This is a genomic window from Pseudoalteromonas sp. C2R02 (assembly GCF_018860845.1).
Classification (GTDB): Bacteria; Pseudomonadota; Gammaproteobacteria; order Enterobacterales; family Alteromonadaceae; genus Pseudoalteromonas.
The window spans coordinates 1-57,671 of record NZ_JAHKQC010000039.1 but is presented as its reverse complement, the minus strand read 5'-3'; the positions used below and the strand labels follow the sequence as shown (position 1 = coordinate 57,671).

Annotated in this window: 46 protein-coding genes, 2 tRNA genes and 1 riboswitch (1 of these 49 running past the window's edge); of the genes, 30 read left to right on the top strand and 18 right to left on the bottom strand. The window is 35.7% G+C overall.

The annotated features are described in order from the left end of the window. Window positions 1–443: the 3' portion of a HAMP domain-containing sensor histidine kinase gene (locus KO527_RS17585; RefSeq protein ID WP_216041588.1), read on the top strand. The gene continues 1,060 nt to the left of window position 1, outside the view; only the last 443 of its 1,503 coding nucleotides appear in the window; its start codon lies beyond the left edge, outside the window; its stop codon occupies window positions 441–443. A gap of 106 nt (window positions 444–549) precedes the next feature. Here the strand turns inward: KO527_RS17585 and KO527_RS17580 are convergent, their stop codons facing one another. From KO527_RS17580 to KO527_RS17560, 5 genes are all read right to left on the bottom strand, one after another. Further along, window positions 550–2,727 carry a S9 family peptidase gene (locus KO527_RS17580; RefSeq protein ID WP_216041587.1) on the bottom strand — a complete coding sequence of 726 codons (2,178 nt, stop codon included), beginning with the start codon at window positions 2,725–2,727 and terminating at the stop codon, window positions 550–552. A gap of 143 nt (window positions 2,728–2,870) precedes the next feature. Then, a complete protein-coding gene (locus KO527_RS26320; protein WP_216041586.1) occupies window positions 2,871–6,650 on the bottom strand; it encodes a S8 family serine peptidase in 3,780 nt (1,259 codons plus the stop codon). A gap of 306 nt (window positions 6,651–6,956) precedes the next feature. Next, a complete protein-coding gene (locus KO527_RS17570; RefSeq protein WP_216041585.1) occupies window positions 6,957–10,673 on the bottom strand; it encodes a S8 family serine peptidase in 3,717 nt (1,238 codons plus the stop codon). Between the two features lie 323 nt (window positions 10,674–10,996). Beyond that, on the bottom strand, window positions 10,997–11,530 hold the full coding sequence (locus KO527_RS17565; RefSeq protein ID WP_216041584.1) for a hypothetical protein: 534 nt from the start codon (window positions 11,528–11,530) through the stop codon (window positions 10,997–10,999). Between the two features lie 2 nt (window positions 11,531–11,532). After that, a complete protein-coding gene (locus KO527_RS17560; protein WP_216041583.1) occupies window positions 11,533–13,863 on the bottom strand; it encodes a S8 family serine peptidase in 2,331 nt (776 codons plus the stop codon). A gap of 219 nt (window positions 13,864–14,082) precedes the next feature. On the opposite strand from KO527_RS17560, the gene KO527_RS17555 reads away from it, so the two are divergent. After that, window positions 14,083–14,547, top strand: coding sequence for a cytochrome c (locus KO527_RS17555; RefSeq protein ID WP_216041582.1), 465 nt, complete (start codon window positions 14,083–14,085; stop codon window positions 14,545–14,547). Between the two features lie 54 nt (window positions 14,548–14,601). Here the strand turns inward: KO527_RS17555 and KO527_RS17550 are convergent, their stop codons facing one another. Further along, window positions 14,602–15,252: a cytochrome b/b6 domain-containing protein gene (locus KO527_RS17550; RefSeq protein ID WP_216041581.1), complete on the bottom strand. Its 651-nt coding sequence runs from the start codon at window positions 15,250–15,252 to the stop codon at window positions 14,602–14,604. Between the two features lie 190 nt (window positions 15,253–15,442). Here KO527_RS17550 and KO527_RS17545 point away from each other — a divergent pair, with 190 nt between their 5' ends. From KO527_RS17545 to KO527_RS17530, 4 genes are all read left to right on the top strand, one after another. Beyond that, window positions 15,443–15,925, top strand: a complete 483-nt coding sequence (locus tag KO527_RS17545; RefSeq protein ID WP_216041580.1) for a glutathione peroxidase — start codon at window positions 15,443–15,445, stop codon at window positions 15,923–15,925. A gap of 2 nt (window positions 15,926–15,927) precedes the next feature. Beyond that, window positions 15,928–16,362 (top strand): MarR family transcriptional regulator, encoded by a 435-nt coding sequence (locus KO527_RS17540; protein ID WP_216041579.1) that lies wholly within the window; start codon window positions 15,928–15,930, stop codon window positions 16,360–16,362. An 85-nt stretch (window positions 16,363–16,447) separates the two neighbouring features. Then, a complete protein-coding gene (locus tag KO527_RS17535) occupies window positions 16,448–16,627 on the top strand; it encodes a hypothetical protein (protein ID WP_216041578.1) in 180 nt (59 codons plus the stop codon). Between the two features lie 265 nt (window positions 16,628–16,892). Beyond that, window positions 16,893–17,726: a YggN family protein gene (locus KO527_RS17530; protein WP_216041577.1), complete on the top strand. Its 834-nt coding sequence runs from the start codon at window positions 16,893–16,895 to the stop codon at window positions 17,724–17,726. Window positions 17,727–17,820: 94 nt separating this feature from the next. Here the strand turns inward: KO527_RS17530 and KO527_RS17525 are convergent, their stop codons facing one another. Beyond that, a complete protein-coding gene (locus KO527_RS17525) occupies window positions 17,821–20,379 on the bottom strand; it encodes an HD domain-containing phosphohydrolase (protein ID WP_216041576.1) in 2,559 nt (852 codons plus the stop codon). A gap of 545 nt (window positions 20,380–20,924) precedes the next feature. Between KO527_RS17525 and KO527_RS17520 the strand changes: the two genes are divergently transcribed. Together KO527_RS17520 and KO527_RS17515 are read left to right on the top strand one after the other, a co-directional pair. After that, window positions 20,925–22,541 (top strand): HAMP domain-containing sensor histidine kinase, encoded by a 1,617-nt coding sequence (locus KO527_RS17520; protein WP_252733852.1) that lies wholly within the window; start codon window positions 20,925–20,927, stop codon window positions 22,539–22,541. After that, window positions 22,538–23,224 (top strand): response regulator transcription factor, encoded by a 687-nt coding sequence (locus tag KO527_RS17515; protein ID WP_042151988.1) that lies wholly within the window; start codon window positions 22,538–22,540, stop codon window positions 23,222–23,224. The genes KO527_RS17520 and KO527_RS17515 overlap by 4 nt, the downstream gene beginning before the upstream one ends. A 56-nt stretch (window positions 23,225–23,280) precedes the next feature. Here the strand turns inward: KO527_RS17515 and msrQ are convergent, their stop codons facing one another. Together msrQ and msrP are read right to left on the bottom strand one after the other, a co-directional pair. Further along, entirely contained in the window at window positions 23,281–23,928 is a 648-nt protein-coding gene (gene msrQ / locus KO527_RS17510) for a protein-methionine-sulfoxide reductase heme-binding subunit MsrQ (RefSeq protein WP_216041574.1), read from the bottom strand. Between the two features lie 47 nt (window positions 23,929–23,975). Continuing rightward, on the bottom strand, window positions 23,976–24,980 hold the full coding sequence (gene msrP, locus KO527_RS17505; RefSeq protein WP_216041573.1) for a protein-methionine-sulfoxide reductase catalytic subunit MsrP: 1,005 nt from the start codon (window positions 24,978–24,980) through the stop codon (window positions 23,976–23,978). Window positions 24,981–25,168: 188 nt separating this feature from the next. Here msrP and KO527_RS17500 point away from each other — a divergent pair. From KO527_RS17500 to fusA, 3 genes are all read left to right on the top strand, one after another. Beyond that, window positions 25,169–25,259, top strand: a tRNA-Ser gene (locus KO527_RS17500). 119 nt (window positions 25,260–25,378) lie between these two features. Further along, window positions 25,379–25,471, top strand: a tRNA-Ser gene (locus KO527_RS17495). A 326-nt stretch (window positions 25,472–25,797) separates the two neighbouring features. Beyond that, window positions 25,798–27,891, top strand: a complete 2,094-nt coding sequence (gene fusA, locus KO527_RS17490; RefSeq protein WP_216041572.1) for an elongation factor G — start codon at window positions 25,798–25,800, stop codon at window positions 27,889–27,891. Window positions 27,892–28,111: 220 nt separating this feature from the next. Here fusA and KO527_RS17485 read toward each other — a convergent pair whose 3' ends face one another. Then, window positions 28,112–28,474 carry a hypothetical protein gene (locus KO527_RS17485; RefSeq protein WP_216041571.1) on the bottom strand — a complete coding sequence of 121 codons (363 nt, stop codon included), beginning with the start codon at window positions 28,472–28,474 and terminating at the stop codon, window positions 28,112–28,114. Window positions 28,475–28,638: 164 nt separating this feature from the next. Between KO527_RS17485 and KO527_RS17480 the strand changes: the two genes are divergently transcribed. The 5 genes from KO527_RS17480 (at window position 28,639) to KO527_RS17460 (ending at window position 32,615) form a co-directional block, all read left to right on the top strand. Further along, window positions 28,639–29,007 carry a hypothetical protein gene (locus KO527_RS17480; protein ID WP_231665213.1) on the top strand — a complete coding sequence of 123 codons (369 nt, stop codon included), beginning with the start codon at window positions 28,639–28,641 and terminating at the stop codon, window positions 29,005–29,007. Window positions 29,008–29,018: 11 nt separating this feature from the next. Next, a complete protein-coding gene (locus KO527_RS17475; RefSeq protein ID WP_216041570.1) occupies window positions 29,019–30,407 on the top strand; it encodes a class II fumarate hydratase in 1,389 nt (462 codons plus the stop codon). A gap of 50 nt (window positions 30,408–30,457) precedes the next feature. Beyond that, on the top strand, window positions 30,458–30,682 hold the full coding sequence (locus KO527_RS17470) for a thioredoxin family protein (protein WP_216041569.1): 225 nt from the start codon (window positions 30,458–30,460) through the stop codon (window positions 30,680–30,682). 8 nt (window positions 30,683–30,690) lie between these two features. Beyond that, on the top strand, window positions 30,691–31,083 hold the full coding sequence (locus KO527_RS17465) for a VOC family protein (protein WP_216041568.1): 393 nt from the start codon (window positions 30,691–30,693) through the stop codon (window positions 31,081–31,083). Window positions 31,084–31,223: 140 nt separating this feature from the next. Further along, complete coding sequence (locus KO527_RS17460) at window positions 31,224–32,615, top strand: M20/M25/M40 family metallo-hydrolase (protein WP_216041567.1); 1,392 nt, start codon at window positions 31,224–31,226, stop codon at window positions 32,613–32,615. A gap of 357 nt (window positions 32,616–32,972) precedes the next feature. On the opposite strand, the gene KO527_RS17455 is transcribed toward KO527_RS17460, so the two are convergent. After that, entirely contained in the window at window positions 32,973–35,885 is a 2,913-nt protein-coding gene (locus tag KO527_RS17455; protein ID WP_216041566.1) for an insulinase family protein, read from the bottom strand. 309 nt (window positions 35,886–36,194) lie between these two features. On the opposite strand from KO527_RS17455, the gene KO527_RS17450 reads away from it, so the two are divergent. After that, window positions 36,195–37,532 (top strand): lysine 2,3-aminomutase, encoded by a 1,338-nt coding sequence (locus tag KO527_RS17450; RefSeq protein ID WP_216041565.1) that lies wholly within the window; start codon window positions 36,195–36,197, stop codon window positions 37,530–37,532. A 59-nt stretch (window positions 37,533–37,591) separates the two neighbouring features. On the opposite strand, the gene KO527_RS17445 is transcribed toward KO527_RS17450, so the two are convergent. The 5 genes from KO527_RS17445 to deoC all read right to left on the bottom strand — a co-directional run bounded on the left by KO527_RS17445 (window position 37,592) and on the right by deoC (window position 43,168). Next, entirely contained in the window at window positions 37,592–38,521 is a 930-nt protein-coding gene (locus KO527_RS17445; RefSeq protein ID WP_216041564.1) for a tetratricopeptide repeat protein, read from the bottom strand. An 8-nt stretch (window positions 38,522–38,529) separates the two neighbouring features. Next, complete coding sequence (locus tag KO527_RS17440) at window positions 38,530–39,012, bottom strand: hypothetical protein (protein WP_216041563.1); 483 nt, start codon at window positions 39,010–39,012, stop codon at window positions 38,530–38,532. Between the two features lie 145 nt (window positions 39,013–39,157). After that, window positions 39,158–41,320: a cation:dicarboxylase symporter family transporter gene (locus tag KO527_RS17435; protein ID WP_216041562.1), complete on the bottom strand. Its 2,163-nt coding sequence runs from the start codon at window positions 41,318–41,320 to the stop codon at window positions 39,158–39,160. A 342-nt stretch (window positions 41,321–41,662) separates the two neighbouring features. Further along, entirely contained in the window at window positions 41,663–42,388 is a 726-nt protein-coding gene (gene deoD, locus KO527_RS17430) for a purine-nucleoside phosphorylase (protein ID WP_216041561.1), read from the bottom strand. A 9-nt stretch (window positions 42,389–42,397) separates the two neighbouring features. Then, complete coding sequence (deoC, locus tag KO527_RS17425) at window positions 42,398–43,168, bottom strand: deoxyribose-phosphate aldolase (protein ID WP_216041560.1); 771 nt, start codon at window positions 43,166–43,168, stop codon at window positions 42,398–42,400. A 435-nt stretch (window positions 43,169–43,603) separates the two neighbouring features. Between deoC and KO527_RS17420 the strand changes: the two genes are divergently transcribed. Continuing rightward, a complete protein-coding gene (locus KO527_RS17420; RefSeq protein ID WP_216041559.1) occupies window positions 43,604–43,834 on the top strand; it encodes a hypothetical protein in 231 nt (76 codons plus the stop codon). Window positions 43,835–43,908: 74 nt separating this feature from the next. Further along, the gene (locus KO527_RS17415; RefSeq protein WP_216041558.1) at window positions 43,909–44,175 is read left to right on the top strand and encodes an acyl-homoserine-lactone synthase; all 267 of its coding nucleotides are present in this window, start codon (window positions 43,909–43,911) and stop codon (window positions 44,173–44,175) included. 76 nt (window positions 44,176–44,251) lie between these two features. On the opposite strand, the gene KO527_RS17410 is transcribed toward KO527_RS17415, so the two are convergent. Further along, window positions 44,252–45,313 carry a potassium channel family protein gene (locus tag KO527_RS17410; RefSeq protein ID WP_216041557.1) on the bottom strand — a complete coding sequence of 354 codons (1,062 nt, stop codon included), beginning with the start codon at window positions 45,311–45,313 and terminating at the stop codon, window positions 44,252–44,254. Window positions 45,314–45,437: 124 nt separating this feature from the next. Beyond that, a riboswitch (cyclic di-GMP riboswitch) is annotated at window positions 45,438–45,535 on the top strand. A gap of 81 nt (window positions 45,536–45,616) precedes the next feature. Further along, window positions 45,617–47,374 (bottom strand): DUF885 domain-containing protein, encoded by a 1,758-nt coding sequence (locus tag KO527_RS17405; RefSeq protein WP_216041556.1) that lies wholly within the window; start codon window positions 47,372–47,374, stop codon window positions 45,617–45,619. 296 nt (window positions 47,375–47,670) lie between these two features. Here KO527_RS17405 and KO527_RS17400 point away from each other — a divergent pair, with 296 nt between their 5' ends. From KO527_RS17400 to KO527_RS17350, 11 genes are all read left to right on the top strand, one after another. Further along, window positions 47,671–48,678: a diguanylate cyclase gene (locus KO527_RS17400; protein WP_252733850.1), complete on the top strand. Its 1,008-nt coding sequence runs from the start codon at window positions 47,671–47,673 to the stop codon at window positions 48,676–48,678. A 186-nt stretch (window positions 48,679–48,864) separates the two neighbouring features. After that, entirely contained in the window at window positions 48,865–49,620 is a 756-nt protein-coding gene (ubiE, locus tag KO527_RS17395) for a bifunctional demethylmenaquinone methyltransferase/2-methoxy-6-polyprenyl-1,4-benzoquinol methylase UbiE (protein ID WP_216041555.1), read from the top strand. Window positions 49,621–49,669: 49 nt separating this feature from the next. Then, the gene (locus tag KO527_RS17390) at window positions 49,670–50,278 is read left to right on the top strand and encodes an SCP2 sterol-binding domain-containing protein (protein WP_216041554.1); all 609 of its coding nucleotides are present in this window, start codon (window positions 49,670–49,672) and stop codon (window positions 50,276–50,278) included. 49 nt (window positions 50,279–50,327) lie between these two features. After that, window positions 50,328–51,932: a ubiquinone biosynthesis regulatory protein kinase UbiB gene (ubiB, locus tag KO527_RS17385; protein WP_216041553.1), complete on the top strand. Its 1,605-nt coding sequence runs from the start codon at window positions 50,328–50,330 to the stop codon at window positions 51,930–51,932. 73 nt (window positions 51,933–52,005) lie between these two features. After that, a complete protein-coding gene (tatA, locus tag KO527_RS17380; RefSeq protein ID WP_216041552.1) occupies window positions 52,006–52,242 on the top strand; it encodes a Sec-independent protein translocase subunit TatA in 237 nt (78 codons plus the stop codon). 2 nt (window positions 52,243–52,244) lie between these two features. After that, window positions 52,245–52,562: a Sec-independent protein translocase protein TatB gene (tatB, locus tag KO527_RS17375; protein ID WP_216041551.1), complete on the top strand. Its 318-nt coding sequence runs from the start codon at window positions 52,245–52,247 to the stop codon at window positions 52,560–52,562. Further along, window positions 52,552–53,310: a twin-arginine translocase subunit TatC gene (gene tatC / locus KO527_RS17370; protein WP_216041550.1), complete on the top strand. Its 759-nt coding sequence runs from the start codon at window positions 52,552–52,554 to the stop codon at window positions 53,308–53,310. The genes tatB and tatC overlap by 11 nt, the downstream gene beginning before the upstream one ends. After that, on the top strand, window positions 53,311–53,784 hold the full coding sequence (locus tag KO527_RS17365; protein ID WP_216041549.1) for a hypothetical protein: 474 nt from the start codon (window positions 53,311–53,313) through the stop codon (window positions 53,782–53,784). 26 nt (window positions 53,785–53,810) lie between these two features. After that, window positions 53,811–55,694, top strand: a complete 1,884-nt coding sequence (locus tag KO527_RS17360) for a diguanylate cyclase (RefSeq protein ID WP_216041548.1) — start codon at window positions 53,811–53,813, stop codon at window positions 55,692–55,694. Between the two features lie 9 nt (window positions 55,695–55,703). Next, window positions 55,704–56,717, top strand: coding sequence for a porphobilinogen synthase (gene hemB, locus KO527_RS17355; RefSeq protein ID WP_216041547.1), 1,014 nt, complete (start codon window positions 55,704–55,706; stop codon window positions 56,715–56,717). A 349-nt stretch (window positions 56,718–57,066) separates the two neighbouring features. Beyond that, window positions 57,067–57,531, top strand: a complete 465-nt coding sequence (locus tag KO527_RS17350; RefSeq protein ID WP_216041546.1) for a hypothetical protein — start codon at window positions 57,067–57,069, stop codon at window positions 57,529–57,531. The last annotated feature ends 140 nt before the right edge of the window (window positions 57,532–57,671 follow it).

Sequence of the window (57,671 nt, the reverse complement as noted above, 5' to 3'; positions counted from 1 at the left end):
GAGAGCTTGTTTATGATGTTGTTGCTAAGTTCGCCCTGAAAGCTGAAAAGTCAAAAGTTGAACTTATTATAAAACCCAAAGTATGTGATTTTAAAACCTTATGTGATATTGCAAAACTAGAACGTGTACTCAGTAATTTAATTGAAAATGCGCTTAGACATACACCAGAAAATGGCTCGATCACCATAAATGTATTTTCTAAAGACACAAAGTTAACGATACAAGTCTGTGATACTGGCTCTGGTATTAAAGCTGAGGAAATTAATTATATTTTTGATGCTAGATATCGTGCAAGTAATGCAGTTGGCAATAAAAAACAACATGGGGGCTTAGGGCTAGCTATCAGTAAACGGCTATTACACATTCTAAATTCAGATATAAAAGTACAAAGTGAATTTGGTCAAGGTACACAGTTTGAATTCAGCATACGCCAAGCTATATAACTCTACTTCTCACTTTTATTAAGATCACTACGAGGCAAAATATTTAAGTTAAATTAAAATAATAACGGCTAAAACTGAAGCCGTTATTATTTTATGAAAAGCTATATTACAGTTTATTTTTACCTGCGAGATCAAGAATAAATGCATATTCTAAAGCACGATCTTTTAGACCTTTAAAGCGACCAGATGCACCACCATGACCTGCTTTCATATCGACTTTAAACAATAATTTATTATCATTGGTTTTGTAGTCTCTTAATTTAGCAACCCATTTTGCAGGTTCAAAATACTGTACCTGAGAATCATGTAAACCCGTTGTCACCAATAGGTTAGGATAAGCTTGCTTAGACACTTGATCATATGGTGAGTAAGAAAGCATGTAATCGTAATATGGTTTATCATTTGGATTGCCCCACTCATCATATTCATTTGTTGTTAGTGGAATAGTTTCGTCCAACATCGTTGTCACTACATCAACAAATGGTACATGAGCAGCAACACCTTGATATAACTCTGGCGCTTGATTGATCACAGCACCCATTAATAATCCACCAGCACTGCCACCTACTGCAAATACTTGTTTTTTATTTCCATAACCTTGCTCTGTTAGTGACTTAGTGACATCAACAAAGTCGTTAAAGGTATTTTGCTTCGTTAACTTTTTACCTTCGTTATACCAAGGTCTACCTAACATTTGAGAACCGCGTATATGCGCGATTGCATAAACAAAACCACGATCTAATAAACTTAATCTTGCACTTGAAAAGCTAGGTTGAATTGTATGTCCGTATGAACCATAACCATATTGATAAATTGGATTTGTGCCGTCCTTTTTAAATTTATCAGTGCGATAAACTAAAGATACAGGTACTTTTATACCATCTCTGGCGGTAATAAAAATACGCTCTGATGTGTAATTATCAGGGTTAAAGTCACCAAGCACTTTTTGTTGCTTAAGTAACTCTGGCTCAGTGCTATTTAAATTAAAATCATAGTGAGTACCTGGCGTTGTTAAACTTGTATAATAAAGGCGCACACTGTCGTTATCTAACTCGTTATTGCCATATAAGTAAGCAGCAAAGGCCTTATCTTTAAAGTTCAACTGTTGCTCTTTTCCTGATTTTAAAGAGCGAACTGTCACTGTGTTTATGCCTGCTTCACGCACTTTATAAACTAAATGATCATTAAATAGCGATACGTCTTCTAGTTTTACACCCTCTTTATGCGGTATTACCTCTTGCCAATTATTTTTATTACCTAATTTGCTTTGGTGAACTTTCATTAGCTTGAAGTTCACTGCATCTAAGTTAGTATTGACATAATACCACTGCCCTAACTTTGATACTTCATATTCTAATCCAGCCTCACGAGGAATAAAGCGCACAGGATTAGCTTTATGATTATTAGCATCAATTAACGACATACCTGATGCTTCTGGGCTACTGTGATATATGTATATATGCGAACCATCTTTGCTTTTGCTTATACCTGTGTAATACGATTTATTTTCTTCTTCATAAACTAACTCATCAGTATCTTGAGATGACCCTAAAGTATGACGATATACTTGAAAGCCTAATAAAGTCTGTAAGTCTTTTTTAATGTAATAAACCGTTTTATTATCGTTACCCCAAACAGCTTCGCCTTCGGTACCTTTTAGCTCATCTGCAAGCAGTTTACCTGTTTTTAAGTCTTTAAAGCGTAAAGTATAAACGCGACGACTTAATGTATCTTCACCATAGGCCATTATTTTGCCATTAGGGCTAACATCTAAACCAGACACCTGAAAGTACTCATGATCTTTTGCCAGTATGTTTACATCTAATAATACCTGTTTATCATCGCCTTTAAAGTTTTTACTACGTACATAAATAGGGTATTCATTATCGCCACGCATTTCAGATGAATAATAAAAATCACCACGTCTCACAGGCACCGAGTCATCATCTTTTTGAATACGGGATTTTAGTTCTTCAAACAAGTTATCTTGTAACTTTTCAGTATGCTTTAGCATGGCATCTGTATAGGTATTTTCTGCAGCTAAATGCGCTAATATTTCAGGGTTTTTGCGTTTATCATCACGCATCCAGTAATATTCGTCTACGCGTTTTGAACCATGAATATTCATTTCATGAGCTACTTTTTTAGCAACCGGTGCTAATACATTATTTTTCGCTTCAGTCGATTTTACAACTTGATTCTTTTTTGTTTGTTCAGTGCTATTACAGCCTGCTAATACAGCTAAGGAGAGTAAACCTATACTCAACGAATACTTTGTTTTCATTTTCAAATCCTTTGTTTTTTTTTAATTTTTAACCTAATCATCTTAGAACAAATAAAGTCAAAATATAGATAACAATGTAAATAGGTGTAAATACAAAAAGGGCGCATAAAGCGCCCTTTTAAATATAATTTTATAAAATCAAATTACTTTTGAGATTTTCTTCTACGTAAGAATGCAAAAGGAGTCGCAAGAAGCATTAACCAAGCTAAAGAACCTGAAGATTTTTTCTTATTCACTATTGCAACTGAAACAAACTCTTCATCTGAGTTACCGTTTGAATCCGTTACAGTGACATGGAAAGATACTACATCATTGGTACTTGATACTTTAGGTGCTTCAAAGTTAACCGAAGCAGAGCTTGCAGAGTAACTTACCGGAGCACCTGCTAACTGTACCCATTTATAAGATAACTCGTCGCCATTCGCATCAGATGAAGCTGAAGCGTCAAGTGTAACTGAATCTCCTTCATCTGCAGCACCTGGTGCACTAACTGAAACCATAGGCGCAACTTCATTTACACTAAAGTCATAGCTACTTTCAACAGTATCACCATCTAAAGTATTAGTTAGTGCTAATGAATATTCACCGGCTTTACGTGTCACTAAGTCAAAACTAACTTCAAGTGTTTCTGCAGACTCTCCAACCATACGGTTAACAGTCCAAGTAATCATTGAGCCGTCAAGCACACCATCATTAGTAATATTTGCAACATCATGGCCAGCTACATCAGCAGTTAAAGTATAAACCTTATCTACATTACTGAAGTTAGGTGCTAAATTAAACTTCACTGTTGAAGCTTCACCTGGAACCATATCTGCAGCAACTTCATTTGAATCAACTACATCATCTTCACCACGGTTGATACTAAATGGTAGTTGTTTAACTGCACTATCGTCACCTGAAGATAATGATAATAAACCACCTTGAACTGCACCTTCCCATTTAAATGTTAGGCTAAATTTACCATCAGCTTCAGATACTGTAGATTCAACATTTTCACTTAGAGATTCATCATCAGTTAGGATTGATGTTACACGAACGGTTACATCATCAACACCACCTTCCGTTTCAGTCGCATAACCATCGATAACAATGTAATAAGTACCTGCCGGTAAGTTTACAAATGAAACTGTTTCGTTTGAATCAGGACCTGCACTTGAACCTATTTTATCAAAGTTTGCATCTAATACTCGCATATCAACATCTGACGCATCAGACATACTACTGAAGCTAATGTTAGGCATAGTTTCGTCTAAAGTTAGTACAAAATAATCCAATCCATCTACAGGAACTGATAATGTTTGCGCCTCTAATAAATCAGTATGTTTGTCATAAACACCTACTTTAATATCAGATAACTCTTTTGATGTGAAACCCGTGTAAGTCATAGTGCCTGTATCACGATGAGATGTGATAGCAATTGTGCCAGGTAAATTATCACCACTTGCTTTTGCTGCAACTGGTAATTTAACTTCCGGCATACCCTCAGCCATCAACATTACATTACCAAAGTTCCAACCTGCATCAGCGGCAGTAACATTAGCAGTGATTGTTAATACTTGAGTTTCACCAGCTTCTAGCTCAAATGTTGTAGGAGATACTGAAATAGCAAAACCTTCATCATTAATAGCTGCAGCACTTGAAGTCCAAGAACCACCTTTAGTCGCTTTTACAGTACGCGTCCAAGTACACGTATCAACACACTTAGAGTTAGCCATAGACGCTAAGTTAATTTGAGATGGTGTGCCACCTACTGCTGGGTTTGCACCCATGTAGTTAGCATAAGTTTCATCCATTACTAAACCAGTTTGAGCAGCAGCAGTTACATTCGCAAAACCAGCACCCATGTCAAAGAAATCAGATGGTGTTACACCGTCATCTTTTAATGTATTTTGATTAGCTGTTAACATTAATGCTGATTGTGCTTCAGCTGGAGACCACTCAGGTTGTAAGCTTGCTAATAATGTTAAAGCGCCAGCAATATGTGGACTTGCCATTGATGTACCACTTAAGAAACCAAAATCTGCAGGAGCTGGAAACTCTTTAAAACCTTCAGGGTGTTCATCAGCAGTTGCTGCAAAAATACTTACACCAGGTGCCGCTATTGATGGTGCGATTACATCTGGTACTGATTTATTTGGACCGCGAGAAGTAAAACCAGCAGCAATACGGGCAACATCATCATTTTGTGTTAATTCAGCACCAGTGATTGTAGCCATATGTTCTGAACCTGAAGCTAACCAAGTTCTTAACTTGTCACCATCATCAGCATTAACTTGAATAGCAGGTAATACATGCGCATCTGCAACAACACTTGTTGCACCACCTTGAAGATTTGCAAGGATAAGACCTGCTGCACCGCCAGCTAAAACGTGACGACCTTTATCAACACGTGCAATTGCACCACGGTCACATAAAACAATAGTACCTTCTTCAAAAGTTCCTTCAGGGAATGGTTGTAAACATTGCGCTGGATCGCCATCAGGATCATTGGCATTCATAAAGTCACCGGCGTAAACAACTTTACCAGAAACACCACCCGTAATCGCTTTACCTGAAATATCTGTTGGTGCATTTTCACCACCAGAAAAATCACTTAAACCTTTACCAGAAAAATCACGATCATGAGTATACGCTGCAACCGTAGTGATCCAAGGAGCATCACCCGGAGAACCAACAGTTTCTGGGCCTGGGCCTGAGTTACCGGCTGAAGTAGCTACATGAATACCAGCCTTACGTGCAGATAAGAAAGAAAGTGCATCAGCATCTTGCCATGGATCACTAGAACCACCACCAATTGAGTAGTTAAGTGCATCAACACCTTCTTCAATAGCGTGCTCAACAGCTAAAACTGTTAATGAAGGATAACAACCATTAAAACCAATCGCATCATCATCACCCGGCTTACAAACCTGGTAAGAAACAATATTTGCATGTGGCGCAACACCCGACATAGCATCAAAGGCAACACCTGAGTCAACACCATTTACATTTTTGATTGCAACATTATGTAATACGTTACCAGCAGTTGTACTTGCTGTATGAGAACCGTGACCATCATAATCTTCACCATTTGATGGAACATCAGGGTTATATTGAGCGTATTGATCTGTAATTAGTGGGTAACTATGTACACCGATTAACTTATCATTACATAGAGAAGCCCACTCTTCAGTTGCACAGTCACCTGAATAAACGCCTTCACCATTTGGATTTGTATGATCGTATTCATCAGCGCCTACGTCTGCAAATGAAGCATGACCTGTATTTACACCAGTATCAATAATACCAACAACCATACCTTCGCCTTTCGCACCAGTACCTGTTGCAGAACCATCCCAAATACCTGGAGCTTTAATAATAGAAGGACCGGCATCAGTTAAAGTTTGGCGTAAAGTTTCGCGTTTAATATGCGCAATACCTGACACTGTTGCTAACTTCATAGCTTGCTCTTGTGTCATTTCTACTACCAAACCATTATAAGCTAAAGTAGTACGCTGCTTAACATTTAGCTCACCTAAGGCCGCAGTTGCTTTTGCAATCACATTATCTTGACGTTGATTTAGAAAAGTACGGTATGCTTTTACTTTTTTTGTTTTAACGTTTAATTTTTTATTATTTGTTACAGCAGGGCTTGTTGCTTTATAACCTTCAATACCACCTTCATATAGCGCTACAGGGCTTTCAATTAAACGAACAAAATAACGATAAGTTTCGTTATTTAAGTTTGCTTCTGGTGTAAAAATGGCATGGCTTGAGCTAGGTGTTACTGAGACCTTGCTTTTAGAATCAACTTTTTTTATTTGAGTTGGAGTTTGATCTAACTTTGATACTGAAATTGCAGCGCTTGCTTGACTTACCGTGAATAAAGCTCCTGTTACAGCTAGTGCAACAGTAGACTTCTTAATGAAGTTTGTAGACATATTTTCCCCTGGAATAAATAATCTTTATTATTGTTTATCTAAAAAACGGTGTTCCTGCCCCACTATAAAATGACTTAAACAACAAAAACAACAAAATACTAACAATTAATTTGCAATAACAACAATAAAAAAATTAAAACGCTTAAAAACAACAAGATAAAAATACCACTCATTGTTAACAAATGTAAATGAAACATTCAGGAGTATATAAAAAAGGAACTTAAGTTGGTTTAAGTTCAATTAGAGTGAATACAAATAAAAAGGGCGCATAAAGCGCCCTTTTAAATATGATTTTATAAAATCAAATTACTTTTGAGATTTTCTTCTACGTAAGAATGCAAAAGGAGTCGCAAGAAGCATTAACCAAGCTAAAGAACCTGATGAAGATTTCTTTTTAGGCTCAGGCACAACAACTGGAGTTTCATCAATATCCGTTAATGTTACTTTCACTTCAAAAGCTGTAGACATTAATTCAGCAGAGTCTTTAGCAACGACTTTAGCCATAAGCTCAGCACCTGCTTCAAAGTCTTGACCTGCTTTTAAGAATAACTGCGCATCTTCAATTTCAAATGCATCGCCTTCCATCACTTCAAAACCAGCTAGAGTCGCATCAGCTTCATGAACCATTGCAGTTAAATCAGCAACTAAAGTACGTTCATTATTTTCTGCAACTGTATCAGTAACCATAGTAACAGTTAATTCAGGAGCAGAATCTGCAACATTATTAACCATAACTTTAATCATTTCTGATTCAGACACTTCACCTGAAGTATTAACAGCAACAACTTCAAGTTCAATCATAGTTAAACCAGCTTCAAAATCTAATTGCTCAGCGTTAGCAACAACCACTGAACCTGATGCAGTTACGTTAACAGCTGAAGAAGTTGAATTTAAAACGATATATTCTGCAACAGGGTTAGAAAATTCAGCAGGGTAAGTTACTTCAAGCTGACCAATTACAGTTTCGCTTGCTGTATTTTCATCTACATTGAACTCAGCAGATGTAACTACTGGAGCGACATTTTGATCAGAACCTGGAGTAGCATTTAATGCTTTTGAGCCAGAAGTTGATAATACAATAAAGTCAGTACCAGCAGTATTAATCTGAGCTGATTCACCAGGTTTTAATACATCAACTACAGACATAGATTCTGCATCATTTGCACTTACCGACATAGTTCCTTCACCACTTGCACTTACAAGTTCTGCAACAACTTTTGCTTGAGAAAATGTATATTCAGTAGTTACATCATCTAATGATGCGCTTGGAATTGGTGTCCAAGTTTCTTCCTCTGTACGAAAACGTACTGTTGCAGTTGCTTGATCTAAGTCTTTGGCTTCTAGACCAAAGTCACCTAAACAACTTTGCAATGTAAGGAAGTTATTACCAACAGTATGGTATGCATTATTTAATGCACCACTAGTTGAGCCATAACCATGAGTGAATGTAATAGGTGTTGCCGGAACATCACGGAACCACTCTAATTTACCATTTTGCACTGTCACATCATACGCACCATCTTGGTCTAAATCGAAATCAGCCATAAAGCCGCCGATATATGTATGAGTGAAACCTTTATCCATGACAAGTGTCGTAAATGTTGCATAACCAGATGCACAAGCTTCTGGAGAAACAGCAACTGTTTCAATAGAAGCTGAAACGAGATCTAACATCGCACCTTCAGCTTCATCTACAGCAGTTACTTCTGCAAAAATAGGTTCAAAATCAACAGAGCCAGTATTAGTTAAAACATGAACTGTTCCCTCATCTGTTAAAGTTGGTGTAATTTCAACTGATGCAGCCGCTTTAGGTAATACATGATAAACTAAGTGGAATGCTTGCTCGCCATCTTCAGAAAAGTTTAAAGCACCATCTAATTCTAAAGTAGTTAAGTCATTAGTTGCTTCTGGCGTTCCTACATTACCTGAATTAAGAGTCCATTCTGGTAATTTAGCTGGATCAATTGTTGCTACAACATCAAATGAGAATACTTGACCTGCTGGAACTGTAATAGACTCAGGGTAACTCATCGCAATAGCACCACGCTCAACATCATCAGCAAAACGATGCTCTAAACTTAGCGAGTATGTTTTAGCTTCATTTGAGAAGTTTTTAACTTGTACTGTTTTTGTTAGCTCAGTACTTTCAGCGAGATTTACTAAACCAAATGATAATGCTGCTTGTTTAGTATCTTTAGCCCATGCAGCAACTGGTAAATTAGATGCTTTTTCAACATCAACTAAACCAGCACCAATATAACTAATAGGTGCCATTGTAGTATCAGGGTTAGTTGCTCTTGGCTCCATAGTCACGTTTAAGCTAGCAGTATTCATAATTGTTGCTTTAAGCTCAAAAGCATTGCGTTCAGGAAGTGCTTCTTTTAATAAACTCATCGCACCTGCTGTCATTGGACCAGAGAAAGAGGTACCTGTCGCACCAGCTAATTCAGTTCCAGTACCAGGCTCTGCAGTCATAATTGAAACACCTGGAGCTGTAATTTCAGGTTTCAATAAGCCATTCATTGAAGGACCACGAGATGTAAATGATGCTATTGCACCTTCTTGGTCAAATAACTCAGAAGCTACTGAGTAAACAACTTCATCTTCACCAGCTAATGCTTCTTTCAATGACATACCAAGCTCATAGCTGATACCAACTGAAGGAATCGCTACTGCCGGATCAGAACCGCCAGGAGCAGTAGCACCTGCACCAGGTGTATGATTAGCGATTAAAACAAACAAAGCACCTTTTTCTTGTGCATTTATTACTTTTTGCGTGAAGTTACAAGCACCACGATCAACAATTACCGTTTTACCTGTAAAATCAGTACCTTCTGCAAAAGGGTCACATGCCATTTGATTATCTGCAGGATATACTAAAGGAGCCGATGTATTATCAAATGAAAATTCTTTTTCAGGGTTAAAACCTGAAGCATTTACACTTTCTTCAGCACCTAAGAAAGCACCTGAAACAACAGCTGACTTTAATACAGGATGCGTCATTGCACCTACTGAAAGTGCATTTTCTGATGTACTTGGACCACCAACAATAAATGGATATGCTCCATCATTACCAGCAGAAATAACTAAGTTTGTGCCTAATCTCACTGCTTCATTTATTAATAAACCAACAGCGTCAGTTGCTCTGTCACCATAGTCACCGCCTAAAGACATATTGATAACATCTACACGGTCTTCAATATTACCATCACCATTTGGATCCATTGCAGATTCTAATGCTAATAATTGTGCTAAACCAGGACAACCACTGTTACATACTGAATAAACAAATAACTCTACATTTGGAGCGATACCTGTAACTGAGTGAGAAACATGTGTTCCATGGCTCGTACCCGCATCAATTGGATCAGGGTCGTTATTTACAAAATCCCAACCACCTTTGACTTGACCTTGTGGCCAAGATACTGCATCTGCTGGATCAGTTGCAGCTGCAGCGTAAGCCTCTAAAGTACCTTCGCCACCAAAAGCAGCATGAGTATAGTCAATACCAGTATCTAAAACAGCAACTCGAACGCCCTCTCCATTTGCAACACCGCTTTCTAATAATGGAGTTGCTTTAATGTAATCTGCGCCATCAGCTATATCTAAATCATAATCATATACTGGATATACATTTTCTACTTCAGCGTGAGCTAATAGTTTTTCAACTTCTTTTTGATCGCCTTTAACAACAATAGAGTTAACTAACTTCGATGTTTTAGCTAAAACAGTTACATTTAAATCCATTGAGCTAATAGTGCTCTCTACTGAATTTTGTGCAGCTTCAATATTTGCGGCATTTGCCATACTAGTTTGAGAGATAGACGCTGTTTTTAGCTTAACCAACCAACTAGAAGCGATTGATGCATTTTGCTTCATTGCTACAGAAGCTTCAGGTTTGATTAATTTTTTATTATTTAAATTATATTGTTCTGCTGTTGCAGCACTTACTGAGCTGGCTGCAACTAATGCACCGGTTACAGCTAAAGCTACAGCTGACTTTTTGATTAAACTTGTAGACATATTTTCCCCTGGAATAAATATTCTGTACTTTTGATTTTATAAATAAAAATGGTGTTCTTTACCCACTATAAAATGACTTGACAAGTAAAGGCAACATATTAGTAACAAAATTAGAGATAAAATTGAAACTCACACTGAAAAAATAAACTAACCACTTAATAAACAACAAGATAAATAAAAACCAACATTGTTAATGAATGTAAATCGAAGCTTTCATTTGTTTTCGAAATAGGTATTGCATTCGTATTATTTTTAATTAAAGGTAATTTAAAGATATAAAAAAGGCGCATATAAATGCGCCTTCATATTAGTAACTAAAGTAATTAATGCGCTTTATGTCTCATTTCCAATACTTCAATTCTAGCAACTTTAACTAAACCTGAAGCTTTAAGCTTTTTACTTGCTTCAATTAAATCCTGGTTTCCAGTTACTTTTAGTACCGCAATTTGAGTTCCAGCATAAGCTGAAACTAAAGATAAACCAGTCTCTTCAGTTACTTGATTAGCTGAAATACCTTTTTTAAGCAATACAGAAATATTACCTGATAAAGCTGACACTTCATTTGTTAACGTATTTCGCACTAAAGTACCTTTAGCAACACGTTCAACAGGAGTATTAGATTTTACAATTGCCATATTACCTTTAGTCGATACTATGCTATTTGCACTTGCAACAGACTTAGGAATATAAACTAAGTTTCTTTCAACCTTATATGAACCAAAGTCAGCTTTTTGAACGATATGTTTAGTTACTTTAGTTTCTGGCTTTAGTAATTCTCTATCAGAGTTAGCTTGTGCAAAAACTGATGTTGATAATAAGGCACTTGCAGTTAATACAGCTATTTTATTAAATTTCATATCTATTCTCCTACTTCTTGAGATGCGTGGCCATATGCTCTAACTGCAACGCCTTCTAAAATACTTGCAGATGCATTATTTGTGTATCCAACAAACCCCCAATCACTTTGACCACCATCTGATGTTTCAAATGTATCAGCGCTTGTATCTAGTATGCGAATAGTCCATTCACCTTTACTTGATTCACCATAAAAAGCATTGGAAAGTAAAACACCGTCTTTTAAAATATAGCCTGGTTGTTCACCATTCTCAAAAGAGTATGCAGGATAAGTGATCGCTTGCTTAGAAGATAAAATGACACTTTTAGTACCAGATGGAGCAGTAACTTCAATTGCTAAATCCATACCAGCTGTCGTTTGAGTCCCATCAATCAACCCATAATTCATATCAACATTGCTGATATCAAATTTAAATTGCATCGCTTCTAAGGCTAACTCTTCTGTTACTTCAACTTTATAAACCAAACCTTCTGCATTATTATCAGGGATCTCACTTGTCATAGCTTCACTATCTACAGCTGAGCCTGAACCAATCCAATCAGTTATTACTTGTTCGCCGAAATCTTTATTATAAGATTTCGCCATAGCAACTGCAGCACCGGCATCTACACGACCAAAACCATATAGGTTATTAAATTTAAAACCAGCTGCATTTTCTACCCAACCTTGATGAGCAGTAAAGTCTGTTTCACCTATTTTAAATGTCACCTGTGCATTATCAGCATCATTTTGTGTACTTGTAGATGCTAAAATATGACGCACATCACGCCAAGTTAACTCTGGGTTTGCTGACAAAATTAATGAAACAACACCTGAAGCATTTGGCGCAGCAGAAGATGTACCATTGAAAGTTGAAGTGTAATTACAGCTTGCATTTTCTTCATGTCCTGGGAAATTAAATGGGAACTGTGATTTTACAAATTCTTCGCCATAAAACTCAGTCCACGCCGCAATGGTACGGCCAGTAAAACCAGAATAGCCACTTAAACATGTCATTTGATCTGCTGTCACCATAGCTGGCGCATAACGACCATATTCACCTGATGGTGCTGAAACAAATACATTCGCACCTGCCGCAGAATAGCTTGTATGTTTACCATCTGTATTAACCGCTGCAACACTTAAATAGTAAGGGTGAACTTGGCTTGGTTCAAATGAAGCGTTATAACAAGTTAAACCTAGTTCGTTCGCACCATTATCTTCACATAAAGAACCTTCATTACCATCATCACCAAACGAATTACCGCTTGATTTCATAGTAACAGCACCCTTACCATCACGTAAGTTTAGATTAGGGTAAGATTCTATTGCTTCATCTAGCTCTGAATAACTAAAGTGTGTTGGCCAACCTAAACCATAACTACGGTTAAACACACCTACATTATCGCTTTTAGCTATACCACTACCAGGGAAACCATGAATTAAGTATTCAGTTTGAGGCACATTGCCACCACCTAAATAATTCATACCAATTAAGCTAGTATCAGGTGCAACACCACGTCCGCCTAATCCATTCCAGCCTTTTGCTGCAATTAAACCAGCAACAGATGTACCGTGATCGCCAGTAATTGAAGTTGGTGAGGGATCGGTTTTATCTGTAGCACCTTCTTTAATATTTAATGAGCGGTTAGGAAGTACATTAGGCTCTAAATCTTCATGACGAATTTCAAGTGCAGAATCAACAACAACAGCTGTTACACCTTGACCTGTTACACCTTGAGCATAAGCGCTCATAACATTCATATCTTCGCCAGCAATTAGTTTAGCCTCTTCTTCTTCAAACCAGCCATTTACTTTAGCTGTCGCATCTTCTTCAGATTCACCGCGACCTTTGTAGAGTTCCACTAAGCCAGATTTCATTTCATCACTTAATGCATACGCTTTTTGGCCAGTATTCCTTAAATGCCATTGTTGATTTGCAAGTGGATCACCAATAACTTCAGAAACTACAACTTTAGCAGATGCTGATTTACCATTTGCAGATACAGCATAATCAATTTCAACTGCTTCACCAGATAAAGATACATAAGAATAGTCAAGGCCAGTTAACTCTAAGACACCATGACTGAAAGTATATACACCATTTTCAGCTGTGATAGCTTCACCATTTTCAGTGAAGCTTACAGTTAATGCATCACCGTTTGAGTCTACTGCTTTTAAAGTACCTGTAGATGGTACCCATTGTTTTGCTGAATCAATTACAACATTTGCAGCTGTAGGTGCTACATCTACAACTTCAACTGGCTTTGATTTAGAATCACTTCCACCACAACCTGCTAAAGATAGCAAAATAGCTGTAGATAATACTGAAAGCTTCAGATTATTCTTTTTCATAAATTTCCCATTGTTTTTATTTTATTTCGCCAAAGAAAGTACCTAATATAAAAACCTGCTTCAATAGGCTATTTACATTTGTTTTCAATTTTTATACAAAGTTGATTGTTAGGTTACAGAAAAATTATCCCTTTTTTACTGATATTGGGCGCTTTTATTTGCCCATTTAATATTACTGAGGTAAAAAGGATAAAAACCAAACAATAAATTGGAAATACCATGAATTTAAAACCGTCACTTTTGATTATTGGCCTAACGGCTAGTTTACTTTCGCTATCAGCGACTGCTAATACTGCTTTTGAAAAACCATCTGATGCTGTTGAATACCGCCAATCTGCATTTTCAATGATAGGCACTCAAATTGGTGATATGGGCGCGATGCTAAAAGGTAAAGTTCCTTTTGATGCTAAACGTTTTGCTATGCGTGCTAACAATGCTGCTGCATTATCAAAAATGCCATGGGAAGCTTTTGTTGCAGGTACTGAAATGGGCAAAGCTAAAACAAGTGCTTTACCAGAGATTTGGTCTGATAATGAAAAGTTCATGAAAAAAGCAACTACTTTTCAAATGTATGCAGATGAATTAGCAACTGTCGCCGCTACAGGTGATAAAAGTAAGATAAAGAAAGCATTTGGTAATTGGGCTAAAGGTTGTAAAGATTGTCATAAATCTTTTAAAGACTAATTTGTCGATTTAACATAGCTGATAGGGCTTGCAGCTCTATCAGCTAAATATACTTTATGAAAAAAGCATTTCTAATGGCTCTAAACCCCAGATATAAAGAACCAAACTCAATATAACAACTAAGATCAAAAAGCCCCACCAGCCAGATTTCATTTCACCATCTTTAAGCTCCGATCCAGCACTAAACCCTGTGATCATAGGTTTAACTAAATTTTTACCTCGAATACGATAAACAACAATAGCAAGAATATGTATCGCTATCGCAATTAAAAGAATATCAAAATTCAACTTATGTACACTACTGGCAAGTTCAACCCAACTCGATGCGACATATTGCACTAACGGCCCATCAGTTAAGATATCATCAGTTGTCATTAGGCCTGAAACACCTTGAACTAACAGTAAACAGAAAAACGCCAATACCATATAGCTACCTGCAGAGTTATGGCCTCTGGTATATGAATTTGACTTAATAGAATTAAGAACTGCTTTAGGAGAGTGCAGTAAAGCTGCTAATTTTGCAGTATCACTACCAATAAAACCCCAAAATAAACGTGCTATGATTAAAGATAATACACTATAGCCAGCTACAAAATGCACATCCATCCACCCTTCTTCCCCAGAAAAGTAAAGTACTGCTATCAGTAAAACCAATGACCAATGAAAAAAGCGGATGAAACCATCCCATACTTTAATTTTTTCCACTTTAAACTCCAACTCAATAAAAATCGATACTTTGCTTATGCATTATTGTGCCATAAAGCGAAATAATATGCGTAAAAATGAGACAACAAAGCAATTTTGACTGTTCAAACACTAAGTGATAAATGTGCAATAATTGACAATTAAATCGTGCGCGATATAATTTGCTGAATTTATAATTAGGAACAAAATTATGTCTGATTTTTATCAACTACAAGCAATGAGCTTGCAGCAGCAAAATATTAATATGAAAGACTATCAAGGTAAGGTAGTTTTAATTGTAAATACGGCAAGCAAATGCGGATTAACACCGCAATATGAGGGTTTGCAAAAATTATATGATGAGTATAAAGATCAAGGCTTAGTGATTTTAGGCTTTCCATGTAATCAATTTCGCCAACAAGAACCCGGTGATGCAAACCAGATCTCTGAAGGTTGCCTAATCAATTATGGCGTAGACTTTCAAATGTTTGAAAAAATTGATGTAAACGGCGCGAACAGCCACCCTATTTATCAATACCTAAAATCAGCCTTACCAGGTATGTTTGGCAACAAGATAAAATGGAACTTTACCAAGTTCTTAATTGCCAGTGATGGCACGCCCATTAAGCGCTTTGCTCCTACAACCAAACCCGCGGCAATAGAGCAATATATTCAACAAGCATTAGCGAAATAAATATGTCTCCAACAAATGATCATCAAATTTTAGAAAACCAGTTATGTTTTCCGCTTTATGCGGCGTCTAGGTTGGTAACGCGTTTATATCAACCGCTTTTAGAACAATATAATCTGACCTATACGCAATACATAGTATTAATGATTTTATGGCAAGATGATGGTCTTAGCGTGAAACAAATAGGCGAAAAATCATTACTTAATAGCAATACATTAACGCCATTATTAAAACGTATGCAACAAGCTCAATTGTTAGAGCGAATAAAAAATAAATCTGATGAAAGGCAAGTGGATATCAAGCTCACACCTAAAGGATGGCAGTTAAAACAAGACCTAGCCTGCATACCGCAACAATTAATCAATCAAACAGATTACGATACTGAAAAAGGCAAACAGCTTAAAACTTTATTAGAGCAGCTTATCGCACAATTAAAATAAAGTAATATTTACCATTAAGTTTTGCTTTTACTGCCGATATATTGTTCATAATCAATAAATAAATTAGAACAATAAAGGTTTATCAGTGGAAGATTTAGTCAATTTTTTAACAACAATACATGCAGATAAAGCAACAAATTCTAATAAAGATCAAAATAAACAAGCTTCTGAAACTACTGTTAAAAAAGAAATGAAAAAAACAAATCAGAAAATCAAATATGGGATCAAATCGAACGCAGACAAAATAGAGATCGCAGAAAAGTAAAAGTAAATAGAGGCCGCTGGTTAGACTCTCGACAACAGACTGATCGCCGAAAAAGCTTAGTTTTTTATACTCAGATATAAATTGGCTATTAAATTGTTTATTTAACCATTTTTTAGCTAAAACACTAACACCACAAATAATCCCTCGATACAAAAATAAAGATAACTCATTGTTTTAATTTAAAATAAAAACATGGCATCGATATTGAAATAGCTTATACATCAACAGGAAAGATAATAACTATTTAGATACAGGAAGCCATAACATGACAACATTCGCAAAAAAAACATTATCAGTACATTCTAAAACATTTGGTACAGCGCTTGTTTTAGGTTCAACTCTATTATCTGGTTCAGCACTTGCTCATAACAATTCAAATAGCATTAATATTTCATCTGACAGCTGTAATATGGCGTTCCAACATACTGTTCGCATTCAGCCAAATACTCTTGAAATACAAACACAAAATGATCAAATTATGCGAATCGAACAAGATGGTACTTTATATATAAACGATGAAGCTATTAACTTAAATTCTCAAGAACAACAAACTGTTGAGAACTATGCCGATAACTTACGTGAGCAATTACCACAAGTTGCCAATATCGCACTAGAAGGCGTAAAAATTGCGGGCATTGCAATTGATGAAGTCGGTAATGCATTTGGTTTAAATAGCATGGATTCAATATCTGAATTAATGGATGAATTATCAGTTGAAATTCACGATCAATTTTATCAAGACGGTACTTTTGTAATGAGCCAAAACGGATTTGATTCAATTGACGATACATTTGGCGAATCGTTCGAAAATAAAATGGAAGAAGCAATGCAAGCTGCAGTAATGGATTCAATTGGCGGTTTATTAGTTGCACTTGGCTCTGAACTTATCGGCTCAGGCGGAGATATGGATGAATTCGAAAACCGCATGCAAAATATGGGTAAACAAATTGAAGAAAAAGTAGAGCTTCAAGCTAAAAACTTAGAAGAAAAAGCAGAAGCACTTTGTGGCTCAATGGAAAAACTAGCGCAACAAGAAGATCAACTTCAAGAATTTTTACCTGAACTGAAAGCTTATGATTTATTTGCGGTAAATCACTAGTCCAACCAAAGTCAGTCATCAAAATAGGAAGGCCACATTAGTGGCCTTTTCTATTTATCAATTTAAAATAATTCAGGCTAAGGCCCTACAAAAATCACTTCAAATAAAGGGCTATATTTTCGTCATCTATTTGCTCTGGTTTTAAAAATTTTTGAGCATAAGTTAAATAAACATCCGAACTTAAAAACAACTCAAATAAATCACTATCAATATGCTTTTGTTGCCTCATATAATCTAAAATTGCAATACTTTGACTTAAAGATTTAGCTGGCTTATAAGGCCTATCACTTGCTGTTAAAGCTTCAAAAATATCCGCTATAGATAAAATACGTGATTCGATAGAGATTTCATCTCCTTTTAAGCCTTGTGGATAACCTGTACCATTAATTTGCTCATGATGAGAACCTGCAATCTCAGGCACTCTTTTTAAGTTATCAGGGAAAGGTAATTGCTCTAACATATTAATCGTTTCAACAATGTGATGATTGATTATGTAGCTCACCTCCTCATTAATTGTACCTATGGCAATCACTAAATTATGTAATTCTCCCAAATTATATCTATACTCTGGGCGCTTCATATTAAATCTAAGGTGAGAATCAAGTTCCAATTTATTGGCGATATGCGGTATACGATGCTCAGCTTTATCTGATAACACAAACTCTTGAGACGGGAGTTCTGAACTTGGTTTATTTCGCCTTAATACTTCAAAACGCATTCGCACTTCATGTATTCGATTATAAATAGCCTCTAATTTGGAGGCTTTATCAACAACATCTTCAGGTGTTGTGACCTTGCCACAATCATGTAACCAAGCAGCTATTTTAAGCTCATCCCATTGTTCACTAGAAAGGCTAAAGTTTTTTAATCGCGCTTTATTTGAATTAGCAGCCTCTTGTGCCAACATCATAGTAAGCTCTGGCACTCTTTGACAATGCGCCCCTGTATAAGGTGATTTAGTATCTATTGCGCCCGCGATGAGTTGAATAAATGATTTCATAAGCTGCTTTTGATTTTCAAATAACTTATCCCCTTCAATTGCCAATGATACAAATTCAGATAAAGCCCTTGCAATACCTTTACTTTTTTCAAGCTCACTCTCTTCCATTTTATGGCAAAAGCTAAAACCTAATAGACCAATTATTTGATTATTACGATCAATTAAAGGCAATAACAAGGCATTTATTTCTGAATTTTCAGGGTAAACTTTGGCTACTTCTAAAGCCGCTTTCAGCTCTGCATCGAGTTGCACAAACTGTACTTCACCTAACATAAATTTATCGATTTTTGTCTGCTGATGCCTTTCTATATCTATCTCCGTAAAATCATCTATATTAAGGGTACTACCATTACTCCATGCCACTAAAGGGTTTAGTATATTTTTTTGAGATGCATCGTTTAAAAATATAAATGATGCATCAGCTTTTAACATCACACACGACTTGGCGCTTACTTTTTCCAATAAAACCATCAAATTTTTTTCCTTGGCTAATACTTCTAATAGACCAAAAAAATGATGTAACGAATGCCGCATATCAAATACGCTGTCCTCAAGTGCAGCAAGCTCAGTAATATGAGATCTTTCATTATTTGCTTGCCCAAGCTTTAATCCTGCTATATTTTGAGTTTGCAAAGCGACTCTATGAATTGGGCGTATCAACCCCCGAGAAAACAGCCAACTTAAAGGTACAAAAGCCAGTACAATCAGTAGTGATATTTGCAAATTCTCTATTAGCGCAAAATTTGAAGCGGCTAAAATATCATCTTCTGGCATAGCTACAAATAGCTTTACACTCACTCCTTTTAAATGATTAATCGAAACCACTTTACCGAGCCATTTTTCATTTTCAAAAAAGATACTAGACAAGCCATATTGGTCAAGATTTTTATCAACAAATATATCTAAAGCTTTTTTGCTTTTTTCAGTAAAAAATTGACTTTTATTCTCATCACTTTGAGGAAATAAAACACCGAACTTTTGATAAGCAAGTAAACTGTTATTTTTACTTAATAAGGCTTGCACAGTATTATTATCAAGATAACTTGCTTTTAATTGATTAGACAGCCCTATCATATTGATATCAATACCCGCTACAACATCATTATCAATACTACTTTGCACTAAGGTCATTATTTTATTATTTCGGTCAAATGCCTGATAGGGTGCAACAATCGAAGCCGAAGGACTAATCAAACCTCTTTGATACCATGGCCTTGAAAATATTTTATAGGCTGTACTTATACTTAATGGCTCACCAATTTGATTTAGTAATCGATCTAAAAAAATCATTTTGAATTGATTGTCATCTTCACTTTGATGCTGCATAAGCTTAACTAAATACATCGCATCTTGAGGCGCTTTTAAATTAACTCGTTCTGCTTGTGATTTTATTTGATCAACAGATATAAAATTTCCAGATTTAAAGCCGATATAAACTGCGTCGGCAAGAGCATCTATGGTTAAATAGTTTGCGAGCTCTTTAATTAAGCGAGAATCTGCTTGATAAGTTTCAAAATCTTGCCACTCTTTACGACTGGTTATATACTTTAGCCGATAACCTGCGGGCGTAAACTGTGTACGAAGATTTTTCACTTCACTTTCAATCGATAAATCAAACTGCTTTGAAGCAGATTCAAACGCATAATCAGCCATTCGATAATAACTAACACCAATTAAAGTTCCTGCGCTTAACAATAAAAAAATGTAAAAGCTATTCCTGTATAGCTTAATAGAGATAACTTAATACCTTTCAACAAATCCCCCTAAAATCACCTAAAAGTCATCAACATATACAATTATACGCTTAAAATTCAAAAAAATTTGAGATATATCAATGAAACCAGAAAATACTTTAAGTTATTTTTAATTAACAATTACGATATTTTAATCTATTCAACAAGATGAATTTACAAGCAATTAGTATAGTTACCACGCGTTCCTGCATTACTAACCAGTTGTGGTGTTAATAGTGATATTCTCATCGCAATTGGTCGGTAATTTTTCATTTTAGCGTTTTCATATATTGCTTTATTTTTGCTTGAAGGCTTAACAATATGAGACCCACTTTAACGCCCTAATTTTTTATTACCCTAAACTCGTTATTGCGTTCCTTTGCTTTTTCACTATAACGAGTTTTTTTATTTCAATTCATGGGTATACTTAATATACCTCTGCAACTAACTTACTTTGGATCTTTATTGAACTCAGTCACTAAAAAGCTAAAATGCAGTAAATTAACCCATAAATTACTACTGTCATTCGGCATTATTTTTATGCTTAGTTGCCTAATTGGTTTTTTCTATTTCGACAGCTCAAATCAATATAATCAGCACGCTCAAGAATCAGATTATACTCACGATATATTAATTAAATATTCTGATGTGGCTAAACTGAGTTTAGAAAAGCTCATTGCCATGGGCGAAATAGTCAGAACAGGGCAAGTACAAACCCCCCAGTTAAAAGCAGAAAAAGCTCAAGTATTGCGACAGTCCCTATTTGATATCCGCCAAATATTACTAAAAAAATCAAGTGTCACTAATCATGCAAATATCAACCTTGAATTACAAGCGTATGATAAAATTTCGCAAAAAGTAGAGCGAATACTGACAACCAATAACGAAATAAAATTGCTTGTTGCTGAAGATAAATTGCCACAGGCTAAAAAATTATTTAGCTTGTTACAACAACAAAATATAGATACCGAGTTTAACTTACTCATTGATAAAGCTGTAAAACAAGAGCAATTTCAAGCAGAACAAATTCGTAAAAGTGTAAATCAACTTTATCATAAAAATAATCAAATATTATTAACTGCATTAGGCGTAATGAGCTTGTTTACCTTATTTACATTTTGGTACTTTTGGCGCCGTATTAATGTAGCAACAAAACAATTATTAGGTGCAACACAAGAGTTTAGTAACGGCGAATTAGATTACCGAATTGCACCACAAAAGGATTTTGAATTTCAATTTTTAGGTGAGTCTTTAAATAATATGGCTGAGCAATTATCTGAGCAGCAATATCAGCTCACAATTGCAAAACGCTCACTTGAAGAAAAAGTACAACAAAGAACTTATGACTTAGAATTAAGTAATACTCGGTTAGCTCAAGTAGATCAGCAGCGCCGTCAATTTTTAGCTGACATTGGCCACGAATTACGTACACCTTTGACTATTATTAGAGGTGAGTCTGAAGTGGTATTAAGAGGAAGCACTGACAATATCAATGATTACAAACAAGTACTAAGCTGTATTATTGATGAAGTAAAACATACTACAGCACTAATTGAAGACTTAATGTTAGTTGCTCGCTCAAGCGCAGGACAGCTCTCATTACAAAGAAGCGAGTTTAATATTTCACTGTTAATAAGCGAGTTATTCGAAAAATATCAAAGAAAAGCACAAGAAAAACAACAGGAAATATCTTTGAATTTACCCGATGACGAGCTTTATATTGAGGCTGATGAACGTCGTATTCGACAAGTATTAATGATTTTATTAGAAAATGCGCTTAGCTACTCTAAAACAGGTGCCTTAAATGAAATTAAAGTATCTATGCATAAAGAATTTATTGCGGTTAAAATAATAGATCAAGGCATTGGCATTACTGACAATGAGCAGCAACAAGTATTTGAACGATTTTATCGTGGTAATCGTAGTGTCACTTCTGGTTCTGGCTTGGGTTTACCTGTTGCCAAAGCAATTATTGATGCTCACGAAGGACATATAACTTTAAAACCGAATAAAAATGCCCAAGGCAGTACTGCAACCGTATTATTGCCATGGCACTTTAAAGAAAAGGCTGAAATTAAATGAGAATTTTATTAGTTGAAGATGACGATCGTGTAGCCAGTTTTTTAGAGCGTGGATTACGAGCTGAAGGCTACTTTATTGTACGTGCTGCAGATGGCAAAGAAGGATTAGCATTGGCACTTGAAGGTGACTTTAAACTTATTTTATTGGATATAATGTTACCAGGCTTAAATGGCTTAGAAGTCTGTCAAGCTTTACGAATAAAACAAAATCATACGCCAATTATCATGCTTACAGCTATGGATGAGTCTCAAGATATTGTCAAAGGCTTGCGCTTAGGTGCTGATGATTATGTTACTAAACCATTTGCATATGATGAGTTGTTAGCAAGAATTGAAGTTGTATCTAAACGCACACAAGCCACTAAAACCAATAGTGACGCTTTATCATTTGGACCTATCAACTTTGATCGTGATAGCTATGTTGTTACTTTAAATGAAGAAGAAGTGTCTCTTACCGTAAAAGAGATGGCGATATTAGAATTATTAATGACACATCCAGGAAAGTACCTAAGCAGAGAGCGCATATTAACTAATGTTTGGGGTATGGACATGGACCCTATGACCAATGTCGTTGATGTGTATATAGGTAAATTAAGAAAGAAATTAATGTTCGAATTAAATGATAAACAAATCAGTATGGTTGAAACAAAACGTGGTATTGGATATCGCTTAGTTGAGTGTTAATACCTTAAACGTTAAGAAACCTCATAACTTGAGGTTTCTTAACCTTATTTTTAAGCCTAGGTTTGCTTAATATTATGCTCTTTAGATTGCCCCTTAAATCTCCATTTTGATAATAAACGTTTTATCTTTTGTTTTCTCCAACTGAGTAAAACCAGTGTAATAAGCAAGTAAATTACCGGCTCTATCCAACCAGACTTTAATGACCAATAAAAATGTAAAACCACAATAGGCACGGTTATATAGATTAAGTTATGTAATGGCTGCCAACGTTTACCTAGTTTTCTCCTAATAAACATTGGTGAACTTATAGAAAGCAGCAGCAATACCAGCCAAGCAAACATACCAACTGTTATATAAGGGCGTTTTACAATCTCACTGAATAATAATGGCCAATCAAGCTGTAAATCAAATATGAAAAAGCTTAATAAATGCAAGCTTGCATAAAAGAATGCATACAAGCCAACAAGTCGCCTTACTTGCATTAAAGGTATAAATTTAACTTTTGGTGCTAAAGGACTAATTATTAAGCCTAAAAGTAAAACCTTAAGTGCACTTAGCCCAGTAAAGTGAGTAAGTTCTTGTACAGGATCTGCGCCTAGCTGATCTTGTATCGCCAAATAAAACACAAAAACTACAGGCATAAACAAAATACAATGTAATGTGGTTTTTAATAATATGATTTTATCTTTGGTTTTTAACTTCACTACTATTACCTCTTTTACCCGGCTAAAGTCCCTTCACTAGATAAATATTAAAAGTACTTTTTAAGATTCATGCCTTTATATAAATGTGCGACGTCTTTGCCGTACCCATTAAAAGGTAAAGTTGTTATACGGTTCCTATCAAATAAACCACCACTAGTAATGCGCCTTTCTGATGCTTGGCTCCATCTTGGGTGTGATACATCAGGATTTACATTGGCATAAAAGCCATATTCTTGCGGTGCTAATTGATTCCAGCTTGTTGGTGGTTGATGTTTTACTAATTTAATAGAAACAATCGATTTAATGCTTTTAAAACCATATTTCCAAGGTACCACTAACCGAATTGGTGCACCATTTTGAGGTGGCAGCGTTTTGCCATATAAACCAACTGCCAAAAAACTCAGCGGATTCATCGCTTCATCTATTCTCAATCCTTCAACATAAGGATAATTTATGCCACCAAAACGACTACGCTGACCTGGCATTTGTTCCTTATCATGCAAGGTTTCAAATGCGACATATTTAGCATCTGAAGTTGGATCAGCTTGTTTTATTAATTTAGCTAGTGAAAAACCAAGCCAAGGGATCACCATAGACCAAGCTTCTACACAGCGAAGCCGATAAATACGCTCTTCTAAAGCAAACTGTTTATATAAATCATCATAATTCAGTGTAAAAGGTTTATTCACTTCACCGTGAATTTTTAACTGCCAAGGTTTTACTTGAAAGTGCTGTGCATTTTCAACGGGATCTGATTTTTTTGTACCAAATTCATAAAAGTTATTATGAGAAATCACTTTAGCTTCAGGTGTACGCTTTTGTTCATCAAGTACCGCCGCTTTAAAATCGAGCGGTTTAGTTTCAAATAATGGTTTTTCTTCTTTACTAAAAAAACTAAAAGGATTGGCATTTGCAGCATTTGAACTTGCTAATAATCCACCGGCACCAATAAAACCCATTTTTTTTATCACATCTCTGCGCTGATGATAAATCGATTCATCAGTCACTTGCGCTTCAGTTAAGTGATTTATACCTTTATTTTTTATTAGCATTACAACTCCAAATTTAAAACGCTCTCATAATTAGAACGAAATACTCAATAAAAACGTTCAAATAAATCTAAAAAGGGCTAAAAATTAATATATTTATAATTAAATTCACTTTTTTGACTGAATTTTAAGCAAACAGTCAAATTAAGTATTTACACAAGCATATCAGCTAAGTATTATCTCACCCCAACGGAGAGATGGCAGAGTGGTCGAATGCACCGGTCTTGAAAACCGGCATGGGTTTATAGCCCATCTAGGGTTCAAATCCCTATCTCTCCGCCACTTTTTTTTACTAGGTTATTAATATAATTTAGATTTAATTCACTCCTTTATCTAAATAATTCCCTATAAAAGAAGACTTGAACATCTATGTTCATTTTAATGCGTTAAAATTAAGCGTCGGAGAGGTGGCCGAGTGGCCGAAGGCGCTCCCCTGCTAAGGGAGTATAGGGTTTGTAGCTCTATCGAGGGTTCGAATCCCTCCTTCTCCGCCATTTAATTCTTATCGAAGGCCTCTTTTGAGGTCTTTTTTGTTTCTGTGATATAATTTTACAACTTTCACAAAATCTCATCTAACCTTTTAAAATCAACGACTAAAAAAACAATCAATACCATTCTAAAATCTCTAAACAAGGTTTTTTTTCATAAAAACATCAATTTGTATCATTTTTGTTCATTGTTTTTTTAACTTCTATTCCCATCTAGTTCACATTACCTTATAATAGCGCCCCAAATATCGAGTCAAAGCGGAAGAAATTTAAAAATTCGCTTATACTGTGACTCCAGAATTCATTTTGAATGCAACTTTAAGAGTAGAACAATGGCAGATTTATCAAAGTACAGAAATATTGGTATCTTCGCTCACGTTGATGCTGGTAAAACAACGACAACTGAACGAATCTTGAAACTTACTGGTCAGATCCACAAAACTGGTGAAGTACATGATGGTGAGTCAACAACAGATTTCATGGAACAGGAAGCTGAGCGCGGTATTACTATCCAGTCTGCTGCTGTTACTTGTTTCTGGAAAGATCACCGTTTTAACGTAATCGATACTCCTGGACACGTTGATTTCACAGTTGAAGTTTACCGTTCACTTAAAGTATTAGATGGCGGTGTTGGTGTTTTCTGTGGTTCTGGTGGTGTTGAGCCTCAGTCAGAAACTAACTGGCGTTATGCGAATGAATCAGAAGTTGCACGTATTATCTTCGTAAACAAATTAGACCGTATGGGTGCTGATTTCTACCGCGTTGTTAAGCAAACTCAAGACGTACTAGCTGCTAACCCACTAGTAATGGTTTTACCAATCGGTATCGAAGACGATTTCGTTGGTGTTGTTGACCTTCTTACTCGTAAAGCATACGTTTGGGATGACACTGGTCTTCCAGAAAACTACGAAGTAACTGATGTTCCTGCGGACATGGTTGACAAAGTAGAAGAATACCGTGAAATGCTTTTAGATACTGCTCTTGAGCAAGATGATGAGCTTTTAGAAGCTTACATGGAAGGCGAAGAGCCATCTATGGAAGAAATCAAACGTTGTATCCGTAAAGGTACTCGTACAATGGACTTCTTCCCAACTTACTGTGGTTCAGCATTCAAAAACAAAGGTGTTCAATTAATCCTTGACGCTGTTGTTGATTACTTACCTTGTCCTACAGATGTTGATCCTCAACCTCTTACAGATGAAGAAGGCGAACCAACTGGCGCAGTAGCTACAGTTTCTGCTGATGAAACATTTAAAGCGTTAGCATTTAAAATCTCTGATGACCGTTTTGGTGCACTTACTTTCGTTCGTATCTACTCAGGTACGCTTACTAAAGGTGACACTATTCTTAATGCTGCTACAGGTAAAACTGAGCGTATTGGTCGTATGTGTGAAATGCAGGCTGATGATCGTAACGAACTTACTTCTGCACAAGCGGGTGATATCATCGCTATCGTTGGTATGAAGTCTAACGTTCAAACTGGTCATACATTATGTGATCCTAAAGATCCAATCATCCTAGAAGCAATGGTTTTCCCTGAACCAGTAATCTCTATCTCTGTTAAGCCAAAAGATAAAGGTTCAACTGAGAAAATGGGTATTGCTATCGGTAAAATGGTTGCTGAAGATCCAACTTTCCGCGTTGAAACTGATGAAGATTCAGGTGAAACAATCCTTTCAGGTATGGGTGAACTTCACTTAGATATCAAAGTTGATATCCTTAAGCGTACTTACGGTGTTGAGCTAGAAGTAGGTCAGCCACAGGTTGCTTACCGTGAAACTATCACGTCTGAAATCGAAGATTCTTACACGCATAAGAAACAATCTGGTGGTTCTGGTCAATTCGGTAAAATCGATTACCGTATCAAGCCTGGCGAACCTGGTTCTGGTTTCGTATTTACTTCATCTGTTGTGGGCGGTAACGTTCCTAAGGAATTCTTCCCAGCAGTTGAGAAAGGCTTCAAAGTAATGATGGACGAAGGTGTTCTTGCCGGCTTCCCAGTACTTGACGTTGAAATCGAATTATACGACGGTGGCTTCCACGCAGTTGATTCATCTGCTGTTGCTTTCGAAATCGCTGCTAAAGGCGCTTTCCGTCAGTCTATCCCTAAAGCGGGTGCACAGCTAATCGAACCTATCATGAAAGTTGACGTTTTCACGCCAGACGATCATGTTGGTGACGTAATCGGTGACCTTAACCGTCGTCGTGGTATGATTGCTGGTCAAGACGCTGGTGCAACTGGTGTTCGTATCAAAGCTGACGTACCTCTTTCAGAAATGTTTGGTTACATCGGTTCTTTACGTACTATGACATCAGGCCGTGGTCAATTCTCTATGGAATTTGGTCATTACATGCCTTGTCCTAACAGCGTTTCTGAAAAAGTAATTGCTGACGTAAAAGAAGCTAAAGCAGCTAAAAACAAGTAATTAATTTGTTTTAGTTAACCTGAATAAAAACCCCGGTTATTTTATAACTGGGGTTTTTTAATGCCTAAATTATAGAGAGTTACTTTTAGCGAATGTAAATTCCAACAGGTAAAAATACTCTAAATAGTAAGTCTATGGTCGATAATTGATAAGGAAGGCGAGAAAGAAGTACCAAAAAATAAATATTGCTGGAAAGGGTGTTATTTAAATGATGAAAAGATTATGACGCCGTGCTAATTGATTTTTTATTATTTTGCTTAATTGCACACTGACAAAGGCCGCCAGATAAAGCAGGACACTGTTTACAAGGTGATTTTTTTAATGGTTTAAGCGCAAAACTCATATTAGTAGGCTTAGGTTCTATTTTAACAACAACTTGCTTATTCGTAACTACTTCGTTTTGCCCTAAAGCCTGAGTTACCATTTTATTTGCTAACTTTTCAATTTCTAAAGCAGATAAGTTCATTAAGTTATTACTCATACTTTCATCAGCTTTAAGTGACTTCTTTAGCTCTGATTTTATCGCTTTTTTTAATAATTTATATTGCTTCTTTAAGGCTATTTCAGCTTGCTCGGTCATCATATTTATTAACTAAGATATTCAGAACTTGTATTCTAAATAAAAATTATTCTCAGTCAATTAATATCCATCGATAAATCCCATTAATTATATATCTAATAAAACACTTGCCTATAAACCAGATAACTGTAATGATAATAGTTATCATTACAGTTATCTGGTTTAATATGAATAGTGCACAAGCTACCGTTATTTATAATCAACAAGTGAAAATGCTTAATCGCTGTAAAAGTATGCATAGTGCTCATGTTGTTGCACAGTTTATTGATGCGGGCTTAACTTTGGCGCGAAGTTATTCAAAAGAACAGTGCATCCTACTTCAGGAGCTATTCCTTCGGCGCACTTATCATGACCTTATCAATAAAATTTGTGACCCATTACAATCTGAATGCATGAGGAAGCAATGCTTAGATCAACTCTATAAGCCATTATTAGCATTAAAACGGTTTTATAAACAATACGACGCTAGCCATACAAAATATCATAAATTAGAGCGTGAGTTACGTATTTTAAGTCATGAATTTAACCCCTATTAAAGAAGAGTATTATGAAAAATAGCAGAATTGAAAAAGACAGCATGGGTGAACTAGAAGTCCCTGAAACCGCCCTATATCAAGCGCAAACACAAAGAGCGATAAATAACTTTCCAGTAAGCGGTTTAACTATGCCTGCCAGTTTTATACAGGCATTAGCCTATATCAAATACGCTGCAGCACAGACTAATGCTGAACTGGGATATTTAGATGGCGAACGCGCCATCGCGATAGAAAAAGCCTGCGAACAACTCATTGACGGCAAACATTTAGAGCAATTCCCAATAGATGTATTTCAAACTGGTTCTGGCACTAGTTCAAATATGAACGCCAATGAAGTGATTGCAAGTTTAGCAAGCCAACAAGCTAATTTAGATATCAACCCAAACGATCATATCAATATGGGCCAAAGCTCAAATGATGTGATCCCAAGTGCAATTCAAATTAGTAGCGCAATCACGGCATATTTCAATTTATTACCTGCAATTGAGCATTTAATACAAGCATTAGACAAAAAATCAGCTGAAATTGGTCATATAGTAAAAACAGGCCGCACGCATTTAATGGATGCGATGCCTGTAACTTTTGCACAAACATTAGCAGCATGGAAAAGCCAAATTCAAAATGCAAAGCTAGGAATTATGCAGTCACTTGAACAAGTAACCTCTCTAGCACAGGGTGGTACTGCGGTTGGCACAGGAATAAACGCCGATACACAGTTTGCAGGAAAGTTTTCTTCTAACCTAAGTGCAGCAACAGGTATCAGTTTTAAACCGAGTGATAACTTTTTCTATAATATCGGCTCACAAGACGTCATAGTGACCTTATCTGGTCATTTAAAAGTATTATCAATTGCCTATATGAAAATAGCGAACGATTTACGCTGGATGAATTCAGGCCCTCTTGCAGGATTAGGAGAAATAGAGCTTGAAGCACTTCAACCAGGTTCATCAATTATGCCAGGCAAGGTAAACCCTGTTATACCTGAAGCGACAGCTATGGTAAGTGCACAAGTAATAGGTAATGATGCAACGATAACCGTTGCTGGTCAATCTGGAAATTTTGAACTAAATGTTATGCTACCCGTTGTTGCATACAACATATTACAAAGTATAGATTTACTGAGTAACATAAGTTATTTATTAGCTGATAAAGCAATCACTAGCTTTGTAGTAAAAGAAGATCATATAAACGAAGCGCTCACTAAAAATCCAATTTTAGTAACCGCTTTAAATCCTGTCATTGGTTATTTAAAAGCTGCTAAAATAGCAAAAAAAGCCTATAAACTGGGCCAACCGATAATTGATATTGCAGAACAAGAAACAGATTTATCTCGTGATGAATTATTAAAATTGTTAGATCCTGCAAAGTTAACTAAAGGTGGCATTAGTAATACAGATTAATAGATAGCAACTATACTTAAAGCAAGGATTTAAATAGGAAGCCTTGCTTTATGATAGTTCAACTTTTAGTGACACAAACTGATTTTTGCATTCTTAATCTTGAATGTGAATTTCAAACTGTGGGTATCGATTACCATATCGACTACATTGAAGATAACCCAAAGTTAGTCAGTGAAAACAATATTCGTCATTCACCTAATATTTTTATAGATGGCGAGCTTGTTTTTAGACACCAACCTACAACTTCTGAGCTACAAGCCTATTTTTGTAGTTGATCCAATAAATGCCTAAGCTCACCCACATCGCTTTACATGTTAAAGACGTAGATGCTTGTGTATTTTTTTATCAAAATTATGCAGGCCTTAAACTTGTTAGAGACCGTCATGTAAATGGTAAACATATTATTTGGTTAGCTGAACCAGATAAAGAATCGCAATTTATTTTTGCCATTTTACCCGGAGGGCCTGGCCACCAGCAGTCTCAATCTGATTTTTCTCACTTTGGTTTTGCATTATCTAGCAAAGAAGACGTAGATAAACTAGCCAATAAAGCAAAAGAGGATGGCATATTATTATGGCCGACAAAACAAGAGCCTTTCCCTGTGGGCTACTACTGCGGCGTATTAGATCCTGATGGTAATCGTATAGAGTTTAGTTTTGGACAACCTTTAGGCTAAAATCTAGTTTTTGTTTTTAACGTCTAAAAATGTAAATAATAACTTCCAATTTCTACTCATAAACTTAACTCATCTAACTTTACCTCAAAGCCCCTTTAATGCTTAAATACTGCTCTCTTTAAAAGGCGCGCTTGGAAACCATGAAAAAATTACTCTGCACATTAGCTCTTAGTAGCTTAACATTTATAACTTCTGTTACTGCTCAAGAATTTACACCTAAACAAATAGAACAAGTTTCTGAAATTCGTACTAATGCATTAAACAGTAACTTAGCTTTCGATATTCTAAGTTCACTCACCACAGAAGTCGGTCCAAGATTACCTGGCACTAAAAATGATGCTTTAGCAGTACAATGGGCGCAGGACAAATTCAAAGAGCTCGGTTATGACAAAGTATGGATTGAGCCTGCTACATTTCCTTCATGGCGTCGATACAGTGAATCAGGTGCTATTATCACACCTTCAGCACAAACATTACATTTAACAGCTTTAGGTGGCAGTGTCAGTACGCCTAAAGCAGGTATTACAGCAGAAGTTATTCAATTTGAAACGTTAGATGAACTTATTGCTGCACCTAAGGGTATCGCCAAAGGAAAAATTGTATTTATTAACTATAAAATGAATCGCCATATAGACGGTAATGGTTATGGTCCTGCAACACGCGCACGCCGTACAGGTGCAATTGAAGCAGCAAAAAAAGGCGCTGTAGGTTTTATGATGCGCTCGGTAAGTACTTCACACCATAGATTTGCACATACAGGCGCCAGCCAATATAAAAAAGGCGTTGTTCAAATTGTAAAAGTCGCCATTCCAAACCCAGATGCAGATCAAATTTCTCGTTTAACTGCTTTAAATAAAACAGTTAAAGTGAACATAAACGTACAAACTGAAGATTTAGGTGAAGGAAAAAGTTATAACGTTATTGGTCAGATCAACGGCACACAAAACCCTGAACAATATGTATTAATTGGTGGTCATTTAGATTCTTGGGATCTAGGTACTGGAGCATTAGACGATGGTGCTGGTGTTGCTTTAACTATGGCAGCAGCAAAATTCATCGCCGATGTTAAACGTCCAAAACGCAGCGTACGTGTTGTTTTATTTGCAGCTGAAGAGCTAGGTTTATGGGGCGCTAAAGCTTACGCAAAAGCACACGCTAAAGATAAACATAATATTGTAGCTGCTGCAGAATCTGACTTTGGCGCAGATTTTATTTATGGCTTTCAATCAAATGTTGAAGCTGCGTCATTACCAGTTGTAAGAGCAATAGCAGAACAATTATCGCCGCTTAATATCGAGTATATTGGTGCTAATAAAGCTGCAAATGGCCCTGACTTAATTCCATTACGTAAATTAGGTGGACTTGCAGGTTTCGCATTACATACTGATGGTACAGACTATTTTGATTACCATCACACAGCTGATGATACTTTAGATAAAGTAAGCCCTAAAAAGATACAACAAAATGCCGCAGCATACGCCGTATTTGCATTTATGGCCGCTGATGCTGATAAAACAATTAAAGGTAAATAATACCAATTCCAATAAATATGTGATCAATCTAAATGGTCTAAATATACAATAGCTGCGTTGCTTTCAATCCCAATAGCCAGCTATTGCTCAATCAAGCGCCTTGCTCTTGAAAGTTTATTCTCATTTATATTAGCTCACTAACTTAATAGAATTGGTATAAGTTATAGGGGACTAAACTCCCATCTACTTTTCTAATTAAGTAGACTATGCTTTAGCCTCGATAAGTAACAAAAAAGACCGAAACGAGTTATCTCTTTTCGGTCTTTTTTATAATCATAACTCAATAAACCATAAGCTATTAATCAACAGATTTTAGTTCAATCTAAGTAGACGGGACTTCAGTCACGTAATGTAAACCTAAAACCGCACACTGGTTTTTAACTGCTCAACAAAACACGGATTTTTTCTACAGATATTAGCCTCTTTTTGTGCTGCTTTATAATCTTCATCCATACGATGTGCTTTACCAAAACTACGCACTAAAATCGGTTTAATTTTTAACATCGCTTTATTATAAAAATCTTTAATGTCATTCTGACTCAACTTCTCAATAGCTGATATCAATTGCTTATCACTATCAAAGTTAAACTCTTTTGCATTAATTTCAGCCCAATAATGTGATGTACGCTCATTCAAGTTTTTATCTTTTGCTTTTAAGCCTTTAATTAAACCCTCTTTATAATCTGTAAATTGTTCTTGTGTCATTTGAGTAAGTTGCTCATCAAAACCAGTTAGAAATGCAGAGATACGTCGCTCTAACTCTACAGGTCCAGCTTTTGGTGACTGCACTAAAAAGAATAAACCGGGTAAGTCTTCTAACATACGAGAACGACCAGCGACTATATAGCCTAATTGCTGTTCAGTACGGATCGCTTTATAAAAAGGCGCGTTTATTACACGTCCAATTAAAGCAAAATGGGCTCTGCTATCAAGTGATGGATCATCGCTCACATAACTTAATACTAATGATGAATCATTATGATCAACATCGAGCTCTCTTACTAAAGTTGCATCACTCTTATTAAGCTTAACCACTTTCTCAGCGCGCACTTTAGCTTTAGAGCCGGTTAAGTTGAGAGCATACAAATTATTAGCTAGCAGTTCAGACTCTTCTTTTGTCATATTGCCATGTACTAAAGCTTCAATTTCAATTTCGCGATGAAAACCTTCAATATAAGACTTTAGCTCTTCTATATTTACTGCTTCTAATGCTTTTGCTAATTTGCTTGCTGCATATACTTTTGTTCTTTGCACTTGAGATAAAGCAGATAAACTTTGTGAATAAGGACGGTCAAATTTCGCATTATTCCAACTACGTATTAAGCGCGCTTTATGTAATTCAAATGCAGCAGGATCGATTGTTAAATTTCTTATACGCTTATTAATTGTAACTAGTAACTCAACTTGTTTTTCATCATAACCATTTACGCCAAATCCCATACCACGGTTTGTAGACCATAAGTTATAATTTAAACCGGCTTGTTTTGCCGGATAACCAAACTCATTTAAGCTGTCTTTTAATAAAGCATTATATAAAGTATTTTTAGCGCGCGATTCTGCATCTTTGCCTGCTTCATCAGAATAAATTTGAATATTCACAGAAGCTTTAGGAATTTTAAACTCAGTATCTTGCTTATGCCAAAGTTTAAAACCCGGCTTTTCAAAAACAACCTCAGGATTTACAGCATCAGAAGTAATAGTTTTTAATTTAAGATTTTTTGCTATAAATGGATTTTCTTTTGGTAACTTAAGCGCTTCTATTACTTTTGGGTTTTGATATTTATCTAACTCAGCTTGAGTCAGTTTAGCCATTAAATATGGCGTATTATATTCAGCTTGTACTTTATCGGTTTCAAGACCTTTAGCAACACGCGTTTGACGCATGTTTTGCGGCGTTAATAAATTTAGATACTGCTTTACAATTTCAGCTGAAAAATCTTGGTAAATATAATCCGCATTAAGTATATGCTCTGGTGAATAATACTGTAATTGCCCAGATAAATTTTGCACCGTATTTGCTGCTGAGTGTTTTTCTTGAAACTTAAAGCTGGTATCTGCCACAGACTTTAACTCTTCAAAATAAACTGGATTTAGACCTTTAGATGCGATTAACTTTAAATATGCAAACGTCGCCTCTGTTACCGTCTGATAATCAGCTAAGCCTTTTTTAGTAAGGTTCATGCTCACTGTAAATAATTCAAAATCATCAGGACCATAATGATAGGCACCTAAAGATTCAATCAGGCCTTGCTGCTTTAAATAACTAAACAAACTGCCCTCACCTTCATTGCCTAATATATGGCTAATAAATGTCAGTGGTTTTTCTTTATAATGGGCTAATGAGCTTGGTACTGGAAAATTAAGCGTTAAAGTACGTACATCTTTCATCGGCTCAATATCAATGCGTACTGCTAATTGTTCTTCAAGATAAGGTTCAACCGTTTCAGGTTGAGAAATTGAACCATTAGTTGGTACTGCTGAAAACTTTTCCCTAACCCAAGCTTCCAATATATCTAAATCTTCTTTACCAACAACAGATAAAGCCATGCGACTCGCTGAATAATACTTTTTATATTGTGCTTTTAAATCATCAACCAGCTTTGAATCTTCTCTATCCGCTAAAGTATCTAAATTACCAACCGAAAACTGGCTAGCAGGATGTGCTTGATTAGACGTTTCTTTGCGCACCTCTCTAATACGGCGCGCATCATCTTTTATTTTCATCTGATATTCAGAGTGCACTGCATTTTTTTCGCGCTCTACATATTCAGGATCCAAAGTAGGAGAGATAAAGAATTGTGCGAATCTATCTAATGCTTCATTAAAAGCACCCTGATTCACTTCAAAAAAGTAATTGGTATGTTGTTGGCCTGTGCCTGCATTTGACCAGCCACCATTGGCTTTTAAATATTCATCATAACCGCCTACTTTTGGATACTTTTTAGTACCTAAAAACAACATATGCTCTAAAAAGTGAGATAAGCCATGCCTATCTGCAGGGTCGCTCATATGGCCAATATGCACATCTAGTGAGGCTGCAGCTTTATCCGCAGTGACATCTGATACTAACGCAACTTTAAGGCCATTATCTAATTCTATAAAACGGTAGTCTCTTCGGTCATTTTGACTTTTAATAATTTGATTTGATTGCATAGTGCCTTGCTGTGATTGAGAGGTCATATTTGAATTATTAGAACAAGCGGTTAAAACACTTGCTCCTAATGTTGCAGCTATACACAGTGCAACCAATTTAATCTTTTGCTGCTTCATTAACTTCCTCGATAATATTAAATGCATTTAAATACCCAAGTACAACAGGTTATTTAAAGATATAAGCCAACAGATATGATTTGAGATAGCTATTATAAATTAAAGCTAACCTCACCCTAAATTAGCAAACAAATGCTCGCTAAGAAATAGCCTATTTGCTTTTGCTTACAATTAGCAGCTAAATTACTTAACTTTACATCACCTTAGATAATAAAACTGACATTTAGTATAAAAATCACACAAAAAAGATGAAGCCTAAGTCAATTATTGGTATCATGGCCGACTTTTTATCGGGCGATACTGAATTATATGAATCAAGTAGTACAAATCCAAGGCGTTGAGGCTTATCAAGCTCCTCGTTTTCAAGTTTATCAACATAGACAAATCGACAAAATCGAGGCGCTTTCACAGCTTCCTGAGCATCTTAGATTTGAGATGCGCGTTGTTGCAAGCGTTTTTCCTTTTAGGGTGAATAACTTTGTTATTGATGAACTGATTGATTGGCATAAAGTACCTAATGATCCAGTATTTCAGCTAACATTCCCACAACGCGGCATGTTAGATGATGAGTCATATGACTTAATGGCTACCTTATTAAAAACGGATCCAAGCGCTGATCAAATATTAGAATTAGCACAGAAAATCAGAAATAAGTTAAATCCACATCCTGCCGGTCAAATGGATAAAAATGTACCTGAACTTGACGGTGAAACCGTAAATGGTATGCAGCATAAATATAAAGAAACGGTGCTGTTTTTCCCATCTCAAGGCCAGTATTGTCATGCATACTGTACTTTCTGTTTCCGCTGGGCACAGTTTGTAGGTAAAGCAACACGTTTTAATAATCACGATGCCGATGAATTACACCGCTACTTAAAAGAACATACTGAAGTAACTGACTTATTAATGACAGGCGGCGATCCTATGGTTATGCGTACTGGTAAAGTACGTGGATACCTAGAAGAGCTTAAAAAACCAGAGTTTGACCATATTCGCACTATCAGAATTGGTACTAAATCTTTAACTTTCTGGCCACACCGCTATGTAACAGATCCAGATGCCGATGATTTATTAGCGCTAATTAAAGAGTTAGTTGATGCCGGAAAACATGTTTCTTTTATGGCACATATCAACCATATTCAAGAACTAAGATCCCCAGTTACTCTAGAAGCAATAAAACGCATTCGTGCTACGGGTGCACAAATCCGCACACAAGCGCCTTTATTAAACAATATAAATACAGATCCTGAAATGTGGTCTGAAATGTGGAAGCTGCAAACTCAACTAGGCATGATCCCTTATTACATGTTCATTGAACGTGATACGGGCGCTAAACGCTACTTTGAATTGCCACTTTATAAAACGTGGGAAATCTTCCGTGATGCATACCAGAATGTTTCTGGTGTAAGTAGAACAGTGCGTGGTCCATCAATGAGTGCGGGCCCAGGTAAAGTTGAAGTATCTGGTGTAACTGAAATCATGGGTGAAAAAGTATTTGTTTTACGCTTCATTCAAGCACGTAACCCTGATTGGGTTCAGCGTCCATTTTTTGCTAAATATGATGAAAAAGCAACTTGGTTAGACGGCTTAAAACCTGCGTTTGGCGAAGAAAAATTCTTCTGGGAAGATGAATATAACGCGATGTAGTCTAGCGCTATCACTCACATATTAAAAAAGGCTGAATGAACTCAGCCTTTTTTATAAGCTTACTTTTTACAGCTTATTTCTTTTTTGCAAAGCTGTTGATATTCAAATTCAGCTGTTTTGTTCCCTAATTTCATTGCTTCATTAAACCAATGTAATGCCTGAGCATTATCAACTTGAGAACCTTCGCCATCTCTGTACATTTGTGCCAAATTAATTTGTGCCCATGCATCACCTTGCTCAGCTGCTTGTTTAAATAAAGATAAGGCCTCAACAAAGTCATCATTTCGATAGCTTCTAATACCTTCTTGATTTAATGGCGTTGGATTATAACCTTTATAGAGTTTCTCTGGCATAGTCGGACGCACAGCAACGCCACCAAATAAAGTATAATTAAATGGTCTTAATACCCGATAAACAATTTCCTCTTTATAAAGCGCGTTTAATTCAGCAGGTGTTATAAATTGAGTTTTTGTTGGAAAAAAATCATCAAAAACTAAGGTATCTAAGCGTATCGCTTTTATTAAATCTCGCTTTCGTGAGTAAATATAATTACTTATCACAATTTCAATCGCGTCTTTATTAGCGGATATCACTTTAGCAATAACAAATTCAGCTCTTTGGCTTTGCACTTTATTAAAGCGGTTATTATCAATTAAATAAAAATCATATTTCTGAGGGTCATTTAATACATCAAGTTCCTTTGCAATATCTTCTTGGTGGCCTTGCCAGAAATATAAAGCAATAAATAGAACTATTGCAGTACCAATAAATTTATTAAAAATACTCAGTATACTTATCCTATTTTTAGGCGCTTCTAGAGTGGATTTACATACTTTACACTGTGTTTGATAGTGAGTAGAAAATGGAAAAAGAGGTATAAAAGAAAGTTTTACATATTTAAGCTCTGCGTACTGAACTGTATTTCTATCACAACATAATTTTGATTGTGGTGTTTCGATTACTTGCTTGCCGACATCCATAAAAAACATACTGCATCCTAACTAAGCTCTAATTCATCAAGCATTACTTTACACAAATCAATATAATCATGCAGTGTATTTTTCGCCCAATATTGCCTTTTATTAGCACTAGTTTGTATCAAATAATTATTAAACTCCTCAAACCCTATATTTGTATTATTATTTGCATACTCTTTAAAAGCTTCATGAACCGTTTTATGGCCTACCGTCGCTTCACTTATTACAACTTCATATGCTTCTATTAATACGCTTGTGAATTTCAACAATTCAATATTGGGTGTCCCACGTTTCTTAAAGCGCGTAAACCTTTCTAGTAATATCCTTTGCTCCTCTTTAGCGAGTTCAAGTACGACATCAGTTAAATAACGAGTTTCACGATTCACTTTATTATAAAGGGCTTTAGTACGCTCTAATTCTTTACGATAATTTTCACCTCGTACATAGAGTAAAGCCATTACAAATATACCAATAACAATGCCACCCACTAAGGTTATGTTCATAAATTCACTCTATTATTAAATAGTTAATCGTTTAAACATCCATTGTCTGATTTTTACTAAGTATAAGCAGGGAATTACAGTAATGAAATAAAGTCAGATCATATATATTTAATCTGACTTTACTTGGAACGCTTTTTGAAGAATATTATGGTTTTATAGCGGTTACCTCATCTATCACAGACCAACGCTTAACTTTAGGTTTACTACCTTTTCCTAATATCCAATAATCATAGAATTGTTGCACTTTACCATTAGCCTGTTTTATATCTAACCAAGAGTTAAAATAGTTATTTAAATCTAAATGTCGTTTAGAAACAGCAAAGCCAATTGGGTATTTAGTACTCGCATTTTCTGGCACAACAACACCAAATTCAGGATAAAACATAGTCCATGAAAACGCGGCTTCCGCACTTATTACAAGCGCATCATATTGATTTTTTCCTTCAAAAAAATCTCGATAATTATCTATCGTTTTAAAATGTAAACTAGGTTGCTGCCGAGATACTTTTTTCAAAAAAGGTTGATGCTCAACATTAGCAAACAATAAAGACTCATGTTCAAGTATCTTCTCTCTTGAACTAAACTCTTTCATGCGATGATCTTTAGTTACCAGTGCCAATTGCAGCTCTAATACCGGATCTGAATAAGTAACCTTTTCTAAATCTCTTACATTAATTTCTAAACCCGACATCGCAATATCAAAGTAGCCTTTATTTAGATATTGCGCTAACTGATCTTTTTTAAATGGAATAAACTCAACTTTTACTTCTAAGTCTGCAGCTAACTCATGGGCTAAACTAATATCAAAACCAACGAGCTCATGTTTGCGATTAAAATATGAAAAGGGTGCATTTTCAGCAATATAACCAACACGAAGCAACTTACGCTTTTTAATCACTTCGATATTAGTAAGCGACAACTGACCAGCTTCATAGGCTTTAGGCACAAAACTTAACACATCAGCGGGTACTTTTGTTGCCACCTGCATATTAGCGATGATCTCATCTGATGCAGTACCAGACTCACTTAATTTGCTATTAAGCATAAATGCCACGAGCATCAAACTTGGTAAAACTGCACCTACAATACCTAAATTAAATACGGTTTTTACACGTTTAAAACTCAATTCTGAGCGAATATAAAAGATACTTAATAAAGTAAAACTAATGATATAAGCAACCGATGTAGGCGATACAAATTTTGCCGTCAATACCGACATGGCTAAATATAATTGATAAGCATCAGCGGGTACTCTGGCTGCATCTAATAAATAAGGAATAGCAATATGTACATTTGCAAAGTAACTTAGCAATGCAGTTAATGTGAGAGAAGGAACTTCTTCAAAACCGATTTCATGCCCAGTTAACCAAGCTGAAAAAGCAACAAACAGTAATGTTGTTAACTTACCTAAGCTTGGAAAAGTAAATGCGATAGGTACCAATACTTCAGCAACATGATCTGATTGTGCATCTGCGATTTCACGTTTATGCATATAGTCTTTAATGCCTTCAGTGATCACAGGTAGCGTGATGAACACACTGCCCGTAGTAAAGGCGGTGATCAGTGCATTTCGTGCTATGCCAATCACATCTCTATATTTTACTGGTGTCAATGCCGACACTAGCATAGGCAATAATATAAATATTAAAAACAATGCAGTTAATACCACTAATACAAAATAGACTTGTAAGTTATTTATTTGCTCTAAACTAATAGTTCCGGCAGTACTCGCTGTAATTGCAAAAATACCTATCGGGAATATCTTGATCATTTTTTTAGAGATAACCGATAACCCTTCACCTAGTACATCTAAAATATTGAGCAAGCTACTTTTTCGTACATTACCCATTAGTGCCATGCCTAACGCAATACAAAAAACCACTAACGCAGGCACGTTACCTTCAGCCATTGAAGCAAATGGATTTGCAGGTATGTATTGCGCTACAAAATCAATATCGGGACGTGTAGCAACTAAAGCAGACGAGAAAAATGTGCCCGCATCATGATGTGGTAATGTAAATGCAAAACACCAAATAACCACAATACCAATCCCCCATAAGGAGAGCATCACAATCACAGCTTTTAAAATAATGGATTTAACTTGGCTTGGCTCAAATTTACCCAAACCAACGATAAGAGAAACAACAATATATGGGAAAATAGTGATCTGCATAAGCTTAATAAAAGCAGCGCCAATAGGAGACATCCACTGAACTCTTTCACCAAAAATAAGCCCTACTACAATACCTAATATTAAAGCCCATAACATTAAGTTTGCCTTACTTAGGTACGCAAACAGTTTTTTCATTTTAATATTTTCTCTCACCCTAAAATGGCAAGCTTAGCGGAACAAAATCATCTTAACCAGAAAAAATAAAAACAAATTGTTACCCAAAACCAAATAACTAATCTATTGATTTAAATACTTATTCAGCTATTTTTTTAAGAGTATGATAAATAATATATAAATTACCTCTAAGGGTTTGAATCATAGAAAATATTACAAATTACTTGATTATGAGATCATCATTTGAATTTGTATTATTAAGCATAAACATGCCTATTTAGTGCATTTTATTTGTAATTACGTAGATATAAATAAGGGCTATAAAAATAGCCCTTTAATTGAAAAATTTTTAAACTAAAGAACCTAGCTTTTTAATAAAGATTCTAATGTTAATGAGATCATTTCATTAAATGATGTTTCACGCTCTTGTGCGGTTGTTTGTTCGCCCGTGCGAATATGGTCTGATACAGTCAATACACATAATGCATTTACACCATATTCAGTTGCCACTCCATATAAACCAGCTGCTTCCATTTCAACACCTAAAATATCCATTTTTTCCATCACATCAAACATCTGAGGATCAGGTGTATAAAATAAGTCAGCTGAAAATATATTACCTACCTTAACATCTATATTATTTTGCTTTGCAGCATTTACCGCATTCATTAACAAATTAAAGTCAGCAATAGCGGCAAAATCATGATCTTTAAAACGAGTACGATTTACTTTGGAATCTGTACATGCACCCATGCCAATGATCACATCCCTCACCTTGATATCTGGGCTTACGGCACCACAACTACCCACACGAATAATGTTTTTAACACCATACTCTGTAATTAACTCTTTAGCATAAATGGAGCATGATGGAATACCCATGCCAGAACCCATTACTGATACTCTTAATTGTTCACCATTTTTACTCGTGTAATAACCAGTAAAACCAAGCATGTTTCGTACATTATTAACCTGTTTTACATCAGTTAAAAAAGTATCCGCGATATATTTTGCTCTTAGTGGATCGCCTGGAAATAATACTGTTTGGGCAAAATCATCGGAAGCTGCATTGATATGAGGAGTTGTCATCAGCTTCCCTTAGTAACTATTTGATTGAACTTGATGTTCAACTTCTAAAGTTGATAATAAATCAGCTATTAAACTAGATGCGCCAAACCTAAAGTGTCTGGCATTAATCCAATCTGAACCCATGATTTTTACTGCTAAGTCTAAATACTCTTTTGCGTCACTTGCCGTTCTTACGCCACCAGCAGCTTTAAAGCCCACGTTAGGTTTTTTATTTTTAATCACATTAAGCATGATGTCAGCTGATTCTAAAGTAGCATTAATTGATACTTTGCCAGTGCTCGTTTTGATAAAGTCAGCACCGGCATCAATTGACAGCTCACTAGCTAATTTAATTAACTCAGACCTTTTTAGCTCACCTGATTCAATTATTACTTTCAGTAAAACATCATCGCCACAAACTTGTTTACACGCCGATACTAAATCAAAACCTACCTGAGAATTACCAGCCATTAAGGCGCGGTAAGGAAAAACAACATCAACTTCATCAGCACCCAAATCAACTGCTTGCTGTGTTTGTGTAACGGCTTTAGCAACATCATCATTACCATGGGGGAAATTTGTCACTGTAGCTATTTTAATATTTGATGCTTTAAGGCTTTTTAGTGCTTCTTTAGCAGCTGGGATAAATTGCGGGTAAATACAAATTGCGGCAGTTTCACCTACGCTCGTTTTAGCTTGCTGACAAAGTGACGCAACGATTTCATTGGTATCGTTATCGTTTAAGGTTGTTAAATCCATTAATCCAAGTGCAGTTTGTGCAGCAATTTTAAGATCAGACATGAGGTTCTCCAATAGTTTTAAATAACGAACATAGGAGAGAAGATACAAATAACCAAAGATGTTATTTAGAATATAAGAGGACTAATAGTTCACTCTGCTCCTAAGAACGATAAGAGTGGACTTGGTTCCTTGAAGACTTTGCTTATTTATCTCCAAAACTATGGCAAGCAAATTTAAATCCATTTATACCGCATGTTATTTATATAAATTTATGGTAAATATTTAATAACAGCAGCCCTATTAAAATAGATTATTGATCGAGATTCAAGCTTATTAGCTACTTTTAATGATTAAGATCATATTTGTTTTTAATAACTCAAATTCAAATCTATTCATCGTCGATTTCATATTTATTTCTTGCATTCAAACCTTCTTGTACTAGCCTTATATGTGTTACTAGGAATGGTACTTATAATGTAAATACAAGGAGGTTACATGGCTACAGAAAGAAGATTAGATCACATTTCATATAATGATCATTGGCTTAACTTATCAATGGCTCAAAAAGCATCGGTTAACGAATTATCTCGTTTTGGTTTTGATTTAGAATTCGTGCGCGCTTCAGGTGAAGAAAAGCTTGCTTTTGCTAGCTTAGATAATAAGTACGCAAGCATTAATGAAGACGGTGAGATTACAATGAACTCCGACCAGCTGGTCAGAAATTGAACTAGACTTTTAGTGCCATAATAAATATCATACCCCATTAGAATTATCGCAATAATTAATCAGATGAGGGTTATATGACAGCGCTAGCAAAATATAATACAGAAGCATCTATTGAAGAACGTCGGAAACCCAATTACATATCTGATTCTGATGAAATATGGAATATTCTCACTTTAGCGCAAAAAGTCGCCCTTAATAAGTTAAACCAATTTGGTTATCGCTTAGCTTTTACCCGTGCATCAGACGGGACTTACTTAGCCATTGCTATTTGTGACGAAATGATTGCCACGATTGATTTTGAAGGGGAAGTAAACCTTAGCCCTAAAATAAAAATCAGATAGCATATTACTAAACATATCATTTAAAATGAAATTGACTATTTTAATACCCGAAGTCAATTTCATCATGTCAATAATACTAAATATCAGACCAATTCACTTCGCTAGTCAACAATCTACTCTCAGAAATATAATGCAAAATATTACCATTTTTAATTTCATAAGCTAATTCAGGGTTTAAAGTTAAATTATCACCAATACGATTATCAGCAACGCCTAATAAAATCGCATTATGCTGATGTTTAAAATAATGAAAAACCTTTTCAAAATTAAGCGTATTAGATAATTTAGGCACTTCAATACTAAATTGTGTATCGCCAGTAAGTGTAGATAATAGCTCTTCCTGAACACGACTTGAGCCAGGATCTTGCATTGAACGTACTAAAATCTCCGCTGATTTAGAACTGCTGCACTCAACATTAATACAATGCTCTCGAAGCATTTCTATTTTAGTTTCATCAATGAAATAAGCGCAAATATGACTTTCTGCTTTAACAATACGGCTAATACGTAACGCAGTCGTAAAAGTTTGATCGTCATCTTTACCATCTATAATCACTTTATCTGCTTTATCTAAGCCAACACGATTAAGCTGTTCAATATCAGTAAAGCTCGTTAGCTTTGCAAAATCCACTTGTGGATTTTCTATAAATGGATGTGTCATTTCATCCATAACCACCAACAAAATTTGTCTTTGCTCTCGTTTATTATCAGCCAATATATATTGAATCATTTTAGCTGTTCGTGTCTTGTGCCAGCCAAAAATAATAATGTGGCCATCATAATGAGAATAATTTTTATCGCCTGTCATCGCTTTTTTTATCAACTGTGTAATTGTTTGCCCTGTCTTTCCTAGAAAGACCCCAAAAAGTGCCAACCCAATAGGAATTTGCCCAAGTGCAACAAACCACTTTCCTAAGTCTGTTACTGGACTGAAGTCACCATAGCCAACGGTTGAGGTTGTTACTATGTAATAATAAATAAAATGATTAAATGAAATCAGCTCTTTTTCATTCGCCAGCCACAATAAAAGCCAAGTAAAAAGCACATGCGCTAAAACAGCAAATAAAACTGTAGGCCAACTTAACTGGTCTATATGGTTACGAACCTTAGATAAAAACTTTTTAAATAACAAATGCATTGATTCGGTTAGCTTGAATGAGATTAATAGTTAGGCTACTAGAAGAGTTAAAAAGAATCAATTTATTACAATTAATACCATGACAGTTTTCAGTTCACCGACTAGACTAAAAGAGAACTGTTTAAGTAAGTAAAGGCAAACTTAGTGAAAACTAAGGACGCAAAGCTATCGATCTAAGGGTTAGTTTTATTTATTAAGGCCTATGATTGCGATGCCGCCAACGATAACAGGTCGGGGGCTTTTGGCTGCTTCGTTTACTTCTCCTAATATGAAGCAGCCATATTTATACCTCACAATTGAGAGTTATTTAAGCTTAGTTGCTGTAATATATAAAGCGATTTGCTGCTCTAATATAGACAAAGGTACTGAACCATTTTTCAAAATTTGATGGTGGAACTCTCTTACATCAAACTTATCACCTAAACTTTCTTCTGCTTCTTTACGTAAACGCTTAATAGTTAACTCACCAATTTTGTATGATAGTGCTTGTCCAGGCCATGAAATATAACGATCCGTTTCAGTTTTCACATTATGCAAAGACAATGCTGTATTGTCTCTCATGAAATTCATCGCTTGCTCACGACTCCAGCCAAACATATGCATGCCTGTATCAACAACTAGCCTTGCCGCACGCCACATCTCATATGTTAAACGACCAAAGTTACTATAAGGGTCTTGATAAAAGCCTACTTCTAAGCCTAACCACTCAGAATATAAACCCCAGCCTTCACCAAAAGCAGAAATATAAGCATTTTGTCTATAGCTAGGTAGATTTTCTAGTTCACTATTAAGTGAAATCTGTAGATGATGACCCGGTACAGCTTCATGTAAAGTTAACGCTTCTAATACGTATAAAGGGCGTTTATCTAAGCCATATGTATTTACCCAATAATAACCAGGCTGATCATCTCTACTTGGACCGACATAACGACCTGTAGTGTATTTAGGTGCGATACTTGCTGGAACCGGTGCCACACCATACGGAGTGCGTGGTAAGGTATGGAATAATTTAGGTAACTGAGCATCTATTTTTTTAGAAATAAATGAGGCTTCTTTTAATAGTTCTTCAGGTGTTTTTGCATAAAACTGAGGGTCGGTACGTAAAAACTCTACAAACTTAGCAAAGTCACCTTCAAAACCCACTTGTTCTATAATTACCTGCATTTCAGCGCGTATACGTTTAACTTCTTTTAAACCTAACTGATGAATTTCTTTTGGAGACATCTCAGTTGTAGTGTAATGCTTCGCTCTATTGGCATAAAACGACTCACCATTTTCAGTACTTGAAACACCAATTTCATTTCTCGCTGCAGGATAATACTCTTGAGTGAAAAAAGCTTTGTAATCTTGGTAGGCTGGAATCACTTTTGCCTGAATAATTTTTTTAGCTTGTTGCTGTAAAGATGCAAATTCAGCTTTATCTAAATTTGCTTTATTTTCTTTAAATGGTGCATAAAAGCTAGATTGCTCAGGATCATCTTTAATAAAAGTTGTTATCGAATCTTCATAACCAACAAGTACAACTTTAGGTTGTGTAAAGCCAACTTCAATGCCTTTTTTCATCCAAAATATATTTTCAGAGAAATACCTAGGTATATCTGCAAGGCGTTTAAGATATAAATCGTAGCCTTGCTTATTTGAAAAATCCGATCGAGAAGTCAAAAATGACATAGATGAATGAAAACCAAATTCAGAGGTCAATGGCATATAATGCGCATTAAACCGATATTCATCTAATGAATTTTGAACTTGAGCCTTAATAATTGCCAAGTTGATTTTATTATCCGCATTCATTAACTCAGGATCGAGTGAATTTAATTGGGCTAATAACGCTGAGAAGCTTTCATTTTTTGCTTTTAAAAACGCTGGCGATAAATCGGGTAAAAAGTGATTATCAATACCTTCATTAGCACTATAGGTATCGATACTTTTACGGTAATCTACAATTTTTTCAGCTAGCTGAGTAAAACTGTCATTTGGGTTTGATGCAGTCAAATTACAGCCAGTTAAAGCAACCATCAACGCACCAGCGATTAATGTTTTATTAATTATTTTTTTCATCTTCACTCTCAATTATGCTACCAATACATTAAGGCTAACCCAAATAAAAAAGCGAACAAAGAAAAATACGATATAAACCCACATTTTAAGATACAAACACAAAGTGAGGCATAATTACCTAAATAAAGAGCGTGTGGGTTAATAAACTCCCACTTTATTCTGGTTTTATATAATTATTAGCTAAAACTATTCCAATATAATCAAATTTGTTTTCTAATGGTAAAATTACTCATGGATTGAGATTTGTTTTCTTATTTAGCTGAGGAACAGCTACGAATTTTATTGATTGGACAATTATGAAGTACCATGATTCCATGGCTAAAGCGCAAGATAAAATGACTCAGCTTTGCCTATTTTTAGAAGAACATAAACTCGCTCCCCATCCGATTAATTATCATGTGGCATATGCTTATATTTCCGCAGATAATGCAGAGTTAAACCAAGACATAGAGCGTTCCATTGCTAATAAACAGCAACTTGATGATTTTATCCTTGAGAGTTTTTATCAACGCCATTTATCTCAAGAACACAAGTCTCAAGACTTATTAATAAAAGGTGTTACTGAGGTTGTGAATAATATTGAAGCCTCAACAACTGAGGGCAATCAAGCGATAAACCAATATATTGCTCAATTGGATAGTTCTCTTTTATCGATAGATGAAAATAACCTAACACAATCTCGTCAGGTGCTATCGAGTATTATTGATGCCAGTTACAAACTCAAAACATCACAGTTAAAATTACAAGATAATTTACTGCAAGCACAAACAGAAAATAAAAAGACTAAACAGAAACTACTCGCTTTAAAACAAGCAACACATAAAGATCCTTTAACAGGATTATTTAAGCAAAATTACATGGCTGAACAAGCGCAATTATGGATAGATGAAAATAAATCCCTGTGCGCTATCAATATTAGCATAGATGATTTCAATGATTTCAGTCGTAAATACGGCCATATTATTAGTGATGTTGTACTTAATAAAATAGCTTCAAAGGTAAAGTCTTACGTACTCGAAAGCGGTTTACCCGTGAGAACAAAAAAAGAAGAATTTTTAATTATTTTACCTGAAGTAGAGTTAACTGCAGTCACTGAAATAGCAGAAAAAATGCGAAGTGGTGTAGAGAAACTACGCTTTGTCAGTTCAAGAACAGGCCGTAGATTACCCACAATCACAATTTCTATGGGTATTGCTGAAATATCTCCAAGAGAAGAACTTAATAGCTTAACCCATAAGGTACACTCAGCTACTGAGCAAGCAAAACAAGCAGGGAAAAATACAGTGATTCAATTCGCTGACTAATCAAACAAATTTATGAGAACAAAAATCAAACTGTTTTGTTCTCATAACTATCTCTAAATTTTATATTACCTACTCTCAATCATACATCCTATATTGTCCTTAGCCATCAATCTTAGGCTAGCATGGGTATACATAATCAAGTAAACTATCAAAGATAATATCTCTCGCATTTGATAGGGAAAAATGATGAAACAAACTCAAGACAACACCACTCACTTTGGTTATAAAACGATCGACAAGCAAGAGAAGGTTGGCATGGTTGCCGACGTTTTCCATTCTGTTGCTGCAAAATACGATATTATGAACGATTTGATGTCTATGGGTATTCACCGTCTTTGGAAACGTCAAACTATCGCCAGTTCAGGTGTGAGAAAAGGTCATAAGATTTTAGATTTAGCTGGCGGTACCGGCGATCTGACATCTAAGTTTAGCCAAATTACCGGTGAAACGGGTCAAGTTATTTTAGGTGATATTAATGACTCTATGCTTAAAGTCGGTCGTGAAAAATTAAGAGATCAAGGCCGAGTAGGTAACATCGAGTATGTACAATTAAATGCAGAAGCATTACCTTTCCCTGATAACAGCTTTGATATTATTACAATTGCATTTGGTTTACGTAATGTTACTGATAAAGATAAAGCCCTGGCCTCAATGTTTCGCGTATTAAAGCCAGGCGGTCGTTTATTAGTGCTAGAGTTTTCAAAGCCCGACAATGAGCTTTTAACTAAAGTTTATGATTTTTACTCATTCAACGTTTTACCAAAAATAGGCTCTGTTGTGACTAACGACAGTGAGTCATATCAATACTTAGCTGAATCTATCCGTATGCATCCAGATCAAGAAACATTAAAAGGCATGATGGAACAAGTTGGTTTTGAGCAAACAAGCTACCAAAACTTAACTGGCGGCATAGTAGCCCTACATCGTGGTTTTAAATACTAAGCTAAATTTTTAGGCGGGGAAACTCGCCTTTACTTTCTAGGGAATCAATATGCTATCCCAGCTCATTATCGCCTTGATCGAATCAGTGTTAAATCAAGCGATAAAATTATCGCCTCAACTTCACATTAGCTTAAGTGCAATCAAACACAAAACATTACAGCTAAACATTAAAGATTGGCAACAAGCTTTCATCTTATTATATACCGGCGAAAAGTTTATCATTTTAACCACAGATGAAAAACAAGCTGACTGTATTATTTGCGCAAGTATAGACACCTTATTAGAACTTAAAGATCCAGCAAAAATCACCAAATTAATTAGAGAAGGCAAACTTGATTTAGAAGGTGATATTCAATTAGCACAAGCTTATAGCAGCGCATTCTCAAAAATAGAGATAGATTGGCCTGAACAGCTATCTAGTTATCTAGGTGATGGCATGAGCCATAGAGTGACACTTGGTGTTAAAACCTTACATAGCCAACAACAAAAATTAGTAGAGAAACTCAAGTCTACGACAGCACATACATTACAAGACGAACTTAAAGTAGCGATGCACCCTATTGAACTTACCATTTTTAAAAATGACAATAGGCAACTGACCAGTGATCTAGATGTATTAGAACACAGAATTAATATTTTGATGCAAAGCGTTAAATAACTGAATTTGACCACAGAGATACGCTCTCTACTATGAAAGGAAATAGACTTTGCGGATTGCCCGATTATATAAAATAATCCAAACCTTATTGCACTTTGGTTTAGATGAACTAATCCCAAAACATGTTCGCCCTTGGTTTTATACGCCATTGCGCCTTTGCTTTTTTTGGTTGCAAAATAAACATAAAGACAAAAGTCCTGGGCATAGATTACGATTAGCACTACAAAGCTTAGGTCCTGTTTGGATCAAGTTTGGACAAATGCTTTCTACTCGTAGAGATTTGCTATCCGATGATATCGCTAAAGAGCTCGCATTACTGCAAGATCAAGTGTTACCTTTTTCAGGTGAGCAAGCACAAAAATTAATTGAAAACGCATTAGATGTAACTGATATCGCTGACTTATTTGATGACTTTGATATTCAACCGTTAGCATCCGCTTCTATAGCCCAAGTGCACACAGCTAGGCTTAAAGAGCAAGACAGTGAAAGTCATGACATCGTCATTAAAGTGATTCGCCCTGATATTGCGCCTATCATTCATTCAGACCTGAAATTGATGCAAGACCTTGCAGTGCTTGTTAGTAAGTTCATTCCAGACGGTAAACGTTTAAAGCCAATTGAAGTCATTAAAGGCTATAAAAAAACGATTTTAGATGAGCTTGATTTGTTACGGGAAGGCGCGAATGCCATGCAACTTAAGCGTAACTTTGAAGGCTCAGACTCACTTTACGTACCCCATGTTTACAGCGACTACAGCAGAAAAAATATATTAGTAATGGAGCGTATTTATGGTATTCCGGTATCTGATCTTCCCGCATTAGAAGCACAAAATACCAATATGGCTTTGCTTGCTGAACGGGGTGTAGAAGTGTTTTTCACTCAAGTATTTCGTGATAGTTTTTTTCATGCCGATATGCACCCAGGCAATGTATTTGTTTCAAGAGAAACACCTGAGAACCCTAAGTATATTGGCATAGATTGCGGTATTGTTGGCACATTAAATAAAGAAGATAAACGCTATTTAGCAGAGAACTTTATCGCCTTTTTTAATCGTGATTATCAAAAAGTTGCTCAATTACATGTCGATTCAGGCTGGGTGCCAGCCGATACCAGCATTGAAGATTTTGAGTTTGCGATCCGCACAGTATTAGAGCCTATTTTTCAAAAACCACTTGCTGAAATATCATTTGGTCAAGTATTGGTGAACTTATTTAATACCGCGCGACGTTTTAATATGGAAGTACAACCGCAATTAGTATTGCTACAAAAAACATTACTTTATATTGAGGGTCTAGGCCGTCAACTTTATCCACAACTGGATTTGTGGAAAACAGCCAAACCTTTCCTTGAAGAGTGGGTAAAAGAACAAATGGGCCCTATGTCGGTTTTAAAACAAATTAAAACCAACTTTCCATTTTGGGCTGAGAAATTGCCAGAATTGCCTGATCTTATTTATTTGAGTTTAAAGCAGCAAAACAGGCTACAAAATACAGAAAAAAAAGCGCCAGATCAAAAACCCTTAATACTAGCTATGGTATCGTGTACTGGGTTTATTGTTACGACCTTGCTCTTTGTTGCACACAAAGAAATAGAAGCAATTATTACTGGCAGTATTGCCTGCTTTAGTTTTATTGCTGCTTGGCGTAAACTTTAACTTATAAACAGCAAAATTTTGCGTCGTAAAATCTAAACAAATTAAGTTTTTAATATTTTAAGAGGAATGTATTATGGGTTTTGGTGGAATTGGTATTTGGCAGCTATTAATCGTATTAGCCATCATCGTGCTTTTGTTTGGTACAAAGAAGTTAAAAAATATTGGCGGTGATTTAGGCGGTGCAATAAAAGGCTTTAAGAAAGCAGTTTCGGATGAAGATAAAAAAGCAGAAGCTGACTCAATCAATCATCAGGAAAAGCAAGAAAGCACAAACTCTGATGTACAAGCTAAAGAAAAAGATAAGGCCTAACTATGGGCGCTTGGGAACTGGTTATTGTTTTTATCGTGGGTCTAATCGTTTTAGGCCCAGAGCGCTTGCCTGTCGCAATACGCACAGTAAGTCGCTGGATTAAAACAGCCAAGCAATTTGGTCAGTCTGTACAATCTGAGATAAATGAAGAGCTGAGAGTTCATGAGCTTCATAACAACTTAAAAGAGGCTGAAGAGAAAGGCATGAAAAATTTATCGCCAGACCTTCAAAGTTCGCTAGACGAACTAAATCAAGCAGCCCAATCTGTCACCCATAGTTACAAACAAACAGATACAAAAGAACCTAAAAATGACAAATAAGAAAGACGCTTCACAAAGCCAGCCAGGATTTATTGGTCATCTAGTTGAGTTAAGAAATAGACTGGTTCATGCTATTTTGTCTATTTTGGTAATATTTATTGGCTTAGTATATTTTGCCAATGACATTTACAGCTTTGTTGCAGAGCCTTTGATTTCGACCTTACCACAAGGTACGAGCATGATAGCAACAGATGTGACTTCGCCATTTTTTGCCCCTTTTAAACTTACACTGTTTGTGTCACTTTTTTTAGCTTTTCCATTTATTTTGCATCAAATTTGGGGTTTTATCGCACCAGGTTTATACAAAAATGAAAAGCGCATGCTGATACCAGTGCTAATTTCAAGCATTTTACTCTTTTACTCAGGTATCGCCTTTTGTTACTTCATCGTTCTGCCTATTATTCTTGGTTTTTTTACAGGGGTAGGTCCAGATATGATGACTTTAAGCCCTGATATAAGCAGCTATTTAGGGTTTGTTTTAAAATTATTTTTTGCATTTGGCATAACATTCGAAATTCCTGTAGCAATTATGTTACTGTGTTGGAGTGGTGCAACTGATGTACAAAGCTTAAAAGAAAAACGCCCATACATAGTTGTTGGCGCTTTTGTTGTAGCGATGTTTTTAACACCACCAGATATTTTATCTCAAACATTACTAGCGATTCCAATGCTCGCGTTATTTGAGTTAGGCCTAATTTTGGCGTCATTTAGTAGTAAAAAACAAGAACCGACAGAACAAGAGAATTAAATGAAAAAACTAACATTATCATTATTAGTGCTATTATCAGCTAACAGCTTCGCTCAAGATATCAATACTCAAGCATTAAAAGCTTGTAGTATGATTGAAAATGACTTTAAAAGACTTGTGTGTTATGACCAAATAATTGCAGGGAAAAGCATTGATATATCAACTGCTAAAACCCCAGTCATGGTTGAACAAAGCAAAGCTATAAATAAAGAAGAAAAGTTTGGCTTAGAGCATAAAAATATCTCTGCTAACTCAGACTCAGAGCAAATAGCACTCGTTAAAAAAGTAAAAAAAGCCCCTCATGGAGAGCTTGTTATTACACTTGCTAACGGTCAAGTTTGGCGTCAAATAGGCACCGATAATTTTAGAGTTAAAGCCGATAATGAAGTGACAATTATGCGCGGTGCTTTAAATTCATTTTTACTGAAGAAAATGGGTTCAAATAAAACAATCCGAGTTAAACGTGTAAAATAAGCCCAATTCGGCAAAAAGGAATGAGTATGCCAAAATATTTGCTTGCCACATTGTTTATACTGTTATCTTTTTTACAATCAAACAGTTTATGGGCAAGCAATATTGATATCAATGCACAGTTTAGTTACCAACACCCTATCAATTATTTATACACCACCTCTGAAAACTCTATTGAATCAGCTCAATTAAAACAAGAACATCTATGGCAAAAATCTCTAGATGGGCGGTTAAATTTAGGCCTGCAAAGTAAAGCAGTATGGATGAAATTCAATTTAACGAATAATACTGATGAGATAAAAAAATTATTTGTAGTACTAAGCAACCCGTTAATTGATAAGCTTTCTCTTTATCAGATCACAAATAAAACGGTAATTCAGCATCATACTATTGGCGATACTCAACCGCTATCAAGCCGAGTAATTAAAGATGAAGCTTTATTATTTAGCATATCTTTAGCTGCTAATAGTAGTAATAGCATTTACTTAAAAGCCCAAAGCAAAGGCGCTTTAAAACTTCCTCTTAGCATATGGACACCTGAGCGATATGTGCAATATAAAAGTAAACTAAACTTACTAACTGGTCTACTTTTAGGTTTTTTATTAGCATTAATAATAAGTAATTTCCTCATCAGCATGTTGACTAAAAACAGTTTATTTTTAATGGGCAGTTTATATATTACTTGTCTTTGGGCTATATTGACTGGATATTTTGGACTCAGTTATCGCTACTTCAACTTTGATGCTTTCTGGTTACAACAAATAAATATATCAGCCTTATTTTTATGCGCTGTTACACTATTAAATCCAATTACTTCCAAATTATTAAAACTAGCCCAGGCAGATAAACTCCAATTCAAAATATTGAGCATTTCCTTTAGTTTAACTTTCATTATGATCTTCTTGAGCCCTTTGTTTAGTTATTCAAACAGCTTAATAATGAGCTTCACCATAGGTTTAATTAATATGAGTGTTTGCTTAGTGATTACAAGTTTTCATATCATAAAAAAAGCAAAATATGCCAAAACTGTATTCGCCTATCAACTACCTATTTTCTTAACTTTGCTGCATGGTATTCTATTATTTAATGGGCATATATTTTCAGCCATAACAATAAAGTCAATTTTGATTGTTTGTTTCTTAATGAGTAGTTTTATTGTTTCCTATTTATTAATTGTTCAATTTATTACGCAACGGGATGAAAAGGCGCAGCAACAGCACCAATTAATTGCTGAAGTAAGAGCGAAAGATGGATTATTAGAAGAAAAATTAAAAATCCAAAATCAAGCTCAGCAAGATCTTGAATCAAAAATTCAAGAGCGTACTTTTGAACTCGAAATAACCCTTAGAGAACTAGAAGAAAAAAATAGAGAATTAGAAGAGAAAAATACTCACGATGCATTAACGGGCATCCGTAATAGGCTCTACTTTGACAAAAAACTCGCAATGGAATTTAGACGCTCTCGAAGAGAGCAAACATCGTTAGCCATTTTAATGTTAGATATTGATCACTTTAAAATTATTAACGATTCTCTTGGGCATTTAGCTGGCGATGAAGCGATTAAGTTTGTCGCAAGTACCATAAAAGGATGCCTTCAACGCCCTTGTGACGAAGCATGTCGGTATGGTGGTGAAGAGTTTGCAATCATTTTACCTAACACTCCGACCGATGGCGCTATCGCAGTTGCAGAGTCTATAAGAGAGAATATTGAAAAAGCCAAAATACATACATCTGCAGGTATAATAGAGATGACGATTAGCGCAGGAGTGTATAGTGCGATTGCAAAGCTAAATCAAGATCCAAATCAACACACTGCGTTAGCAGATAAAGCATTATATCAAGCAAAAGAAACTGGTCGAAATAAAATATCATCAACCTCAGAACAGTTTTTAACAACAGATAATCCACAATAGGTAATACACATGGCACAATCAGGTTTAGATTTATTCCCATATTCACGCATGCGCAGAATGCGACGAGATGACTTTTCACGTAGTTTAATGAGTGAAAATACTTTAACAGTTAAAGATCTGATATATCCTGTTTTTGTATTGGAAGGAAAAAATCGCCGTGAGGCTATCGAATCAATGCCTGGTATTGAACGTATTTCAATTGATTTACTAATCGAAGAAGCCAAGCAACTATCTCAGCTAGGCGTACCGGCTATTGCTATCTTCCCCGTTACACCAAGTGATAAAAAGTCACTTTTAGCCGAAGAAGCTTATAATCCTGATGGGTTAGCTCAAAGGACCGTTCGTGCATTAAAAGCTGAAGTACCTGAGATTGGCGTGATCACAGATGTGGCACTAGACCCTTTCACTGTACACGGTCAAGATGGCATTATTGATGAGCAAAGTTATGTAATTAATGATGTGACAACTGAGATATTAATCAAACAAGCGCTTTCACATGCTCAAGCTGGAGCAGATGTTGTAGCGCCATCAGATATGATGGATGGAAGAATTGGTGCAATACGTGAAGCACTAGAAGAAGCTGGCTATATACATACACGCATTATGGCTTATTCCGCAAAATACGCATCAAGTTACTACGGACCATTTAGAGATGCGGTAGGCTCTGCTGGCAATCTTAAAGGTGCAGATAAGAAAACCTACCAAATGGATCCTGCAAACTCAGATGAGGCCTTAAGAGAAGTCGCATTAGACTTACAAGAAGGTGCTGACATGGTTATGGTGAAGCCAGGTATGCCATACCTTGATATTGTACGTCGTGTTAAAGATGAATTTGGCGTACCCACTTTTGCCTACCAAGTAAGTGGGGAATATGCGATGCATATGGCTGCAATTCAAAATGGCTGGTTAGCTGAAAGACCTTGTATTATGGAATCTTTATTAGCATTTAAACGTGCAGGTGCTGATGGCATCTTAACTTATTTCACTAAACAAGTTGCTATTTGGTTAAACGAAAAGAAATAAACTAAACAACGCTCCATACTTATTTCTCCGTAACTATTCAGATACCATGTTACGGAGAGCCTAAATTTTTATTTCATGATAAAGCAAAGATCAAACCATAACATATGCAGCAAATAGCAATGCATATCCCAGCCTTCATCATATAAAAACTTCTGATCTGATTTTTAAACCAAAAGTCATAAAAAAACCGAACAAAATACGTTGCTGTCATACCAAAAAATGCAAACAATAAAATATAAATAAAATTTAAAATCACATCACACCATTCAATTAAAATACATATATTGGAAACTTATAATCACATTTAATATGATACAGTTAAATATATTTTTCAAATAGGCCTTTTTCCATGAATTTAAAACATCTTAGCTTAGTGCTACCATTTGCTTTTGCTTTAACCGCTTGTCAAGATGAGCAAAAAGCACCAGCTGAAGCAGTAGATAAAACACCAACTACCCAAGTGGATAATCACCATAAAGAAAAACTTGGAGCTATTACTGCTGGAAGCTTAAATGAAAAAAAATCAGAACTTCAGGCTTTCATAGCTAATAAAGAGTGTGATACTTCAAATCAATGCCAAGTAATCGCAGTTGGCAGCAGAGCATGTGGTGGTCCAAGCCAATATGCTATTTACTCAAATAAGGTGGTAGATTCAGATAAAGTACAAACTTTAGCAGCTAAAATTACAGTTGCTGAAAAAGTTTTTAATGAAAAAAATAAAATGATGAGTATTTGTCAGCACCTAGAAGAACCCGCTGCACAATGTATAAATAATCTATGTACAAAAAGCGTAAAAAATGGTGATATTTATTAGCTTAAAATGAAAGCTAGGTGTTTTCTATAAGTTACGGGGCGTACTTCTCCTAAGCTGTATTTAAGCTCACAACATCAAATTTCAGGTATTAAAAAAGGCCGCATAAGCGACCTTTTTTGATAACAATTAGAATTAACTAA

Bases quoted from the DNA above. Each gene is read 5' to 3' on its own strand.
- KO527_RS17580 (WP_216041587.1), bottom strand. From the start codon at position 2,727: ATGAAAACAAAGTATTCGTTGAGTATAGGTTTACTCTCCTTAGCTGTA.
- KO527_RS26320 (WP_216041586.1), bottom strand. From the start codon at position 6,650: ATGTCTACAAACTTCATTAAGAAGTCTACTGTTGCACTAGCTGTAACA.
- KO527_RS17570 (WP_216041585.1), bottom strand. From the start codon at position 10,673: ATGTCTACAAGTTTAATCAAAAAGTCAGCTGTAGCTTTAGCTGTAACC.
- KO527_RS17565 (WP_216041584.1), bottom strand. From the start codon at position 11,530: ATGAAATTTAATAAAATAGCTGTATTAACTGCAAGTGCCTTATTATCA.
- KO527_RS17560 (WP_216041583.1), bottom strand. From the start codon at position 13,863: ATGAAAAAGAATAATCTGAAGCTTTCAGTATTATCTACAGCTATTTTG.
- KO527_RS17555 (WP_216041582.1), top strand. From the start codon at position 14,083: ATGAATTTAAAACCGTCACTTTTGATTATTGGCCTAACGGCTAGTTTA.
- KO527_RS17545 (WP_216041580.1), top strand. From the start codon at position 15,443: ATGTCTGATTTTTATCAACTACAAGCAATGAGCTTGCAGCAGCAAAAT.
- KO527_RS17540 (WP_216041579.1), top strand. From the start codon at position 15,928: ATGTCTCCAACAAATGATCATCAAATTTTAGAAAACCAGTTATGTTTT.
- KO527_RS17530 (WP_216041577.1), top strand. From the start codon at position 16,893: ATGACAACATTCGCAAAAAAAACATTATCAGTACATTCTAAAACATTT.
- KO527_RS17525 (WP_216041576.1), bottom strand. From the start codon at position 20,379: ATGGCTGATTATGCGTTTGAATCTGCTTCAAAGCAGTTTGATTTATCG.
- KO527_RS17515 (WP_042151988.1), top strand. From the start codon at position 22,538: ATGAGAATTTTATTAGTTGAAGATGACGATCGTGTAGCCAGTTTTTTA.
- msrP (WP_216041573.1), bottom strand. From the start codon at position 24,980: ATGCTAATAAAAAATAAAGGTATAAATCACTTAACTGAAGCGCAAGTG.
- fusA (WP_216041572.1), top strand. From the start codon at position 25,798: ATGGCAGATTTATCAAAGTACAGAAATATTGGTATCTTCGCTCACGTT.
- KO527_RS17485 (WP_216041571.1), bottom strand. From the start codon at position 28,474: ATGATGACCGAGCAAGCTGAAATAGCCTTAAAGAAGCAATATAAATTA.
- KO527_RS17480 (WP_231665213.1), top strand. From the start codon at position 28,639: ATGAATAGTGCACAAGCTACCGTTATTTATAATCAACAAGTGAAAATG.
- KO527_RS17475 (WP_216041570.1), top strand. From the start codon at position 29,019: ATGAAAAATAGCAGAATTGAAAAAGACAGCATGGGTGAACTAGAAGTC.
- KO527_RS17470 (WP_216041569.1), top strand. From the start codon at position 30,458: ATGATAGTTCAACTTTTAGTGACACAAACTGATTTTTGCATTCTTAAT.
- KO527_RS17465 (WP_216041568.1), top strand. From the start codon at position 30,691: ATGCCTAAGCTCACCCACATCGCTTTACATGTTAAAGACGTAGATGCT.
- KO527_RS17460 (WP_216041567.1), top strand. From the start codon at position 31,224: ATGAAAAAATTACTCTGCACATTAGCTCTTAGTAGCTTAACATTTATA.
- KO527_RS17455 (WP_216041566.1), bottom strand. From the start codon at position 35,885: ATGAAGCAGCAAAAGATTAAATTGGTTGCACTGTGTATAGCTGCAACA.
- KO527_RS17450 (WP_216041565.1), top strand. From the start codon at position 36,195: ATGAATCAAGTAGTACAAATCCAAGGCGTTGAGGCTTATCAAGCTCCT.
- KO527_RS17445 (WP_216041564.1), bottom strand. From the start codon at position 38,521: ATGTTTTTTATGGATGTCGGCAAGCAAGTAATCGAAACACCACAATCA.
- KO527_RS17440 (WP_216041563.1), bottom strand. From the start codon at position 39,012: ATGAACATAACCTTAGTGGGTGGCATTGTTATTGGTATATTTGTAATG.
- KO527_RS17435 (WP_216041562.1), bottom strand. From the start codon at position 41,320: ATGAAAAAACTGTTTGCGTACCTAAGTAAGGCAAACTTAATGTTATGG.
- deoD (WP_216041561.1), bottom strand. From the start codon at position 42,388: ATGACAACTCCTCATATCAATGCAGCTTCCGATGATTTTGCCCAAACA.
- deoC (WP_216041560.1), bottom strand. From the start codon at position 43,168: ATGTCTGATCTTAAAATTGCTGCACAAACTGCACTTGGATTAATGGAT.
- KO527_RS17420 (WP_216041559.1), top strand. From the start codon at position 43,604: ATGGCTACAGAAAGAAGATTAGATCACATTTCATATAATGATCATTGG.
- KO527_RS17415 (WP_216041558.1), top strand. From the start codon at position 43,909: ATGACAGCGCTAGCAAAATATAATACAGAAGCATCTATTGAAGAACGT.
- KO527_RS17410 (WP_216041557.1), bottom strand. From the start codon at position 45,313: ATGCATTTGTTATTTAAAAAGTTTTTATCTAAGGTTCGTAACCATATA.
- KO527_RS17405 (WP_216041556.1), bottom strand. From the start codon at position 47,374: ATGAAAAAAATAATTAATAAAACATTAATCGCTGGTGCGTTGATGGTT.
- KO527_RS17400 (WP_252733850.1), top strand. From the start codon at position 47,671: ATGAAGTACCATGATTCCATGGCTAAAGCGCAAGATAAAATGACTCAG.
- ubiE (WP_216041555.1), top strand. From the start codon at position 48,865: ATGAAACAAACTCAAGACAACACCACTCACTTTGGTTATAAAACGATC.
- KO527_RS17390 (WP_216041554.1), top strand. From the start codon at position 49,670: ATGCTATCCCAGCTCATTATCGCCTTGATCGAATCAGTGTTAAATCAA.
- tatA (WP_216041552.1), top strand. From the start codon at position 52,006: ATGGGTTTTGGTGGAATTGGTATTTGGCAGCTATTAATCGTATTAGCC.
- tatB (WP_216041551.1), top strand. From the start codon at position 52,245: ATGGGCGCTTGGGAACTGGTTATTGTTTTTATCGTGGGTCTAATCGTT.
- tatC (WP_216041550.1), top strand. From the start codon at position 52,552: ATGACAAATAAGAAAGACGCTTCACAAAGCCAGCCAGGATTTATTGGT.
- KO527_RS17365 (WP_216041549.1), top strand. From the start codon at position 53,311: ATGAAAAAACTAACATTATCATTATTAGTGCTATTATCAGCTAACAGC.
- KO527_RS17360 (WP_216041548.1), top strand. From the start codon at position 53,811: ATGCCAAAATATTTGCTTGCCACATTGTTTATACTGTTATCTTTTTTA.
- hemB (WP_216041547.1), top strand. From the start codon at position 55,704: ATGGCACAATCAGGTTTAGATTTATTCCCATATTCACGCATGCGCAGA.
- KO527_RS17350 (WP_216041546.1), top strand. From the start codon at position 57,067: ATGAATTTAAAACATCTTAGCTTAGTGCTACCATTTGCTTTTGCTTTA.